At 45.2% G+C, this 45,863-nt stretch carries 43 protein-coding genes, 1 pseudogene and 1 riboswitch; of the genes and pseudogenes, 11 read left to right on the top strand and 33 right to left on the bottom strand.

What is annotated here, in order from left to right; all coding sequences use genetic code 11:
- Positions 1-97: 97 nt before the first annotated feature.
- The 5 genes from AC58QM_RS32860 to AC58QM_RS32840 all read right to left on the bottom strand — a co-directional run bounded on the left by AC58QM_RS32860 (position 98) and on the right by AC58QM_RS32840 (position 4,597).
- A complete protein-coding gene (locus tag AC58QM_RS32860; protein WP_497288960.1) occupies positions 98-286 on the bottom strand; it encodes a hypothetical protein in 189 nt (62 codons plus the stop codon).
- 83 nt (positions 287-369) lie between these two features.
- On the bottom strand, positions 370-1,428 hold the full coding sequence (locus tag AC58QM_RS32855) for a glycoside hydrolase family 43 protein (RefSeq protein WP_497288959.1): 1,059 nt from the start codon (positions 1,426-1,428) through the stop codon (positions 370-372).
- Between the two features lie 34 nt (positions 1,429-1,462).
- Entirely contained in the window at positions 1,463-2,293 is an 831-nt protein-coding gene (locus AC58QM_RS32850) for a carbohydrate ABC transporter permease (protein ID WP_497288958.1), read from the bottom strand.
- A gap of 6 nt (positions 2,294-2,299) precedes the next feature.
- On the bottom strand, positions 2,300-3,196 hold the full coding sequence (locus AC58QM_RS32845; RefSeq protein ID WP_497288957.1) for a carbohydrate ABC transporter permease: 897 nt from the start codon (positions 3,194-3,196) through the stop codon (positions 2,300-2,302).
- A 72-nt stretch (positions 3,197-3,268) separates the two neighbouring features.
- Positions 3,269-4,597, bottom strand: coding sequence for an ABC transporter substrate-binding protein (locus AC58QM_RS32840; RefSeq protein WP_497288956.1), 1,329 nt, complete (start codon positions 4,595-4,597; stop codon positions 3,269-3,271).
- A 410-nt stretch (positions 4,598-5,007) separates the two neighbouring features.
- Between AC58QM_RS32840 and AC58QM_RS32835 the strand changes: the two genes are divergently transcribed.
- Together AC58QM_RS32835 and AC58QM_RS32830 are read left to right on the top strand one after the other, a co-directional pair.
- Entirely contained in the window at positions 5,008-6,756 is a 1,749-nt protein-coding gene (locus tag AC58QM_RS32835; RefSeq protein ID WP_497288955.1) for an ABC transporter ATP-binding protein, read from the top strand.
- Positions 6,740-8,593, top strand: a complete 1,854-nt coding sequence (locus AC58QM_RS32830) for an ABC transporter ATP-binding protein (protein ID WP_497288954.1) — start codon at positions 6,740-6,742, stop codon at positions 8,591-8,593. Before AC58QM_RS32835 ends, AC58QM_RS32830 begins: the two co-directional genes overlap by 17 nt.
- Positions 8,594-8,647: 54 nt before the next feature.
- On the opposite strand, the gene AC58QM_RS32825 is transcribed toward AC58QM_RS32830, so the two are convergent.
- The 12 genes from AC58QM_RS32825 to AC58QM_RS32770 form a co-directional block, all read right to left on the bottom strand.
- Positions 8,648-9,151, bottom strand: a complete 504-nt coding sequence (locus AC58QM_RS32825; protein ID WP_497288953.1) for a GNAT family N-acetyltransferase — start codon at positions 9,149-9,151, stop codon at positions 8,648-8,650.
- 16 nt (positions 9,152-9,167) lie between these two features.
- Complete coding sequence (locus AC58QM_RS32820; RefSeq protein WP_497288952.1) at positions 9,168-9,869, bottom strand: class I SAM-dependent methyltransferase; 702 nt, start codon at positions 9,867-9,869, stop codon at positions 9,168-9,170.
- A gap of 44 nt (positions 9,870-9,913) precedes the next feature.
- Positions 9,914-10,822 carry an NAD(P)/FAD-dependent oxidoreductase gene (locus tag AC58QM_RS32815; RefSeq protein WP_497288951.1) on the bottom strand — a complete coding sequence of 303 codons (909 nt, stop codon included), beginning with the start codon at positions 10,820-10,822 and terminating at the stop codon, positions 9,914-9,916.
- An 80-nt stretch (positions 10,823-10,902) separates the two neighbouring features.
- Entirely contained in the window at positions 10,903-11,301 is a 399-nt protein-coding gene (locus tag AC58QM_RS32810; RefSeq protein WP_497288950.1) for an RrF2 family transcriptional regulator, read from the bottom strand.
- Positions 11,302-11,367: 66 nt separating this feature from the next.
- On the bottom strand, positions 11,368-11,817 hold the full coding sequence (locus AC58QM_RS32805; RefSeq protein WP_497288949.1) for a hypothetical protein: 450 nt from the start codon (positions 11,815-11,817) through the stop codon (positions 11,368-11,370).
- A 58-nt stretch (positions 11,818-11,875) separates the two neighbouring features.
- Positions 11,876-13,768, bottom strand: coding sequence for a hypothetical protein (locus AC58QM_RS32800; protein WP_497288948.1), 1,893 nt, complete (start codon positions 13,766-13,768; stop codon positions 11,876-11,878).
- Between the two features lie 153 nt (positions 13,769-13,921).
- The gene (locus tag AC58QM_RS32795; protein ID WP_497288947.1) at positions 13,922-15,094 is read right to left on the bottom strand and encodes an alanyl-tRNA editing protein; all 1,173 of its coding nucleotides are present in this window, start codon (positions 15,092-15,094) and stop codon (positions 13,922-13,924) included.
- Positions 15,095-15,154: 60 nt separating this feature from the next.
- A complete protein-coding gene (locus AC58QM_RS32790; RefSeq protein ID WP_497288963.1) occupies positions 15,155-15,487 on the bottom strand; it encodes a low molecular weight protein tyrosine phosphatase family protein in 333 nt (110 codons plus the stop codon).
- A 23-nt stretch (positions 15,488-15,510) separates the two neighbouring features.
- Positions 15,511-16,092 (bottom strand): YdeI/OmpD-associated family protein, encoded by a 582-nt coding sequence (locus AC58QM_RS32785; protein ID WP_497288946.1) that lies wholly within the window; start codon positions 16,090-16,092, stop codon positions 15,511-15,513.
- A gap of 31 nt (positions 16,093-16,123) precedes the next feature.
- Positions 16,124-17,131, bottom strand: coding sequence for a phosphotransferase enzyme family protein (locus tag AC58QM_RS32780; protein ID WP_497288945.1), 1,008 nt, complete (start codon positions 17,129-17,131; stop codon positions 16,124-16,126).
- Positions 17,131-17,583: an NUDIX hydrolase gene (locus AC58QM_RS32775; RefSeq protein ID WP_497288944.1), complete on the bottom strand. Its 453-nt coding sequence runs from the start codon at positions 17,581-17,583 to the stop codon at positions 17,131-17,133. The genes AC58QM_RS32780 and AC58QM_RS32775 overlap by 1 nt, the downstream gene beginning before the upstream one ends.
- A 103-nt stretch (positions 17,584-17,686) precedes the next feature.
- Positions 17,687-19,798 carry a glycoside hydrolase family 52 protein gene (locus AC58QM_RS32770; protein ID WP_497288943.1) on the bottom strand — a complete coding sequence of 704 codons (2,112 nt, stop codon included), beginning with the start codon at positions 19,796-19,798 and terminating at the stop codon, positions 17,687-17,689.
- A gap of 173 nt (positions 19,799-19,971) precedes the next feature.
- Between AC58QM_RS32770 and AC58QM_RS32765 the strand changes: the two genes are divergently transcribed.
- On the top strand, positions 19,972-20,868 hold the full coding sequence (locus AC58QM_RS32765; RefSeq protein WP_497288942.1) for a helix-turn-helix domain-containing protein: 897 nt from the start codon (positions 19,972-19,974) through the stop codon (positions 20,866-20,868).
- Positions 20,869-20,970: 102 nt separating this feature from the next.
- A complete protein-coding gene (locus AC58QM_RS32760) occupies positions 20,971-21,804 on the top strand; it encodes a sugar phosphate isomerase/epimerase family protein (RefSeq protein ID WP_497288941.1) in 834 nt (277 codons plus the stop codon).
- Between the two features lie 348 nt (positions 21,805-22,152).
- Here the strand turns inward: AC58QM_RS32760 and AC58QM_RS32755 are convergent, their stop codons facing one another.
- The 5 genes from AC58QM_RS32755 to AC58QM_RS32735 form a co-directional block, all read right to left on the bottom strand.
- Positions 22,153-22,527 carry a group-specific protein gene (locus AC58QM_RS32755; RefSeq protein ID WP_497288940.1) on the bottom strand — a complete coding sequence of 125 codons (375 nt, stop codon included), beginning with the start codon at positions 22,525-22,527 and terminating at the stop codon, positions 22,153-22,155.
- A gap of 52 nt (positions 22,528-22,579) precedes the next feature.
- A complete protein-coding gene (locus AC58QM_RS32750; protein WP_497288939.1) occupies positions 22,580-22,735 on the bottom strand; it encodes a GNAT family N-acetyltransferase in 156 nt (51 codons plus the stop codon).
- Between the two features lie 72 nt (positions 22,736-22,807).
- Positions 22,808-23,263 (bottom strand): SRPBCC family protein, encoded by a 456-nt coding sequence (locus AC58QM_RS32745; RefSeq protein WP_497288938.1) that lies wholly within the window; start codon positions 23,261-23,263, stop codon positions 22,808-22,810.
- A gap of 138 nt (positions 23,264-23,401) precedes the next feature.
- Entirely contained in the window at positions 23,402-24,052 is a 651-nt protein-coding gene (locus AC58QM_RS32740) for a CAP domain-containing protein (RefSeq protein WP_497288937.1), read from the bottom strand.
- A gap of 6 nt (positions 24,053-24,058) precedes the next feature.
- Positions 24,059-24,191, bottom strand: a riboswitch (cyclic di-AMP (ydaO/yuaA leader).
- 113 nt (positions 24,192-24,304) lie between these two features.
- Positions 24,305-25,216: an SDR family oxidoreductase gene (locus AC58QM_RS32735; protein ID WP_497288936.1), complete on the bottom strand. Its 912-nt coding sequence runs from the start codon at positions 25,214-25,216 to the stop codon at positions 24,305-24,307.
- 180 nt (positions 25,217-25,396) lie between these two features.
- Here AC58QM_RS32735 and AC58QM_RS32730 point away from each other — a divergent pair, with 180 nt between their 5' ends.
- Positions 25,397-25,927 carry a DUF84 family protein gene (locus AC58QM_RS32730; protein ID WP_497288935.1) on the top strand — a complete coding sequence of 177 codons (531 nt, stop codon included), beginning with the start codon at positions 25,397-25,399 and terminating at the stop codon, positions 25,925-25,927.
- A gap of 84 nt (positions 25,928-26,011) precedes the next feature.
- Here the strand turns inward: AC58QM_RS32730 and AC58QM_RS32725 are convergent, their stop codons facing one another.
- Together AC58QM_RS32725 and AC58QM_RS32720 are read right to left on the bottom strand one after the other, a co-directional pair.
- Positions 26,012-27,004 (bottom strand): glycerophosphodiester phosphodiesterase family protein, encoded by a 993-nt coding sequence (locus tag AC58QM_RS32725; RefSeq protein ID WP_497288934.1) that lies wholly within the window; start codon positions 27,002-27,004, stop codon positions 26,012-26,014.
- A gap of 44 nt (positions 27,005-27,048) precedes the next feature.
- The gene (locus AC58QM_RS32720) at positions 27,049-27,477 is read right to left on the bottom strand and encodes a hypothetical protein (RefSeq protein WP_497288933.1); all 429 of its coding nucleotides are present in this window, start codon (positions 27,475-27,477) and stop codon (positions 27,049-27,051) included.
- A gap of 377 nt (positions 27,478-27,854) precedes the next feature.
- On the opposite strand from AC58QM_RS32720, the gene AC58QM_RS32715 reads away from it, so the two are divergent.
- Positions 27,855-28,274, top strand: a complete 420-nt coding sequence (locus AC58QM_RS32715; protein WP_310224139.1) for a cupin domain-containing protein — start codon at positions 27,855-27,857, stop codon at positions 28,272-28,274.
- A 73-nt stretch (positions 28,275-28,347) separates the two neighbouring features.
- Here the strand turns inward: AC58QM_RS32715 and AC58QM_RS32710 are convergent, their stop codons facing one another.
- Both AC58QM_RS32710 and AC58QM_RS32705 read right to left on the bottom strand, forming a co-directional pair.
- The gene (locus AC58QM_RS32710) at positions 28,348-28,956 is read right to left on the bottom strand and encodes a DUF2238 domain-containing protein (RefSeq protein ID WP_497288932.1); all 609 of its coding nucleotides are present in this window, start codon (positions 28,954-28,956) and stop codon (positions 28,348-28,350) included.
- A gap of 159 nt (positions 28,957-29,115) precedes the next feature.
- Positions 29,116-29,478 (bottom strand): c-type cytochrome, encoded by a 363-nt coding sequence (locus AC58QM_RS32705; RefSeq protein ID WP_310224137.1) that lies wholly within the window; start codon positions 29,476-29,478, stop codon positions 29,116-29,118.
- Positions 29,479-29,656: 178 nt separating this feature from the next.
- Here AC58QM_RS32705 and AC58QM_RS32700 point away from each other — a divergent pair, with 178 nt between their 5' ends.
- The 4 genes from AC58QM_RS32700 to tatA are packed head-to-tail and all read left to right on the top strand — an operon-like array spanning position 29,657 to position 33,198.
- Positions 29,657-30,430 carry a gluconate 2-dehydrogenase subunit 3 family protein gene (locus tag AC58QM_RS32700; RefSeq protein WP_497288931.1) on the top strand — a complete coding sequence of 258 codons (774 nt, stop codon included), beginning with the start codon at positions 29,657-29,659 and terminating at the stop codon, positions 30,428-30,430.
- A gap of 33 nt (positions 30,431-30,463) precedes the next feature.
- Positions 30,464-32,185 carry a GMC family oxidoreductase gene (locus AC58QM_RS32695; RefSeq protein ID WP_497288930.1) on the top strand — a complete coding sequence of 574 codons (1,722 nt, stop codon included), beginning with the start codon at positions 30,464-30,466 and terminating at the stop codon, positions 32,183-32,185.
- Between the two features lie 42 nt (positions 32,186-32,227).
- Positions 32,228-32,968 (top strand): twin-arginine translocase subunit TatC, encoded by a 741-nt coding sequence (gene tatC / locus AC58QM_RS32690; protein ID WP_497288929.1) that lies wholly within the window; start codon positions 32,228-32,230, stop codon positions 32,966-32,968.
- A 29-nt stretch (positions 32,969-32,997) separates the two neighbouring features.
- Positions 32,998-33,198 carry a twin-arginine translocase TatA/TatE family subunit gene (gene tatA / locus AC58QM_RS32685; protein WP_497288928.1) on the top strand — a complete coding sequence of 67 codons (201 nt, stop codon included), beginning with the start codon at positions 32,998-33,000 and terminating at the stop codon, positions 33,196-33,198.
- A gap of 51 nt (positions 33,199-33,249) precedes the next feature.
- Here the strand turns inward: tatA and AC58QM_RS32680 are convergent, their stop codons facing one another.
- From AC58QM_RS32680 to AC58QM_RS32665, 4 genes and pseudogenes are all read right to left on the bottom strand, one after another.
- Positions 33,250-33,693 (bottom strand): carboxymuconolactone decarboxylase family protein, encoded by a 444-nt coding sequence (locus AC58QM_RS32680; RefSeq protein WP_497288927.1) that lies wholly within the window; start codon positions 33,691-33,693, stop codon positions 33,250-33,252.
- Positions 33,694-33,748: 55 nt separating this feature from the next.
- Positions 33,749-34,639, bottom strand: a complete 891-nt coding sequence (locus tag AC58QM_RS32675) for an RNA polymerase sigma-70 factor (protein ID WP_497288926.1) — start codon at positions 34,637-34,639, stop codon at positions 33,749-33,751.
- Between the two features lie 47 nt (positions 34,640-34,686).
- A complete protein-coding gene (locus tag AC58QM_RS32670; protein ID WP_497288962.1) occupies positions 34,687-35,397 on the bottom strand; it encodes a class I SAM-dependent methyltransferase in 711 nt (236 codons plus the stop codon).
- A gap of 60 nt (positions 35,398-35,457) precedes the next feature.
- Positions 35,458-35,916: pseudogene (locus AC58QM_RS32665) on the bottom strand (GNAT family N-acetyltransferase); the annotation flags it as partial.
- Between the two features lie 177 nt (positions 35,917-36,093).
- Here AC58QM_RS32665 and AC58QM_RS32660 point away from each other — a divergent pair.
- Positions 36,094-36,801 carry a histidine phosphatase family protein gene (locus tag AC58QM_RS32660; RefSeq protein WP_497288925.1) on the top strand — a complete coding sequence of 236 codons (708 nt, stop codon included), beginning with the start codon at positions 36,094-36,096 and terminating at the stop codon, positions 36,799-36,801.
- Positions 36,802-36,869: 68 nt separating this feature from the next.
- Here the strand turns inward: AC58QM_RS32660 and AC58QM_RS32655 are convergent, their stop codons facing one another.
- The 3 genes from AC58QM_RS32655 to AC58QM_RS32645 form a co-directional block, all read right to left on the bottom strand.
- On the bottom strand, positions 36,870-39,038 hold the full coding sequence (locus AC58QM_RS32655) for a Sip1-related alpha-galactosidase (protein ID WP_497288924.1): 2,169 nt from the start codon (positions 39,036-39,038) through the stop codon (positions 36,870-36,872).
- Between the two features lie 182 nt (positions 39,039-39,220).
- Positions 39,221-42,112, bottom strand: coding sequence for a golvesin C-terminal-like domain-containing protein (locus AC58QM_RS32650; RefSeq protein WP_497288923.1), 2,892 nt, complete (start codon positions 42,110-42,112; stop codon positions 39,221-39,223).
- 11 nt (positions 42,113-42,123) lie between these two features.
- Positions 42,124-45,777: a X2-like carbohydrate binding domain-containing protein gene (locus tag AC58QM_RS32645; protein ID WP_497288922.1), complete on the bottom strand. Its 3,654-nt coding sequence runs from the start codon at positions 45,775-45,777 to the stop codon at positions 42,124-42,126.
- Between the last annotated feature and the right edge of the window lie 86 nt (positions 45,778-45,863).

Genomic DNA, 45,863 nt, shown 5'->3' with positions numbered 1-45,863 from the left:
GTTTCATTATATCGTTGTCTTGAATCGCTCATGGACAAACACCTCTTAGTTCATAGTTAAGATTATTATTACTTCTACACTAAGAGACGTCCACTTTTTATTCTAGGTGCAAAAATCGACTTACAGCGGCCAACAGCTGCCTTTCTTCTTCCGTAAGTCGATAAAATCGACTTACAGCGAGCAACTGCTGCCTTTCCTCTTCCGTAACTGGATAAAATCGGCTTACAGCAAGCAACTGCTGCCTTTCTTCTTCTGTAAGTCGATAAAATCGACTTACAGCGGCCAACTGCTGCTCTTCCTCTTACGTAACTCGATAATATCGACTTACAGCCGGCAATTGCTGCCTCGCGCGCTGTAAGCCATCCCATTTTACTCCCCGCCTGGCACCGTAACAGGTACGCCCTCTGCAATCGGTGTACCGAAATTCGGCGTACCATCCTTATTCCACTGAAACGGCTGCATTCGCACGTTGCGATTCCAGCCGGATCCTTGCGTCTTGGCCGCATGGTACAAGATCCAGTCTTCTTTACCATCCACCGATTTCACAAACGAGTTATGTCCAGGTCCGAAAACTTGAGCTGTTTTCGAAAACACAGCCTTCTCTCCCTTTTTCCAAGAAGCCGGACTCAGTACATCACTGCTCATTTCCGCGCTCAGCATGCCTAGACAATAGTCATCTGTCCAGCTGCCACTAGCTGAGTAAATCACAAAAATCCGATCCTCATGCAGCAAGACCTGCGGTCCTTCATTAATCGTCGGATTGCCGACCAGCTCCCAATCATACGTAGGACGTGAAATTTCCACAGGTTTTCCGCTAATTGTGTAAGGATTGCTCATCGGTGCAATGTAGAGGTGCTGGCTCACGTTAACGGCACCCTCCCATCCCGACCAGATGAAATAGAGCGATCCATCCTTCTTCTGCAGCGTAGTCCCGTCAATTGCCCAGCGGCCAGCCGTGTCCATCATTCCTTTATCAACGTAAGCACCAAGCGGATCATCCGTTACGGATTCTAGCACAAACATACGATGGTTCTCATTCTTGCCGTCATCCGCGGCATAATAGATGTACCATTTTCCAGCAATGAAATGTAATTCAGGCGCCCAAATATTGGACGTATTCGGTCCGGAAACTGGCGGGAACCAGACGTCCTTATACTCGGCCTCAGCCAACCCAGTTAGCGTCTTCGATTTCCACACGCGGATGGAATTTCCCGTTGTATGTGTGTAGTAGTAAGTGCCGTCCTTACTAGTCACCCAGGGATCTGCACCATTATCGATTATCGGATTGGTAAATGTTTTGGCTTCTTTTGTCGGTGAAACAACGTTATTTGTTTCCTTCACTTGATTCTCCACAGCTCCCTTCGTACACCCGGCTAACAGCACCAAACTTAAACCTATCACACTACATTTTCGTAAGAATAAACTCACCTTTACCTATTCACCTCGCATCTCATCTCTACCTCTATTGCTTGACCCCAGTTGCCGTAATCGATTGAATAAATTGTCTCTGACCGATGAGGAAAATAATTAGTGTCGGAATCGTCGATAGCGTCGCTAATGCCATTAATTTACCATACGATTGTGTGAAACTGCCTGTAGCCATAACTGCCACACCAGCCGTTAACGTTCGCATCTCAAGATCAGTCACAGTAAAGAAAGGCCATACATAGTCATTGAAAACACCCATAAATGTGAAAATAGCCAGAGTAGTCACAATGGAAATGGATGATGGCATCAAAACCGACGTAAATACTTGCCATTTATTAGCCCCGTCAATCCGTGCCGCCTCAATAATCTCATTGGGAAATGATTGAAAAAATTGAATTAACATAAACACGCCGAGCGCCCCACCCGAGTATGGCAAGATGAGCACATAATACGTATTAATCAGATTGAAATTACTGAAATTTAAATATTGAGGTAAGAAAGAAATAATGCCCGGTACCATCATCGATCCAACGAATAGGGCAAATAGTGTTCTTTTAAAAGGAATATCCAACTTCGCTAACGCGTAAGCAGCCATCGCATCCAGTAGAATGATTAGGAGTGTCGCAGCAAAGCCTACGAAAAAGGAGTTAAACATCCAACGGAAAATCGGAACCTCCACAGCACCGCCAACAAAAATGGTATGGAAATTGTCCCATGTAAACTCTTGTGGAAATAAATGAAAGACAGGTGACATGACTTCAATATCGGTCTTAAAAGAATTGGAAAACATCCATAAGATCGGCAAAATGAAAATGATCCCTAGTATCGAAGCGAGCAGCACATAAAAGATTTTTAGTGATTTCAACGTCCTCTACTCCTTCCGGCTCGTGACTTTGAATTGAATAACAGACACGATCATGATCGTTAACCCCATGAGAATCGCCATCGCAGATGCGGACCCGATTTCTCTAGCTGTATATGCGGTTTGCAAAATCCCCATCAAGAGCACTTTGGTCTCATCCCCTGCGTTACTCATCAGATTAGGTTGAGCGAAGACGTTGTAAGAGGCAATTGTTGAGGTAATCAAAACAAAAATAAGTACAGGTCTAATAAAAGGAAGCGTAATCCCCTTCAGTCGATCCCAACCGTTTGCACCATCAATTTTGGCTGCCTCATAGAGATCCTCAGGCACACCATTCAGGGCATTTACAAAAATGATCATGTTGAAGCCGATCGTCCACCATAAGGTTGCAATAACTAGAGCAAACCACACGAACGGCGTATCCAAAAGCCACGGAACCGGATCGAACTCACGAATGCCTACTTTTGCAAGAAGTAGATTAAAGAATCCGCCTGTTACATCGAACATTCGCTTCCAAATGACCGCCATAACAGTAGCAGAAACGGCATATGGAATGAAATAGATCGAACGAAAAAGGGATCGTAATCTCGCTGGCAGTGCATTTAACAATAGGGCAAATCCAAGCCCTACGATGACTAAAAATGGTACTGAAAACACGACGAATTTCAAGGTCGCTTTCATTCCGATGAAAAACAAATCATTCTCTTGCGTTCCGCTCGTAAATATTTTGCGGTAATTATCGAGTCCCACGAACGGATGCACAGGATCTAGCAAATTGTATTGCTTCAAGCTAATGATGAACCCATAAATGATGGGGATCAGTGTGAAGGCTAAGAAAGCAATAAGATAAGGTAATATGAATAAGCTTGATGTCAGCTTTGATTTCCAATGTGATGGGGTAGGCACTTGATTCCCTCCTCTTCTTTAAAAGGGAAGACGGGTACTGGGTACCCGCCTTTCCATGATAATAAGCTATGGTTACTTCTTCATGGCTGCTGTTGATTTGGCTGCTGCATCATCGAGCGCAGCTTTTGGTTCTTTTTTACCTTGAAGGGCATTCGCAAGTTCGCTCCAAATACTGTCTGAAATCGGACCCCAATTTAATACTTTTGGTGCAAATTTCACATACTCAAATTCTTTCGCTACTTCTGTTTGCTGCTGTGTCATTGCTTGGAAAGCTGCGCTGTCGCGAACAACTTTGGAAGCAACGGCTTGACCAGACTCTGCCCAGTCAATGGAATTCGCATTCACATATTTCAAGAAATCACCTACACCGGCAAGTACATTCGCGTCTGTCGTTCCTTTTGGAATAACAAAGTTATGGGATCCGCCGAAAACCGCTTGTTTAACTGTACCAAGCTGTGGAACTGGAGCTACACCATAGTTAATTTTCGCTTTATCGAAGGCATCCTTGGACCAAGGACCATTAAAGTGCATCGCACTTTTTCCTTGTTGGAACAGGTTAAAATCGCCATCTGCTGCAACGGTTGGAGGTGAAACTTTCATCGTTGTTAGGCTTCTCATAAAAGTAACTGCTTCTACACCTGCTGGTGAGTTATACGCGATGTTGCCTTTATCATCTAAGAAATCGCCGCCATTTTGGAATAAAATAGTTGGGAACAAGAAGTTTTGGATCCAGAAGGTTGGCATTGCTGCTCCCCAAACTCCTTTGGAAGCATCGGTTAACTTAACTGCAGCATCAACAAACTCTTGACGGTTCGTTGGTACTTTCGTAATACCGGCAGCTTTAAACAAATCTTTGTTGTAGTACATGACTAGCGGATGGATATCAAGTGGAATGCTGTACCAGTTATTGTCTTTCGTCGAGTATTCTACGGTTGCTGGAGGAAAGTTGCTTTTCTCAACGCCAACCGCTTTGGCAATAGCATCCAGAGGTTGCAGCTGATCCTTCGCAATGTACGTAGGCGTTTGATCAAGATGCATAATCGCGACATCTGGAACACCTTTTTTCGTAGCAATGGCTGTATCAAGCAGCTTGTAGTAGTCGCCATTCGGTTGAATGGTCATTTTTACTGTATATTTGTCTTGCGATTTATTGTAGTTATCCACGATTTTCTTCATAAATGGACCATCATTCCCAGAGAACGGGTTCCAGAAGTTAACGGTTATTTTCTCACCACTTTTAGCAGGCTCAGGCGCTTTCGTTGCCGCTGCTGCTTGTGAAGCTGCTGGAGTAGCTGCAGCTGGTGAAGTCTCGGCCGTTTTCGTGGAGGAACATCCCGCTAAAACCAAAGCCATCGACAAACTTGCTGCACCCATCAGTTGTACGCTTTTCATTTTTCCCATCGTTATAATCTCCCTTCAATTTTAAACACAATTTGTACTTGCTTAACTCGTTGAATTTGTGTCAAAATTGTAGTGAGCTGTGAATTTCAGTAGAAATTCATTCTCACTACCGAGAGCGATTCTAAGGAGTTCCCACGCCAATGGACCTTAGATCGCTCTTTCCTTTGCTTGCCATCCCCGTAGCTTCATGAATTGCCTGGTATACTTGCTGATTAGAATTCTGATACCTCCTTGATTCGTTGTATTAACCACAATTTAACTATAAGGTTTATCAGAAAGCGTTACCATGACGATATTCATGAACCATTGGACATATTTTCAGGAAAATGGTTACGAGTTAAGATGACAATTTGCTAAAATGGGAGTATCGTTCAAGAGAGTAGTTGACTGCCGAAAGAGGAGTGTGCACGATGGATTTCATGAAGAAATATGTTAGAAAGCACTGGAAACTGTTTCTAGTGGCTGTTTTTTTCGTCATGCTGGAAGCGCTTGCGGATTTGCTGCAACCGACGATTATGTCTCACATTTTGGATGTCGGCGTTGCGGAGAAACGACTTGATTATGTTCTTCAAATGGGCGGCGTTATGCTAATGATCACAGCTTTCGGTGCAGTCGCAGCATCGATGCGTAATATTGTCGCCAGCCATGTTTCACAAAAATTCGGCACAGAGCTTAGAGCCGATTTATTCGAAAAAATGCAATCCCTCTCTTTTACCAATATCGAGCGATTTGAACGTGCTTCCTTAATTACGCGACTAACGAATGATGTGACTCAAGTTCAAAACTTTGTAAATGGACTCATGCGTATCTTTGTAAAAGCTCCACTCCTCTGTATTGGCAGTCTAATTATGGCCGTAAGGCTGAATATGCACTTAGCTGTCGTCCTACTAATCGTAGTTCCTATCGTTGGTGTACTCGTAGCACTGAACTTGAAAGTCGGATTTGCCCGTTACGTTAACGTTCAGAAAGCGCTGGACGGTGTAAATCGCGTCATTAGAGAGTATTTGTCTGGCGTACGTGTGGTTAAAGCATTTAATCGTTTCGACCATGAAGCGGAGAAGTTTCAAAAGACCAATATCGAGTATCAAGACAAATCCATCCAAGTGACGAGGCTGTTGGCCATCTTTAACCCCTCCATCCTGCTGACGGTCAATTTTGGAATTGTTGCTGTGCTTTGGCTCGGAGCCTGGCGGGTGAATCAACACCAGATGCAGGTTGGGCATATCGTAGCGTTCGTTAACTATATGACACAAATTTTGTTTGCTTTGTTGACCATTTCAATGGTCTTTAATATGTTCGTTCGGGCGAAAGCATCCGCCACTCGAATCGGTGAAGTGTTCAGTCAGTTGAATGAAATGACTTGGGATGACAAAGCGGAACTTCCTGCTCATCGCCAAGGCGGTCGAATTGACTTCGCGAACGTGTCGTTTTCCTATGAGGGGGCTGCTGGAGAACCTGTTTTGAAACATATTAACTTAACCTGCCTCCCTGGCGAAACCATTGGCATTATAGGCTCTACCGGATCTGGGAAAAGCAGCCTTGTAAGTCTTGTTCCCCGTTTCTATGATACAAGCTCTGGCGAGATCAGTGTGGATGGTGTGAACATCCGTCAATTAGACCCCACCAAACTGCGAGATCGCATTGCCATTGTGCCACAGAATACGATTCTATTCAGCGGTACTATTGAAGAGAATTTACAATGGGGTAATGAGCATGCGACACGCGATGAAATTGAACAAGCTGCGACTATGGCGCAAGCGCATAGCTTCATTGTTGGTTTCCCTGAAGGCTATGGCACCCGACTAGGACAAAAAGGTGTGAACTTATCTGGCGGACAAAAACAACGACTATCGATTGCCCGAGCACTCGTGCGGAAGCCAGATATCCTAATCCTAGATGATTGTACGAGCGCGCTCGACACAGCAACCGAGTCCGAAATCAAAAAATCTCTCAAAGTCTTTGCTTCTGGCGTAACTTGTTTAATCATTGCCCAGCGCATAACCTCTGTCATGGATGCGGATAAAATCGTCGTAATGGACGATGGTGAAATTGTAGGCATCGGTACACACGAGATGTTACTAGAAAGCTGTAAAGTCTATGTGGAAATATGTCAATCCCAATTCGGAAAGGAGCTGCCTCATCATGTCAAAGCCGAATGAAAGCTCTCGTCAACAAGCACCTGATGTTCCGATGATTACGGGGCCGATGGCTCGAGGAGGTGGACGAGCTCCGACGGTAAAACCCAAAAACTTTAAAGGCACCTTGCTTCGGCTCTGGTCGTATTTAGGGACAGAACGCAAATGGCTGACCATTGTCTTTCTGTTTATCTTAGCAGACTCAGCTTTAACCTTAGCAGGCCCTTATCTCATTGGTGTTGCCATTGATGCCATGGCCGGGGGACAAGTGAATTATCGCGTTTTCGATGTGGTGATGATTGTTCTCATTAGCACTTACATTGCTGATGGCGGGCTTACCTTCCTCCAAAGCTGGGTCATGGCAGGACTTGCGCAACGTGTTGTAAAACGCCTACGACAAACGATGTTTGCCAAGCTCCAGAAACTGCCGCTTTCTTTCTTCGACGGACGTACGCATGGAGATATTATGAGTCGACTGTCGAATGATATTGACAACGTAAGCAACTCGATCTCACAATCGACAACACAGTTGATGTCAGGTTCCATTGCCATTGTCGGTTCTTTAATCATGATGCTGGTTCTAAGTCCCACGCTAACGCTTGCCAGTCTCATTACCGTTCCGCTCGTATTCATGTTGGCCAAAACCATAACCAAACGCACCCGTGTACTATTCAAAGAACAACAAGCACAACTTGGCAAGCTGAATGGTCATATTGAGGAAACCATTTCAGGTCTTCTTGTTGTAAAAGCCTTCAATCGTGAGAGAAAAGCGGTTCATGAATTCAATGAAGTGAATGGTCGCTTATATGAGGTTGGCTTGAAGGCGCAAATCTGGTCTGGATTTTTGATGCCACTGCTAAGCGTCATCAATAATATTGGCTTTTCCGCCGTAGCGATCGTCGGAGGTGTGTTGGCTGTGAAAGGTCACATAACCGTTGGTGTCATTGCAAGCTTTCTAAGCTATTCACGGCAGTTTGTAAGACCATTAAATGAGATTGCAAACACCTATAACGTCCTGCAATCCGGTGTGGCTGGGGCAGAACGTGCATTTGAGGTATTAGATGAAGCCGAGGAAGTGGAGGACGAGCCAGGAGCGGTTGATCTGGATAAACCCATTGGCCAAGTGACCTTCCAGGATGTGACTTTCGGATATCGACCCGATATGCCGATTCTTAATCAGGTCAGCTTCGAAACTCCAGCAGGAAGCAGTCTTGCTCTCGTCGGTCCGACTGGCGCTGGGAAGACGACCATCGTCAATTTGGTTACCCGCTTCTATGACGCGACAAGCGGCACAATCCTAATTGACGGCAGAGACATCAAATCGTATACCCGCAATAGTCTTCGCCGCAGCTTTGGCATCGTGCTGCAGGATACGTACCTGTTCTCCGGCACGATTAAAGAGAACATCAAGTACGGCAAGCCTGAAGCGACAGATAGCGAAGTACTTGCAGCAGCGAAGCTCGCGAATGCGGATGCGTTCATCAGCCGGCTGCCCAAGCGGTATGATACGCTGCTTTCCGAGAACGGCGGAAATTTAAGCCAAGGACAACGCCAATTGCTCGCGATCGCGCGCGTTATTCTGGCGGATCCCTCTATTCTCATTCTCGATGAGGCAACTAGCTCTATCGATACGCGGACTGAACTACATATTCAAGAAGCCCTCCTCTCGATCATGAAGGGCCGAACAAGTTTTATCATTGCGCATCGTTTGAATACGATACGAAATGCCGATACAATCATGGTTATTTCTCGCGGTGAGATTGCGGAGCATGGCGATCACAGTGCCTTAATGAGTCAGCAAGGCACGTATTATCGGATGTTTTCCAATCAATTTGTCACACAGAGTAATCATCCCGAATAGAACACACTTAACCCCGGCTTGTTTATGAAGCCGGGGTTGCTTTGTTCCATGCATTTACAATTTCAGAACCATGAAATCCTCATCGAAATACTTCCCGTTGTACTTTAAAGCGTTAGACTCCACACCATACACTTCAAATCCTAGCGACTTGTAAAGCTTCTTCGCTACTTCATTATCCGACATAACAGCTAAGTTGATCTGCTCGAGTCCCTCGTACGCTTTCGCTCTGCGAATAAGTTCAAGCATCAACAATTTTCCCAAACCTTGTCCGCGACCCTCTTCAGCCACATACATCCCATAAACATTACCTTTATGGGCAGATTTCACACCGTTCTCTCTTACAAATGTTACGATGCCAGCAAGATCACTATTATCATGAATGGCCCCTAAAACAAACTTCTCGTTCGTTGGTTTAACGCGCTCGGCTACCAATTCCATCGAAAATTGAACCTCTCGCTCGTATGTGGAGCCAAAAGCTTCTGCATTGACTTGTAAAGCACGTAATCTTAAAGCCTGATATAAAGCAGCATCCTGTTCATCCAAAATACGAATATGCAATGCGTTCTCCTCCCTATCACAAAGCTGCGGTTGACATCCATCCACCAAAAAGTCCAGTCGTATAAAATCTAGTTATATTCGTAAATCCAGCTTCTGTCAATAGTTTTTCTATGTGATCATCAGATAGGAATGAAAGGGTCATAAGCGCTTTATTCACCATTTCATTCACTGAAGAGGCCTCGTCTCCGGCATCCAACCAGAAGCTTTTCCAAATCTGTAATCTGTCCAGCAGCTCCTTACTGTCTCGGTCCCCGAAAGCGCTCACCAGTACAAATGGTGCGTCTGGCTTCAAATGCGCTTTGATCGTTCTAAGCAGCATCAATTTCTCCTGAACATCCGTGATAAAATGAAGAACTAAGATACAGCTTGCCGCATCGAACTTCACGTCTGTCTTCGGCAATTCATCAATCGTTCCATGGATGAGGTTAACGCGGTTTTCCATGCCAAGTTGATTCGCTTTATGTTGGGCGATTTTCAGCATCTCTTCCGAGATGTCAATGCCTGTGAAAGTCCATGCTGGGTTATCAGGTCCCCATGCGGTAAGTTCATTTCCACCACCAGCGCCAATGACCAGCAATGATGCTTCTGCCCCCTCCAATTGTACGCGGAAATAGGACTGAATCATGGCAAATAACGCATCATACGATGGTATCGAGATTCGAGCTTTCATATCGTACATATGTGACCTACTAGCGTTGTGTGTTAATTCGTTATTCATTTATCTCCATCTCCATTCTTCAATTACAATACAAATGCTTTAATTTAATTGGTTTTGTGCCAATCCTCCATAAGGAGTTCATTGTTGATGCACATCCCAGCTAGCGCGCCTAAGGATGCCGCCATGATGACTTGATACATCTCTGTCGCAGCATCTCCAGCGCTATAGACACCGGGAACACTCGTTTTGCCAAAAGAATCCACAACAACCGATTCCGATTCCGTCATGTCACAACCCAACAATTGCGGCAGTTCAGAACCGATTACAAGCTTCGGACCAAAGAATATCCCAGTACACGGAATGAGAGTCCCATCTTCTAACTCAACATGCTGGACGATTCCTTCCTTCGAAGCAATGTTTCTAATTAGTGAGTCAAATATTGGGACGTTATGTTGCATGAGTTCCTCTTTCTCGTCAGGCGTCATTTCATCAGGTCCATTCGTACAAATCGTAAATTGACTCGTCCAGCCAGCAATCATTTTCGCTAAATGAAGCGCTCTAGCTCCATTCACGATCAGCACGAGTGCTTGATCTCTGAGTTCCCACCCATCACAATACGGACATACAAATGCGCTCTTGCCGTATACCTCTGCCAAACCGTCAATAGGCACTGGAACGTCTTTTTTCCCAATTGCAAAAAGCACTTTCTTTCCTTCATAACTCATTCCCTGTGCCGTTTTAATTTGAAATTCCCCATCGCTGCCTGAAATCGATATTGCCGTATCTTCTACAAATGAGACAGTAGGATACGCAAGAATCTGATCTTTGGCGATCTGCCGAAATTCACTTGGCGAAATGCCATCTCGTGTAAGAAAACCGTGTGTTTCACGCGTTACCTGGTTGCGCGGACGCCCTTCATCAATAACAACCACCTTTTTTCTTGCTCTGCCCAATACAAGAGCTGCATTCAGACCTGCCGGTCCCCCGCCGATAATGACACAATCGTACTTCATACTATTTCCTCACTTTCTCACCTTATTAGAGACTTAATAGACTCTTAATATCTTTAATTAACTAAAAAAAAGGACGGATACTATTCCGTCTTATGCGCAGGCACCAAATCGGCTATTTTCTTATTTGCCAAATAGTGTTCCAACTGTCGCTCAGCATCCATGACGACCTGCTGAATCTGACATTCACTTCCATGATCAAAGCTGCATTCGAACAAAGAAGCAGTCCCTTCGATTGCACGAATGATATCGAGAAATGAAATCTCCTCTTGCTTTCGCTTGACCCGATAGCCGCCGTTGGCGCCCGGTGAAGAGTGAATTAATCCGGCCTTGACAAGCTTCGTCATTAATTTAGATAGATACGTCTGGGAAACACTCAGCTTCTCAGCAAGCAACTGCACACCAACAGGTTTGTCAGCCGCTGAGGATACTAGATAGAGCATGGCATGAAGGGCGTAGTCGGTCGCCTGTGAATATTTCATCTCGCACCTCCATTAAGGACTTTATGAGTCTATAATAGCGTTGATTCACATGTTTAGCAAGTTTTTTTATTTAACTTCAATTACAAAAACATAACTGGAACTTCCTCGCCGCCAATTGGCGTAAATGCTATACGTATAGACGCCTTTCTCTTTGGGAACCGTCAATACATTATCCTTGACTTGGACACCCTCGGATGCATTAGAACTAGTCCATTTCATTGCACCTAAGGTATCCCGCTTAGGTTTGTTTCTAAATGTAATTTTTATGGGGGATTGGGCTGGGACAACTTCGGGTATGAGGTTCTGATATTTAACCATATCTGGTGGCGCGGGCATATCCGAGCACTTCCCCCTCCCGAATCCACTCCAACAATAAGAGCCTTGTGCGAAATTAATTTTATTATTCCCTGCCATAATAGTCGGTCTAGGAGGTTCCATTCTAAATAGATCATTAATAAAATATGCACCTATGAATAAGGCAACAATTACAATCATCAAGATCAATCGCGTCTTCATACCAGCCCCCTAATCATTGTTTGGCTATCCCCGAAAGCTGGCGGATGACGTGTTCAAATCACGAAGGCACATCCACAGAGAATGTTTGCTTCCAGACGATCCGCTCACCTACACGAAGAATAGCGTTCAGTTGGTGATAACCAGGAAGTAAGGTCCGAGAAGCATGAAGCTGATACCATACCATGGCTACTTGCGCTTCCGTCCCTATTCTCTCTTGCCGCGCATTTGAACTGTCGGCAGGATCATCGCCTGCCTCTTCGATTGTTAACAGCGCAGGCAATCGCGTTTTATTTATCGGTAGACTCCACGCCTCGTAAAGCCAAGCCTGCAACTCAATCTTCTTATCTGCGCTGACCGCTGGGAATTTTGCGAGCTCGACCAGATAGTCTTTTTCGATTAGTGAATAATAATCTGGATTTCGCGAGCTTTCTTGCGATAAGCCAAACAAATTGCGCATGTCTTCCAAGTTCAAATACCACTCACGATTCAAAACTTGAGGGGACTCTTTAAGCTGTACTTTTTTCTCAAAAACATGGTGCCAGTCAATTTGGACTTCTGGTTGGCCTGCTTGAAGTACAAACGTATAATCCCCTTTGGAAATGGAAAGTGAATGCGTGTTATCATCTGGTTTTGACTCATAATGAAGCGCTTTAGCAAGCTGAACGACAGATAGATAATCGGTGCCTTTCTCTGAGCGATTGCCAATCTTGTTCTGACCGAACAATGTCAGATCTTGACCTTGCGGAATAATCGTCACAAAGCCGAGATTTCGCTCATTATATGAGATCTGAAGTGTAGCTTCCGGATCTTGAATTCTGTCGTCCGGTGAAATCGTGATCCAGACATCCCCGTCGGCCGTATGAATTTTAATCCACTTATTTCCTGAAGGTTCATCCCAATACGCGATCGCAGTAACCGTTTGTGCTGTCAGATTGGGCTTTTCCTCTGCAAAATTCACCCCAGGATAACGAAACGGTGCTTTTACGCCAGACAGCTTAATCTTCCATTGGATAGGAACAGCATGTTCCGGCTCAGCGCGACGTTTATTGACCCAGCCGATGTTGCCATCTAATGTTCTGACATGGTACCAAGTCCCATTGAACGGATCTTGTATCGTTTCAAATGCAGTAACAGTAACACCTTTCAATACGTCCAGTTCTTGATTATCCGTCGACCATACATCAGACAAAAGTGGGGTTTCTACTTTCAATTCGAGTTTCTCATTCGTATCCGTGATGATCGACCCTGTGCCTCGCACCCATCGATCACCTTCTGATGTACGTACAAGAAAACTTCGATCATAAACGGTCGTTAATTCGGAGATGATTTCATAATCACCATTACTTAATTTACCAATGGCAAGGTGATTAACACTACCGGTATGATCATTATCTTGAAGCGCGGTACCGACCTCGTGGTAGTAAGGCTCATCGTTATAGTGTGTACGTTGAGATTTCGGTTGCACCGTACTAATTCGATTGATTGGCATATGGGCCCACAGATCGCCAAGCCAGGTCGTGTGAATCTGCACCCATGCTTTGCCGCTCCGGCTGTCGCCAACGAACCATTTATCCTCCATATCAACGACTTCCACGAGTTGAGGTGATAAAGAAGCAACGGATGCTGCTTTGTCATTCTGACTTCGGTAGAGCGGTGTCACTTCCGTTAGCATAATCGAATCTGGCTGCGATATGGCAATGTCCCACATATAAGGACGAACCCACCGTGGACCGTACATCGTCTCAATCTGCCACTGGGTGGCACTACTTACGGACCAAGAAGCTTCTCCCTTAAGAACATGCACGGATTGCGGTGCAAAGACACCTTCCGCTTTTTCCTGAGGATCATCCGGGTTCGCGTAGTAGGGCGTGTCTTTCAGAAGTTCAATCGTATCGGGTATCCGTAGACCTTCTGGAACTTGCGATCCCACGTAAACAGTCCAATTCGCCATATCTTGTAAGGTGATCTCAGCCGCCTTTGAAGTTTGCGGTAGGATTCCCTCACATAATGAGGCGAAAAATATAAGTGAAGCTAATAAGGCGATAGGGCGTTTTCTGCTATGCTTAATGACCGACACCTCCTTCGCGTTATGCATGCCACAAGTTTAATTGCCTCTAAATTGCTCTTCTGCGAAATGATAAAAGGCTAAAGCTTCCTCGCTACTTGCGAATCCGGCTTGCGCCATTTTATCGCTGCCACCACCCTTGCCTTGGAATTTCCCCAAATTGGTTTTGAAAAATGCTCCGCAAGCCATGGAATAGTTTCCACTATGTGCAAATACAACCTTGTTCTCCATCGTTGTCACAAATAAGATCGGCAAATCGGTTCGTGAAGCTAGTTTCGTTGCTAAGCTCTGCATGTCTTTTAAGGATTTATCGACGAACTGGTGTGCAATGACGTCCTTACAGTCAGCCAAAAGTTCGTCAGCCAGATAATCATCAAGCTTCTCTTTTAGCACATTGAGTTCCGTTTGAACCTGTTTGTGATCATGCTCCCACTTCTCAATACGGTCCATGATCTCATCTTTACCTGTGTTGAATTTGGCGGATAACGTGCCTAGTATTCTCACATTCTCGTTAAACTCAGTTAATGCTCGGAAACCGCAGAGGAAGTAAATACGTGTATTTCCTTTCTGTTTCTCCGTTTTCAACAGCTTAATCATCCCGATTTCACCCGTCGAGGAAACATGCGTACCACCGCAAGCATTATACTCCACACCATCCATCTCCACGATACGAATGTTCTTCGTCACCTTCGGTTGTTTGACTAGTGGCAGCTCAGCCAACTTCTCAGGGCTAACGAAATAGCTAGTAATCGCTCGATTCTCGTAAATCATGCGGTTTACTTCCTTCTCGATCGCTGCCAACTTACTCGTCTCCAAATCAAGCGTCTCTACATCAATTGTGCAGTAGTCGGTCCCTAGATGAAAACTAACCGTATTCGCTTCATATAGATCACGACATACAGCCGAAAGCAGGTGCTGCCCGCTATGCTGCTGCATATGGTCAAATCTAAGCTGCCAGTCTATTTGGCAAGTCGCACTAGTTCCTTCTGGCATTCTGTCTACCTTATGGAGAACTTCATCCTCCTCCAGAAGTACATCCAAGACAGGAATTCCGTTGATTTCACCGGCATCACAGGGCTGTCCACCCCCATGCGGATAAAACGCTGTCTCCTCCAAGAGGACATAGTTGCCATCCTCTCGTTCAATCTTTTCGCGGATAGTAGTCTGCCATTCCTTCGTATAGGCTGAATCATAATATAGCTTTTTCGTCATGTTGTTCGTTTTCCTCTCCATCATGCTGCAATCGTTTGATGATCGACTCCGGACTTTCACTTAAATCTCAATATACTCCGATACTCTTGCTTCTAGAATTTCAATTAATTCTTCATCCATGAATTGATAATCATCCGGTATATCCAAATTAATAATCCGTTTATTAGCGATTTCCGTTTGAAATTTATCTTTTAATCTTCTCAAATGCTTTTTTTCCATCACAAATATTAAATCTGCCCAACCAATATGGCCTTCCGTCACTCGAATTCTTGCGCCATCTTCTGTGCCCGCAGATTTAACTATGTAATCATTACGCTTATCAAAAATGTTCTCAGCCGTTAAGCTTCTCCATTTGTTTTTACTACAAATAAACAAGATTTTCGTTTTAACCACTCCTGAGTGAATTAGGTTCAATGCTAAGGATAAATCTTCTCCCCATTTTCCAGCATCAAAATAAATTCTTGTATTCGCTTCACACGTGTTTCTTGCTTCTTCGCCGTATGAATTCGGAACGTAATGGCATATTGGTTCTGCCGATCCAGCGTATCATAGAAGGCTTTCGCTTCACGATTTCGCTCTAGTTCCAAAGCAAAATCCGCTGGCAAGGAGGCATTACTCTGCGGTTCGTAGGCTTTCTCCCACTGCCCATTCTTCTTGGCTGCCTCAATCGCCTTCAAGCCGGAAGGCTTCATTCTGCCATTTGCAATCAGAAGCTCAGCCTTGTCTTTATTCACTTTGGACCAAATGCTTCTAACACCACGAGGCGTAAAGCGCTGAAGCCATGAATGCTCGTCTGCTTTTTCTTTTTGACTGTCAATCCAACCATAGCACAAAGCACTCTCAAGTGCCTGATCATAAGAAACTGATTTCATGCGAGCACCTTTCTTCGCGATCTGCAATCGAAGACCAGGTGAAGAGTTATGATGAAGCGCAAGCCAATTTTCAAAAGCAAGTTGATCCTCAAAATGCATCTGCGGCAATTCGTTTTTCGTGTTCAATCTATCGCCTCCTAGTCATCCTGTTGCTAATTTATGTAAATGAATAATCATTAAATAAGTTTGGGAGCTCGTCCCAATGCTGAGTCAGCCAAATCATTTCTTCCAGAAACCGCTTAGGAACAGCAGTATCACGAAGTACGGAAGTACGTAGCCACCAGATAGACTCGATGAGATATAACATTTTAAAACTGCGTAAAATAAGTCCAGACGGTATTTCCATATACTCACGATATCCGGCAACATAGGCTTGAACGGCATCTACTCGTATGCCTCCTGCATCAAATGCACCTGATAGGATCGCACGTGCTACGTCAATTTCCGGGTAAGCCACAGCCATTCTGTCAAAATCAACAATGCCTGCAATTTTATTTTCGTGCAATATGACATTATCCGCCCACAAATCCCAATGTGTCCAACCTACCTGACTGTCCTCAAATATATTAAAATCCAACATCTCTACATGATGTATAGCTTGCTCAAGAAGTTCAATTAATGGATGGCATTGCTCATCTTTTGCTTGTGTCAAATTACGATGTAAATCAGTCAAACATGCTGCTTGATCAGGATGCCAAGCACTTGAATCCAGTTCTTCCTCACGGAGAAGCTGATGCATTCGTCCTGTCTTCTTCCCAAAATCATACATCTCAGCTATACTCATTTTCCCTGCTTCTCTAACATTTCCCTGAACCCAATCCATCATTGCAAATAAAAAGCCACTCGGTGTTTCTTGGATAAAAGTCCCCTTATCTTCGTAAACCCTCGGACACGTACATCCCCGCTCATATAAGCGCTGTTGCATACGGAGTGTCTTTTCAATCTTAGCCCGTCTTTCCGGTAGATGCAGCTTGTAACGATCAGGGTGATAATATTTTACAAACACTGAAGTGTTATCGGGTTGGATCACAAAATGCCATTTTACATTTAGCCAACCCTTGGTGAGGATATTTGTCTCATCAACGCTCATCCCAAATTTCATTTCTACTCTTGTGATTATTTCATCCAATACCTGATCGATTCGAACCTCTTGATTCCCATTCATTATACCTTCATTTCGCTTCTATCTCCTAAGAAACCTAAGCTTTCTAACGCCATTTTCAAAATAACACGATTATTCTCATAGCCATTCTGATTATGTAAAGTCCACGCGTCCTCCGCGTTATGCCACTGAACATCACGGATCTCTTCGGTTTGAGCTTTGAGTTCTCCACTGACCGCTTCAACTAAAAAATAATGAGTCTCTTTCTCAACATGCCCATGCTCCGAATGCTCGAACTGATAATAATTAATGGTCAGCGGCTGAATGATCCTGCCTATGATGTTCGTTTCTTCTCTAATTTCCCTAAGCGCAGCCTGCTCAATAGTCTCTCCAGCTTCCATTCTTCCCTTAGCAAAAGCCAGCTTGCGATACCGATCCACAATGAGCAAAATGTGAACTTCTTGCCCTATTTTACGGTAAACGACACCGCCTGCTGAGATTTCTTTCTTCGTCATTCGTTCCATCTACCCCCAGTCCAACACACTCATCACTTCCATTTTACAAATAGTGCCAACAAAAAAGCAACCAAAGCGGTTAGCTTTGGTTGCTCACAGGCGATTATTTCGTTTCTTGCAGCCATAAAATGCTTGTCACACCTCGAGGATAATACTTGCTGCCCGTGATTTCACCGGAAATAATTTGATCACTCCAGCTCCAAATAGACAAGGTTGGATGTGTTAACCAGGCTACATGGGCTGCATCCGCTGCAGCACCTGTCTCATCCCAAACCAAATCAAGGATTTCGCGTGCTACGAATTGGCACAAATAAATTTTGCTTAACCAAGAGTTGTTGCTCGTAGAGGAAAGCTTCCAGCCGCCATCTTCGAACAAGCAAGTGCCTTCAACAAGCACAACATCTAGATGCTTCTTCAATGCTTCGATATAGAAGCCGTAACGACCATTCACATCAAGTGCAGACTTATTTCCTGTGAAGTAAGGGAATACCAAGCCTTCAATCGCAGGAATGATTTTGGAATTATTCCCTTCGCCAACGACGGCAGGGATGTAACCATCTTCCGTAACGTATGACGTAACCGTCTTCGCGCACTTCAACGCCTGCTCGCTGGCAATAAGCGCCAGATCTTCTCTGCCATTTTGAGCAAAAATAGACTCCATGGCCACATAAGCTGCCCAACATTTCCCCGCCATGTAAATATTGTTCCGTGACTGTCCTAATGAGACGTCTAGGCTGTCGTAAGTCGTGATTTCTGCTCCACCCATGGTGCGTGAGCTGTCTAACGACATAACGCCATTTCGCAGCTCCGGATTTGGATTGTCGCGATTGAGCATGCTTGTTAAACACTTGTCAAATATGGCAAGATTCGCTTGCAGCCACGCTTGATCATTCGTATGCGCCACATAGGTTGCTCCACACAACGACCAATTCACCAACTGCTCATGCGTCATATGGGAGAAACAGTCGTCCAAACCATAAAGCTCATAGGCAGAGTAACTTGGGCGAGATAGCGTGTTGGCTACTCCCATATCATGTGTAAACGAGATACCACCCGGATATTCGGTAGGATCGTCTGGAAAACGAACCATATCTTCATAGCTATACCGTTTCACGAACATATCCAGCTCATTACGAACGGTCCATGGATTCACAGCCAGCTCATAAAATAACTGATCAACTGTCAAATCGAACGTGTTCATCATGCGATATTCGCCTTCATTGACAATCCAGAATGGCTCATCATCCATATCCAAAAGCTGCGTATTTCCATAGTAACTACGGATGGCATGCGCCATCATAAATTTCTGATCCGCTGATAAGCGAGAATCTTCGATGTTTGCGTCTGCGGTTTTAGCAAGTGCAGCTAACTTGTCGAAGTTGCCCAAGGCGTAATCAGCCACAGCTTCTATATTTTTGAATAAACGTGCATATGTGTAGGAGGCATCTTTTCCCGCAGTAACAATTCCTGAACGATGGAAGCAAATCGCGAACTGATAAGTACGCTTCTCACCCGCAGGTGTGTCTGCGAACAAAGCGCCGACAGTACCCAGACCAAAGGTCAAGTTTTCCACAATTTTCATTTCCAAAATATCTTCAATTCGGAAATACATCCCCGAACGCACTTCTGGATCTCGTGAAACAATCGCCGTAATCCGACCTTGTCCAACACCCGCGGCGCCTTCCATCGTATCATCCAACCTACGCATCGCACTGTATGGATCCGTTCCTTGATACCCAAAGAATACTCTTCTAGGGGAAGTACCTTTTGTATTATCCACGGTAATTGTAGCGAGAACAGCCGGAACGAGCGCTAAACGAAGCTCATCTTCACTAGCAGTAGCTGGATCTGGCACCGATTGTGTCGGTGAAATAAGACTAAATTCCAAATCACCAGCTCTCCACGTATCTGTGCTAACTTTGAAATCTCGACGAATCTCCTCATCTGCGAAAGGAAACAACAGCTTTTTTCTCTTCGGTCTTGGATCTGGATTCTCAATATCGTAACGAAGACTCTCGTCTTCACCAACATTCTCAAAGAATGGCAGTGCATCATAGGTACCACCTTGGGTGGTTTCGAGACCAATATATATATTTTGCTTAGGAGGACGCGCTTGCTCTAAATCGAAGCCTCCGCTTTTCCCAGGAAATCCAAGTGTAAAGCTTGCAAATGCACCAACAGGTGAATGATGTGCGTTGAAAAATTGATTCTTCATATCAGGATGATGCTCCTCTCCGTCATTTGCCCTTATTATACAATGACCGAAACCCTGAACCCATGGGCAATACAATCTTTCATTTGGACAAAAGAAACATTTGATTTCTACCTTCGTTAGGTGAGATAGTAGGTGTACAAGTAGATCATAACCTTCTTAAAGGAGCCTTATAGATGGAAGTTTATCAACAAAAACCTTTACCCAGTGGGCTCGACAACGTCGTTCATGGCGGCATGCTGCCTGATGTGCAATCATCCTTTCGTATCTTTGCCGCGCATCTTCGCAAGGTTAACGCGCAATGGTCCTTTCCTGAGCATCAACATCCGATGTTTGAGCTGAATCTTGTTGTAGACGGTTCCCAGCGTATGCGGGTTGGCGACAAGCATTTTGTACAAAAACAAGGTGATTTAGTCTGGATTCTGCCCAACGAAGTGCATGCCAGCTTAGGTGCAGTTGAGGGCAATATGATGGAGTATGTGTGTGTGCATCTAGAGGTAATGGATCCGTGGTTTAGACAGCAATTGAGTCAAATTACTCAAATCATTCACCCATCTGGCAGCAAAATGGAAAGCCTACTACGCCCGATTTTGATGGATCTCGCACAAATAGCTCGAGAAAACACCTCCAGCGGACTGAATGTAAAGCTGCAGACGATGCATGCTTCCTTTCGTATTTTCACCGCGTTAAGCGAGATATTACTCGATGAAAATGAGGTTTCTACGCAGCAAACGGGCGACTCTGGCTTAGCGGCTCAACTAGCTGCACGAATTGAACAACAAGCATCTACCCTGAAAGGTCAGGAACCTTTCCGAATTACACGCATTGCCAAGCAGCTTGGTTATAGTCCTGCTCACTGTAATCGCGTTTTTCACAAAGCTTATGGCGTCTCGCCACGTCATTATTTAAGTACAGTAAAGCTCCGTCAAGCTAAGCTAATGCTAATGGACCCTACGCTGTCTATCGAGCATATAGCTGATCAACTGGGGTATAAGGATTTGTCGCAATTTAGCAAACAATTCAAACGATGGACGAATTTATCCCCAACCGCCTACAGACATCTGTCTTGGTGAAAATAGGTTGCGTATTGCTGAAGATACCATAAGTTTTATACCCGTCTCCCGATCTATACTCAAAGATAATGTTATAGAGCTATCAGATAAGGAGAATTGGATATGCAATTACACGGTTATAAATCTTTGTGGGAATGGAACGGAAACTGGGAAGGGAAACTAGCTCAAATCGCTGAGGCTGGCTACTACGGTGTGGAATACACGCCTCCTTCCGATCCGAAGGATGACGCTGCGTTTCGAAAAGACTTAGACGACATGAACTTGTCGTTCATTGCGCAAGTGGTGACTCGGGGACCGGATCATAGCCGCTCCTTCCGTGAGCAAGTCCTTCGCGCGGCGGAACTGCGGCCTGTTCTGATCAATTCGCACAGCGCGGCCGATCGAATGCCTGCTGACGAGCAACTGCGCTTCTTCGAAGCGGCGCTGCGTGTGGAGCAAGAGATCGGGATTCCGATCGCGCACGAAACGCACCGGGGGCGAGCTTTTTTCACGCCGTGGCAAACGGCGGCCGTGTTGAAGCAGCTGCCCACGCTTGCGATCGGCGCCGATTTCAGCCATTGGTGCGCAGCCTGCGAGAGTATGCCGAGCCCCGACGACGAGGATGTTCGGCTGAGCTTATCGCGAGCCATCCATATCCATGGACGCGTCGGGTACCAGGAAGGACCGCAAGTGTCGGACCCGCGTGCACCTGAATTCGCGGCGCATGTGGAGACCTTCATCGACTTATGGTTGAAAATCTGCCAGCACCGTTTCGATGCCGGTGCGGATACAATGACCTTTACGCCGGAATTCGGACCGCCGCCGTATTTGCAGGTGCAGCCTTACACGAGGCAGCCGGTGGCTGACTTGTGGGACGTGAATTTGTGGATGTTTCAGACTTTTAAGTCGAGGTACGACGTACTATTCTCGGATTCGCAGCAGCTTGCGAGCACGTAAGTGGATTTTTTCGACTTACGGCTCTCCGTTTCGTTGTTTTCGAGCCTGTAAGTCGATTTTTTCGACTTACGGCTCTCCGATTCACTGCTTGCGATCCTGTAAGTCGATTTTTTCGACTTACGGCTCTCCGATTCACTGCTTGCGATCCTGTAAGTCGATTTTTTCGACTTACAGCTCTCCGTTTCACTGCTTGCGATCCTGTAAGTCGATTTTTTCGACTTACAGCTCTCCGTTTCGATGCTTGCGAGCCTGTAAGTCGATTTTTTCGACTTACGGCTCTCCCACTCACTGCTTTCCCTCGAGTATGTCCATCTTTGACTTACTCGAGCGAAAGAATTGGTGTTCCCCTTATAAGTGAGATACCAAATCATCTATAGTTCCCATAATTTTATTCACCTCTGGCAACTGATAAAAAGTACTCGTTTTTTCGATATCATTTAGCTCAAAGGTTGAAGAATACAAAAAGATAGTCTTCCTGGCTCCTAAAGCAAGTCCCATTTCAACATGACTCCCCTTCCCCGCCGGCAGCATGATAATGAATACGTCTGCTTCAAAAACAGCCCTCATCTCACTTTGACCGATTTCCGCGAGTTCTTGGAGAGTAGCAGTGGCAGCATGAACGGTCCAGTCATATGTTTGCCTATAGCCACGTAACTTCAATTGGTGCGCGACTTCTCTGACATTGCCGATGTTCTTGAAACTAGATGCAATATAAAATTTCAATGAGCTTCCCTCCTTTCTCACGCCGAAAACATCCTTTTCTCAGCAGTCTGCCTCACTCTAACTCCCGAATGAATCCTGTCTTTTTCCCCTGGCTAAATCCACACTTTTCATAAAAACGAAGTACTTCTTCTCTCTTCGAACCTGTCATGAGCATGACTTTATAACAGTTATAACCCGTAGCAATTTCAATTGCCTTATCCATAGCCATTCTTGCAAATCCCTAATTTCGATGTTGTTCACGTGCAATCCCATTTGCCATCTCACTTCTCGCCCCTTTTCATTACCTTTTTTCAATCAATATCTTTAGTTGTTCATTCCGATACATCAAGAAACGCCTCATATAATTTCTCAAAACTACCCGTTCAACGACCCAGCCTATCCAGCCTAGCGGAGCCTCGAAACATAATGTATCTTTCATTAAGGTTCTATTTCCTAAATCAATAAACTCATGTTCATGCCGCATGCTTTTAAAAGTACCTTGCAGCATTTCATCAACAAAGTGATAAGGACGAACGTAATGCGAGATGAGCGACGTATGTTTTTGCCGTATGAAGAAATGCCGCGCTTCAAAAGTGACCGTTTCCCCTCCGCTTATCAGACCCGTAGTAGTTCCGGCGATCGCTCTCTCCTTTGTGTGAGGCCAAACAGTTTGAGTATGGATATCAATATTGCTTGCCATATCAAAACAAACGTCAATCGGTGCTTCTATCTCGATTTCTGTATATATTTTTATCATGATGTTCTCCTCATGTTTCCTTCGAATTTCCTTGCTCGGTTCCAGTCGCTTCCCAATTCGACACGCATCACTTATCTCCTTTTCCAAGCAAAACTTCACACGAAAAAACAGCCCCCCAAAGGAAGGCTGCCTCACTCATTAGTTACTTATGAATTCCTGTACCCACTCACCATTATAATAGGCAACGCCAATTTGCGTGAAGTTGGGGCTTAATATATTTTGACGGTGACCCGCGCTGTTCATCCATGCTGTCATAACGGCTTGAGGTGTTTGCTGACCTTTTGCAATGTTTTCACCTGCATAGGAATAGCTAATTCCATAGGCACTCATCATGTCAAACGGTGAACCATAGGTCGGCGAAGTATGATCAAAGTAGCCTTTGTTGTACATGTCCTTCGCTTTATCCAGCGCCATCGCGGTAAGTGCGGTGTTACTGGCTAATGGCTTCAGACCAGCTTTCGTACGTTCTTGATTCACTAAGTTAACCACTTGACTAGCAAAAGATGATTGCGTTGGCGCAGTCGGAACTGCTGGTTTGGCAACAACGTTCGAGCTTGTACTTCCAGGAATCGTGAGTTTCATTCCTGACCAAATGATGTTCGGGTTAGCAACCTGAGGGTTGGCTTTAATTAATTCAGTCAGGCTAACACCATACTTCTTCGAGATTAACCACATGGTATCATTACCGGACACCGTATGCGTGCCTGTTGCTGCCCAAGCTGCGTTCGCACCCATTAGGACGCTCAAACCTAGTGCACCTGTCACTACAAACTTTTTGTACCTTTTCATACATAAACCTCTCCTTTTTGCGGCCTGCGAGGTTAGCTGTCGGATTCGGATCAAAGAGTAATCACCCGGCCGCGGATCGCGGCTTCACCCCAAAGATTGGATCCCCCGTGCTTCAAAAAAGCTTCGGCCTTCTAAGTTTTGGATCCAAAATGGATCTTAACGATTGTATCACGTGAAAATAGAGTTCACATGACTCAAAATTTTCCAATTGGGAGATTTATGTATAAAATTCGTGCAAAACGGTACAAACTTTTAGCGATACCCCTCAGCATTAGCAGGCTTACCTGCTTCCTGCACCTCAACAAGGTAGCGCCAGCAATCTGGCTGTGAGCCGTCCACATCTTTAAATCCATACACTTGTGAAATACTGCCGCTTGACATCGAGTGACCATTCCATCGAGCAACTTCTGGATCTCCAGCTAGTGCGGCAATCGCACGTCCTACAAAGCGCGGCGATTCCGAGATGATGAAATGTGGTTCCTTTTCTGTCGCGTCACGCCAATTTTCTTCCCTAACCTCGAAGTGCTCCAACATAATTTCCGAACGCATCCAACCTGGGGTCACCGCAATAGCCGTGCATCCATGGGGTGAGAGCTCATGAGACAATGCCTTCGCCATGCGAATGACAGAGGATTTGGCTAGATCATAGAAAAGCGATAAACGATAGTTGGTATCGTTATACTCTGCTGTACCGTCCGTTATTTCAATTACAAGTCCATTCTTGTTGCGAACTAGCAAGGCAAGTGCAAAATGGCTCGTAATGATGTGCGTATCAATCGCTAGCCGAAGCATACGAAATCCTTTATCCAATGAATGCTCCCACACAGGTACATTCCACTCCGTCAAGTATTCAGACCCCCACACATCGTTGACCAGTATGTCTAATCGCCCCTGTTCGCTCTCGATGCGGGCAATAAGCGCCTGAACTTGATCCCGATCTAGATGATCCACTTGAACTGCTATCCCTACACCACCTGCATCATTAACTAATTCAGCTGTTTCTTCAATGGTTTCAGGTCGATTGTATTCAGACCGTTGTGCGCGTGTCGTGCGGCCCGTCACATAGACAGTCGCTCCTGCAGCTCCTAATTCAATTGCTATTCCTCTTCCTGCTCCGCGTGTGGCTCCTGCCACTAAGGCAACTTTCCCCTGTAAATTTTTCATGATTCAAATACTCCTCTCATTTATTTTAGTCACGATTAGTTCCAATTTGTCCTCATACTGTTATACCATACTTTCTCCATCGCCAACCCACTCCCAACTCAACCTGTTAATCAAAACATGATATACTAATCCACAAATGATAAACTTCATTCGCAATTGGATGACTAGGAGTGGTTTGCAATGTTAGCTAAACAATTAATTATTGCTTTGGGCACACAAAACCAAGCGAAAAGAGCTGCCGTTGTGCTAGCTTCTGGGGTAGAACCTATCTGCCATGCGGTCCCTTCCGGGGTAGCCGACCAGCCTCTTTCCGAAAACGAAACCATTATCGGTGCCATTAATCGTGCGAAAAATGTGCTTGCAGCTGAACCACAAGCAAACATAGGTCTTGGTCTAGAAGGTGGACTTACCTATGATGAGACGCATACGAAACAGTGGTATCTCTTCTCTGTTTGTGCCGCTTGGGATGGTAAGCAACTTTTCGTCGGCAAAGGTTTATACTTCCCCATTCCCAATCCCATTGGGGAGAAATTACAAGAAGGCGGGAGTGAGCTGCGCCACATTATCGATGAATTGAGCAGCACCGTCGGAAGTAATCACAAAGATGGTGCTTATGGTTTATTTACCGAAGGGCGTATTACGCGGAGTGACGTTTTCCGCGATGCCGTCATTGCAGCGCTGACGCCGTTTCAATCCCCATTTTACAAGTAAAAATAGGCTGAAAAAGCCTTCTTTTAATCAACAAGGGCACCTCAGAAGTAGAATTATCTACTCGAGGTACCCTTGTAAACACTTTTACAGCTTTTTCTCCTTATACAACGGCGCAATTCGATCGATCCGATTCGTCCAAATCCCCCCTGTATACGAAGCTGGAAGCCGCTCCAAATCAGCTGGCGTATCAAATCCTGTTGAAAACTCCGTCCCATTGCCTCCAACAACGAGAATGCGCGTATCCACTTTATCCATACGATTTAGAAATTTGTCTGGCCATCCCCATAATAGCGGAGCCAGCTTCTCAGGAATATGGATCTGTATATGTTCGCAAGCCGCAGGCGTAATGCCTGTCCAGCCATAGGCAAGATAAGGGAGTAAACAGCTTTTCATCGTATCAACAGAGATAACACGCATGTCTGGCAGTTTTTCCTTCACGATAGCTATTGGCAAATTCCCACCATAAATCGTCAATTGTGCTCTCCGGTCTGGTGTAAGCTTTGACAAGATGTTAACTAAAACATCGCCTTCATGAGGATCATCCGTTTTTATATGAATGAGGAACATGTTGTCTGGGAATTGCGAGAATACTTCGCCAAGAGAAGGCATTAATCCAACACCTTTGCCGCGAAAAGGAAATGATTTCCCATGATCGGCCGTATAGCCGTAGCCAATATCCACCTTTTTCAGCTCAGCCATTGTGTAGTCTTTGGACTGCCCTTTTACATTCGTTCGACAGTCAAGTGTCCAATCATGGAATACGGCGAATTGCTCATCTTTGGTCATATGGATATCAAATTCTACCTCATCGGCTCCAGCTTCAAAAGCAGCTTGCATCGATGGCAGGGTATTCTCCAGATAGGGATGCTCTGGTTCAAAAATGCGTTCAGCAGTGCAGGTATCGTTCTTCAGATTCTCTGTATGGAAGGTTTGTGATAGACCACGATGCGCCATGAGAAACGGCTCCCCAGTCCGTTCTTTAGCAAGGAGTGATGTGTTGTTCACGTAAATGAACACAAGGAGAACGAGGATCGTCCATACTATTTTACTTTTAAAAAGTTTTCGCAATCGGTTCATTGGTCCTCCATTATGTTCGATGCAGAGATGAGCGTGTTCACTCTTTATAGCTTTTCTAGATTCGGTAAAGGTTGATCCACGTTTTCTCTCGGAGCAGTCAGACTATGGATCGTAAGCAGCGCATGTGTACGTTTTGCAGTTAATAGTTCGACAGTTTGTTCTACATAGAATTGTTCGTATTCTGTAGGCTTTACACGCACTTTCATTAATTTTCCATTCGGTTTCCGAATATGTATACGATATTCTTCTATGAACTCAACTTTGGCAATCATTTTCTCCGCGTCATTTTGCACCAAGTCGATACTAATAATAACCACAAGGATAAGAAACACACCCAGACATAAACTGAAAAGGGAAACAAAAATAACAGGACTTTTAGCAGCAATATTAATAATGATTTGTACAAGAGATAAGAAGGTCATCATACTGACGGTAACAAGTTGTAATTTCATTGATCTTTCGTAGAGCTTCATTACGCAATCCTCCCATGCCTTTATTAATCAGGACGTCTGTTAAACGGAACTCTCTACATTGTATTCGTGAAAGATACAGCATTCCCCTTGTTAAATGAACGCAAAAAAAGAACATCCACAGGATGCTCTTCCTTCTTACGAATGAGAACGAAATTTAACGAGCTTTTCGTTTCCGCTTATGAAATACGAACCACGCTACTCCGATCGTTCCGACAGCGAGCAATGCGCTAAACAGAACGATATAGCTCAAATGAAATATATTCAAATCAGTTCCTCCTCTGTAACATATACCCCAAACTTTCCTTACTTAGTAAGATGGGTCATCCGCAGTTAAAATATGTAGATCCGCATAGGATAATTCTAGGAGGTGCTGTTACATGGACAATAAGCGTACATGTCGACTTATCCGTTCATCTCGGACCTATCACGGAAAACAAGGATTCGATTATCATGAAGCGATTTCCAAGGAAAGTGCTGATTCGCAAGGAATTTGTATGATGCTGCTAACCATTCTGCCCGGTCAACGAGCGAAAGCTCATCTGCATCAGAATCATGAAACCACCATTTATATGATGGAAGGGAAGTCCTGTATGTGGTACGGCGAGAACTTGGAACAACACATGGAACTAGAACAAGGTGACTTCCTCTATATTCCAGCTGGCATGCCCCATCTCCCCTATAATCCAAGTACGACGGATATTTGTACTTGTGTACTTGCCCGCACGGATCCCAATGAGCAAGAAAGCGTTCTTCTGCTGCCTGAGCTTGATGCACTGTGGGATTCTAAAAAGACTTAACAAAAAGAAAAGCAGAGAATCCACGATGGACTCTTTGCTTTTCTTTTCGTTTCTTCGCTTTCCCCTTTGTCTTTCACCTTACATCAACCAATGGAAGCGTCTTTCTTTTGGCCTTCATGGCCAAATAACAAGCCGTCAGGATGGCACCCGCTGTTCCGCAAATGATGTCAGTCATGGTATCGAGCAAGCTGCCATTTTGTGAGTTGAGACCAAACAAGTGATCTGTCGTAAACTCATAGATTTCCCAAACTCCCGCCATCGCCACAGAGAAGAAAAAGCAAAGCCATACGGCGACCTTTGATGAAGGTGGTTCAGTTCCCTCTTGGTGATCGGCTGCTTTGCTATAGATGAGTAACCCGATGAAGCAGAGAATGACGCCCGAGAAGAGATGCTCCATTTTATCCAAATAAGGAATGACGCCATAAAACCCAAATTCGTTGGCTATGAACATCGTGACGAATATAAAGAGCAGTACACAGAAGCGCAACGAAGTAAACATGGTTGTTTTCGTCCATTTGACAAGGAGTCGAATAAGCTGAAGAACAGCCACAATAAGGACCGCTTGGAACATTTTGGCCCCATTACCTCGTACCAGAAAATAAACAAAACAGCATCCCGCCAGTACATACATCCCTAATTCAATGAGATCATTCCACCGATCCTTACCCTTCATCTGCTTCATCTCCCTATTCCATCCTGATAAAAAGGAAGCACCTTAACTGGTCAATTTTCAAAGCACTTCATTATCCTATGCCTATTATTGAACGAAATGAATGTCGTCCAAGCTGCAAAACAAAAATCCCGCCTGCCGCTTTACAGCGAGGGGCGGGTTTATGCCGGACTATTTTTTGTCTGCAAGCCATGTGGACAATGAACTGATTTCATCATCGGAAAGCTTTCCTTTAAAAGCAGGCATTGCACCCTTGCCGTTGGTAATGAGCGCGGTAAGTTGATCTTTGGAGTGTTTGCTGCCTACCTTTTGAAGATTCGGTCCGACTAAGCCTTCCAAATTAGCGCCATGACAGCTGACACAATTGGCCTTGAAAACCGTCTGTGCATCAGCTTTAGTTGTTGTTCCAGTACTTGCGGATGCTGTTGGCGAAGTGGTTGTCCCTGCAGTAGGACTAGGTGTCGTTTCACTCTTACCACAAGCAGATAATGCTCCAGCCAGCAAGAGGGTGAGTACTACGATCTTTCTGTTCATGCGTATGCTTCTCCTCACATTTCTTAGGTTCACATGCCGTATTTTGAAATCGGATACCTACCACTACATTGCCCCCATTTCCATATTTTCATGCAAATGATGAATAGGAAATGCCTTTCAAGCTCAACATATCCATAACTAACCAGATGTACATAAAATTCCATGGAGGAATGACAAATTGGCTGACAAAAACTCGCAACATACACCTGATCATTCTCGTCGCCGTTTTCTCAAGTATACCGGTACTGCCATTGGTGGCGTAGTCGTCGGTGGCGTCATTGGAAGCGCAGTGTCAGGAGGTTTTAAGAAAGATACACCCGAAACCTCTCCATCGCCATCCGCAAGTCCTAACCCGCAAGTCACCGCTGATTATAATCAGGCACCCATGTTCTTCAATCAATCTCAACTGCAAATCGCCGAAGCCGCCGCGGAACGGATCTTTCCCAAGGACGCCAATGGCCCAGGAGCAGCAGAGTTAGGTGTTGCGTTCTATATCGATCATCAGTTAGCCAGTCCTTGGGGCGTAAATGCGCGTACCTATCGGATGGGACCATTCGTCAAGGGTGAAGCCACGCAAGGTGATTACCTCAGTATTCAGCGTCATGAGCTTGTCACGATGGGTCTGAATAGTCTTGAAGAAGCCGCTAAAACCAAACATACGAAAGGCTTCGTTGATATTAAACCCGAAGAACAGGACGCGTTACTAACCGCCATGGAAAAAGGTGAGATCAGCGTCGTAAACGGCATCACGGGTAAAACCTTTTTCAACTTATTTCGCATCCTCGTTATGGAAGGTGTCTACTCTGATCCGCTGTATGGCGGGAATAAAAATATGGCTGGTTGGAAAATGCGTAAATATCCAGGCAACCAAATGAGTTATACGAACATGATCGATAAAGATCAATTCGTCGTTATGGAGCCCCGCAGTTTGCACGATCATTTTGTTCACTAGAGGGACAATTCTCACGAAGGAAGGAATACATGGATGGCTACTAAAATGCCGAAAGTCCCCGTTGTCATTGTCGGTATGGGATGGGTCGGGGGAATTATTGCTGCTGAATTAACGAAGCAAGGTGTGAAGGTTGTTGGCTTGGAGCGTGGAAAGCCGCGCAATACCGCTGATTACTACATGGTCCATGATGAGCTGAGGTACGCCTCACGCTATGATCTCATGCAAGATTTGTCCAAAGAAACGGTGACATTCCGCAACACCGAGAAAATGGCTGCTGTGCCCATGCGGGAGTATGGTTCTTTCCTACTCGGGGAAGGTCTTGGCGGGGCGAGTGTTCACTGGAATGGACAAACTTATCGTTTTCTCCCCTATGACTTCGAGATTTATAGCAAAACCGTAGAACGCTACGGCAAGCAAAAGATCCCGGAAGGCATGACGATTCAAGATTGGGGCATCACGTATGACACGTTAGAACCCTACTTTGACAAGTTCGAGAAATTAGCTGGTATTTCTGGTGACGCTGAACAGAATCCAATGGTGGGCAAACGTTCCGCTCCTTTTCCTACCAAACCAATGGTGAAAACACCTGTCCTGAAATTGTTCGAGGACGCGACCAAAAAGCTCGGGTATCACCCGTATATGATGCCTTCGGCCAACTTGTCAGAGCAGTATACGAACCCGGATGGTATCACGCGTGCAGCCTGCCAATACTGTGGCTATTGCGAGCGATTTGGTTGTGAATACGGGGCAAAAGCCGATGTGATTGTGACTGCTCTCCCCATTGCGCAGAAATCTGGCAATTTCGAATTACGTTCTTACTCCAACGTGACACAAGTGTTAAATGACGGCAAAAAAGCCAGCGGCGTTGTTTATGTGAACACGGTTACCGGCGAACAATTCGAGCAGCCTGCAGATGTTGTCATCATGGCAAGCTATGTATTCAATAACATTAAGCTGCTGCTCACATCCAAATTAGGCAAACCTTACGATCCAGCGACAGGTAAAGGTGTAATCGGTAAAAATTACTGTTACCAAACAAACGGCGGAAGTGCCACAGGCTTCTTCGATGAAAAACAGTTCAATTTATATGCAGGTGCCGGCTCCCTGGGCATGGAGATTCCTGATTTCAATGGCGATAATTTCGACCATACGAATTTGAATTTCATCCACGGCGCAGGTATTCGGATCTCCCAAACTGGCCAGCGACCCATTGCAACAAACTCAGTTCCCAAAGGCACAGCGGCTTGGGGGCAAGATTTTAAACAAAAGTCGCTGAAATACGCGAACAGTGTCTTGTCCGTCTCTCCACAGGGCAGCAGCTTACCTTGGAAGCATCATTATGTGGATTTGGATCCAACCTACAAAGATGCTTACGGACTCCCGCTTCCACGCATCACTTTCGATTTTGAAGAGCAGGATCGACAAATGATCAAATTCGTAGCTGGTAAAGCATCAGAAATCATGAAAGAGATGAACCCAACGACCATTGGTTCCTCGGATCAGCTTGCGCCTTACAATATCGTTCCCTATCAATCGACCCACAACACAGGTGGAGTCATTATGGGGGCAGACCCTTCAACTTCAGCGGTTAACTCGTATTTACAAATGTGGGATGCAGAGAATGTATTTGTGGTAGGTGCATCCGCTTTTGCTCACAACAGTGGTTACAATCCAACAGGAACGGTTGGAGCCTTGGCATACCGCGCCGTTGAAGGCATTGCTAAATATTTGAAACAAGGCGGAAGTGTCGTTTGAGATCATGAGGGTCTTTACGATTCATGAAGGAGGTAGAATGGCATGGAGCAAGAAGATTGGATCTTACATTTGACGGAAGTTCGCAAGCGATTGCTCATCGTCTTAGCCTGGTTCATCGTCACACTAAGTGTCGGTTTATACCTCTCTTCCGATATTCTTTTGTACTTGAAAACACAGCCATTAATCGGTGAAATCAAGTGGAATGTGTTTGCTTTTACAGACGGGCTGATGATTTATATGAAATGTGCGTTTCTGTTCGCTGGTTTATTCACAATCCCCGTGATTCTCTACCAAGCATGGGCTTTCGTGAAGCCAGGCCTGACGGAGAGTGAATCTAGGAGCGCACTTCCCTATATCCCCGTCGCCTTTGCCTTGTTTATCATTGGGGTGTCGTTCAGCTATTGGGTCGTTTTCCCGATGATGATGCGTTTCATGATTCGGATGAATCAATCGATTGGTGCCGTCGAAACCTATGGTATAGATCGCTATTTCGCTTTCCTCTTTCAAATTGTGATACCGATGGCTATCGCCTTCGAGCTGCCCGTTGTTCTCCTTTTCTTAACAAAGATCGGACTGCTAACGCCACAAATTTTGAAAAAGTCCAGGAAATATGCCTATATCGCGCTAACCGTCACTGGCTCCTGCATTTCGCCACCTGATATGATTTCACACTTGTCCGTTACAATTCCATTGATACTATTGTTTGAAATCAGTGTTTTGGTGTCCAGCTGGCAATGGCGAGCCATGCAGCGTGTTGCGAAACTAAATCTAATCGAAGAATGATATGAAAATAGGAAAAGAGGATGAACACCATGTTCAACAATATTGGCGTTTCAGGATTAATCTTGATTCTGGCTATCGCTTTAATCGTTTTCGGCCCTTCCAAACTGCCACAGCTAGGACGCGCTTTTGGCGATACCTTACGTGAATTCCGTAACTCGACACGTAATATCATGGAAGATGGCGAACGTGACCACTTGATTGAGAATGAGGGCAAGAAGCCGCCTCTATAATGACCAAAAAAGGAGCCTTTCACTTGGTGAAAGAGCTCCTTTTTACTTATTTTACATACATCCAGGGAACATACCCGTTGAGATCGCAATACGATTCCAAGCATTGATCGTGTTGATCGCCATAATTAACGTGACATATTCACCCTCATCAAAATGCTTACGTACGCGATCGTACAAGTCATCTGACACACCTGAAGCAGCAATGGAGGTTACGGCTTCCGTTAATTCCAAGACCACTCTTTCTTTCTCCGTATAAAATGGCGCTTCACGCCATGCACTCAATAAGTAGATACGCTGCTCTGTCTCCCCCATTTTGCGAAGATCACGCGTATGCATATCTAAACAAAATGCACAGCCATTCATTTGTGATGCTCTAATTTTAATAAACTCATACAGCGTTAGATCTAATCCGCTTTCTTTCACAAAACCTTCTAACTTCATCATCGTTTGGTAAGCAGCAGGGTTTACTTTACCGTGTTGTAATCTAACTTCCATTTAAATTCTCCTCCACAACGCTGTATTTGGGTTTGCGTCTATAGGACAAATGAGTTTATGGTTTTGTGACATTTCGCCGCATATTTATTTGAAGTAATTTATCTGGATTCTTAATTAGGAACATTTGGCGTGATTGATCCTTATTCTTTGCGAGTTCAAACAAGATGACCATCGTCAAAATTTGCTCCTGAATAAGCGCAACTCCGGATTGACCATTGAAGGTTGTAGATATCCATTGTCCCTCCAATGAACCCTTCGTCCAAATCCCTTCGAAGAACGCGGCAATTCGCTGTTTCCCATAGATCGGATGAATGGCAGCCCGCACTTTCCCGCCACCATCTGAGATCATCACAGCATCTTCCATTAACAGGGAGACAAAATCTTGAAAATCCCCCGTATCCACCGCGTGAAGGAACTTCTTCACCAACGGATCGGTCTCACCTAAAGCAATCTCATTCTGCTCAGTTGCTTCATTGATTTTACTCTTAGCGCGACTATAAATTTTGCGACAGTTCGCTTCCGATTTCTGAAGCATGTCGGCCACTTCTTCATACTCATAGCCGAGTACTTCTCTCAGTACGAATACAGCTCGTTCTACCGCGGTTAATTGTTGCAACAAGACTAGAAACGCATATGAAATCGTTTCATCTTGAACAAGACTGCCCATCGGATCATCGCGGGATGTGTTCATATGAGGCTCAGGAAGCCATGGGCCCATGTAGGTTTCCCTTTGCTTACTAGCGGAGTTCAAGTAGTTCAAGCAACGATTCGTTACCATTTTGACCAAATACGATTTCACATTTGTTATATGTTGCATGTCTGTATGTTGCAATGTGATAAATATATCTTGCAGCATATCTTCCGCATCGGAAACCGTGCCTAACATCCGGTAAGCGACAGAGAATAATAGCCGTTTATAGGTAATGTACAACGTCTCCAGTTCCATCCGAGCTGCTCCTTTCCGTGTTTCGTGTAACACTAATCCCCATAAAGCTATTGTTTTCTCGCGACAAAAGTGAGGCAAGCTGTCTTCAACTGGATGGGTCTGCCATTACGCTCGATGTCAAATGCTAAATGATTTAATGTCGTTAATAAAACTTCCCAATCATCATACTGATTAGAGATGATGTTTTGTAAGTGTTCTGTTGTAAGATTAAGCTCGATAAGAGGTGTTAGTTCTTCTCCAGTTAACTTATCTATTTCTTGCAGCTGTGAATTCAGAATCAAACAATGAATACCCTTATCCTTCGTCCCCCTCGCCATTTGATCCAGAACACGTTTGAATGTTTGCTCCGAATCCACATGTTCCAGTGACGATACAGCAACGATATAATCGAAGGTATTCGCGGCAATGTCATAGTCACCAATGTCAGAGAGATGGGTATCGATTTTCTCACTAACACCGAATTGTTCACTGTAAGCTACCAACTTGGAAAGCGCGGATTGCAGAATGTCCACACAAACCACTTTCCCCCCTCTATGTTTCAACGCTTCCGCCATGGGGATGCTGTTTCGCCCAACACCACTACCCAGATCCAGTACAGTAACCTTCTCATAATCGTCGAAATGGGATAAAGTTTGCATGACCGTTCTCACAGGCTTTGATAACCAGGTTCCCTCTTCAAATAACTTATAATTTTCATAGCATGCCTCATGGTATTTTCTTTCTTCTTCCCTAATCTTCGTAATCCGTGAGTATTCAATCAACCAACAATCTCGCAGTTCACCCTCATGCAGCTCATGTGCAAGTAGTTCCTTTACTTTCTTAAATCCACAACGCTCATAACATGTGATTGCTCGCACATTCCATTGCTGTGGATCCATCACGACACGATCTGCCCCGAGTTCACCTATTAAGTATGCCACCATGGATGTCACAAGCAGCTTCCCAATTCCTTGATTCCAATAATCCGTTTCACCTATAAATTGATCCGTTCCATAAATGGTCTCCGCCCGATCATCGTACCCGTATTCAAGGCGTTCCTCTTCATCAATTTCGTAAAATTGAATATATCCGATCGGCTTCTTATGGTATTCAATAAGGCATCTAGTCGCTGAGTCTTCCTTATAGAAATGCTCCTCTACCCTCTCCATGTCATGGGGGCGATCTCGCCCTTCATAATAAGTGAGAACCAAGGGATTATTCAACCAAGCTACGAGCAGCTCTTTGTCACTGGACACCAGTTTTCGTACGGTCAATGCGTCGGTTTGGTAGATTAGCATAGGATACCTTCTTTCCACTTCTAGCTTTATGCTACTTCGACATTCGCACCTTCGATTCTTTTTTTCTGATAAAAAGAAAGCTTGTTTTTGCGTGATCGTGAGTTTTTGGAATCTATTGCGATACGAATGCTAGGCGCCTATACTAAATGTGAACATACGATGAATGCGGAGGCCGTTATGAAAATTTATATCATTCGACATGCTGAACCGGACTACCCCAATAATACCATCACACCGCCTGGACACCTTGAAGCCCAAGCGTTAGCAGAACGTCTACGTGGAACAAAGATCGATCGGATCTACCACTCCCCGCTAGGCAGGGCTATACATACGATGCAGTACACCGCGGATGCGATGGGCATTCAACCGACCTTATTGCCATGGACTGCAGAACTTGAGGGCTGGAACTTCGTGCATCCAAATGGAAAAACCGAAGTTGCCTGGAATGTGGATAACTCATGGATTCGTCAGCATCACCCCTATCCCTCCAGTGAGAATTGGCATCAACTGCCACCATTCAATATGCCTGATTTTCATGACAAATATGAAGAGATTCGCCGCAATTCTGATCGATTCTTTGAAGAAAATGGCTATCAACGTGAAGGTGGCCGCTATCGGATTAAGGCATCTAACAGAGACACCATTGCTGTGTTCTGCCATCTCGGCTTCGGCTTAGCTTGGTTGTCTCATCTTCTTGAGCTTCCTTTGCCGATGGTCTGGGCAGGCTTCTGGATTGCACCAAGTTCGGTAACGACGATTGTCATGGAGGAACGTGCACATGGCTGGGCTGCTCCCCGATGCTATGGCGTAGGCGATGTTGGACATCTCTATCAAGCTAATCTCCCCCTCAGCCGTGCAGGGTTGCTGGCAGACAACATTGATTAATAAAAAAGGAAGAGGCTATTCTGCAAGTAGATGTAACGCTACTTGTAGAATAGCCTCTTCCCCCACCATTATCGATGCCAAACAATTTCAATGTCTAGCTCCTCCAGGATATGACCGCACGCAATCTCGAATACGTTATTCCCTAATGCGCTTACCTGTTGCTCCTGCCCATTGGCCAAGACGTGCGATGGAACAACCTCCGAATGAAAAGCAAATCTTCCGCCTTCTCGCAGTCGAATCAGCTCACTTCCTTGCTTCCGCCACTGCTTCAGGATCGCATGTGAGGAGGCATATTTATTAAGTAAGCCTATTGCCGTAACCTCGCTCTTCATCTCAACAAGTAGGAATAACTTACAAGCTTCTGGCTGAAGCGCAAACGCGAAACACTCTCCTGGTTCCAATACTTTTACTTCTTGAGAGAAATGTTCAAAGAGAATGACGCGTTTATCTGCAAGCGTGGGTATATCCATCGTGGAAATCGTTCCTTCTTGCTCAATACCTTCTTCCCCAATATGAAAGGCTGCAACGATTCCAGCTTCTCCTGCATAATTCCACAGTTTAAGCGGGATAGGCTCTCGTATCGGATCTTTGGTCAAACAGTCTAGAGTAGGAACAGCAGTTCGTCCACACCGAATCAGCTTGCCATCGCTATAGATTAACGGCAAAAGCTTTGTCGGATCGGTTTGACCGAGTGGATCACTGATATAGACAGGCCCGCCGTTTATGGCTCGAAGCACGGCATTCTGATGATCGTCATGATTGATGGTCCAGAACATATCCCAATCCCCCCAATAGAAGGAACCATGATAATAGGAATTGTAGGCATTTTGTATCGCATGCTCCCGAAATCCATTCGGGCTCTTCGGCATGAAGTCATCACTATTGCGCGACACCGCAGATGTTGGACGATGCCAAATGTTTTCTGCTGCCATGCCCATGCAGTTAATCATCGTACGATTGAAATGCAGCGCAACCGAAGCTTCGATGGCTTGATGTGCTGCCGAAGCGGAAGCGCCGACAGAACGTTCAAATTGCAGGAAGTTGTTGATTGCCGCTTGACTGTCCACCTTAACGAAATCAATGCCTTGTCGGCGAAGATACCCGTGCCAAGCATGCCAGAAACCGAAGCCCAAGGCTGGGTCAGGATAAGGAATAAGACTTCCATCTGCTGTCTTGTATAGATAATTCCCAAGTGATTTGGCAAGGGTACTGTCCGCATCGATGCCGCCCCAATACCCAACGATAGTATGCCAGACGCCGACCCATTTCACACCATGCTTTTCTTTAAGCTGAGCTACCGTAGCCGCGAGACCCTCTGGAAATTTATCTGGATTCGCGTCAAAGGCCTGCAGCTTGCCACCCGCTTCGGTAGACCAGCCATCATCAATCATCATCCAACGCACAGGCAGACCAACACGGTTAAACTCCTCAGCTTTTGCCAATACCCCTTGCTCATCAACCTTTTGGTAAAAAGCATCCCAACTGCACCAGCCCAAATAATCTAGCACTTCAGGATACGTTTTGTGCTCACGCGGGAGGACTGGATAGTCCAATTCCATCAGTGCAGCTTCCGTTGTTCGATCTGCCAACGTGTACGGCTCCTTGCCAACTCCCAGTACGAACGCCAGCGTCTCTTGATGCTGTAAGCCTCCTTGATAAGAAGACAAAATCACGGATAAACCTTGATCATGAGCACCTCCGCCTCCTTGAAGATCGGTTCGGCAGACAGGTCCACAAACAGGCAGTAATCGATAGTAAGCTGCATCAGACTGCCAAAGCAACGAAATCGTTTGAGCCGGAAGTTTTGTCAGATCAGATTCAAAGTGAGGTCGTGTCCACCAGGCATTATGCTGATAATTCGCCATCAAACTGGTCAATCCCACGATCTCATCCACAGTAATGCGGATACTTGCTTTGGCTGAGAAGGACTTTTTTCGCACGAATGGATTCTTCGTAGCGATACGTCCATTAACAAATCCAAGAACTACATCATCGTAACACCGTAAAGTAAATGACACATTGACGTTACCGCCGTCATCGAATTTCAAGGTATGTTCCTCGTACACCCCAAGCTTGTTAACACCATGCGTTGTCTCACTGGCTTGATACGCCAGTCTCTTGGACGCTTCGTTGTCCAAAGATACGGTTACGCCGAAGCCGCTGAGCACGGGCCGACCCGAATTCTCTTCCAAGCTTAGCGCGGATACAAGTAAAGTCGAATCCTTATAAGTAAACATCGTTGTCCACTTCCTGATCGTTTATTAGCATTGAATGGCCATGATAGAGAGGATATCAATCTCTACCTTGGCCATTCGCGTATGCGCACTATCCATTTAATTCCATACAAACCTTGTTAACACCTTTTCATGAATAACAAACTTCTCATGCGCTAAGTAAATTTACATTTATTACCATATATTTATTCTAAAGTGACCACATTAGTTAATGCCGTCATATCAGTGAGATTATCCCAAATGAATGCTTTAAGTGTGTATCCTTCCACCGATTCTGACATGGTCATCGATACCGTTAACGTCGTATTGTCATACTTGTTCAACACAACCTCTTGCGTCTTGGTTTCCACAATGCCAGATGGTGCTTGCAAGGAGACAATCAGAGTTGCATTCAAATGCTTATCGGTTGAATTTATGATTCTCGATGATACCGTAATCGTGCCGGTCGTCAGAGCGGTTATTTCCTGACCACTGGCATCCGTGAACAGTGGTGTCTCCACAGACTGCTTCGGTCCGACGATCACCTCAACCGAGTTGCTTTCGATGATGTTGCCGTTATAGCTGAATTTGGCATGGAAACGAGTCACGCCTTCGGAAATCCCTTTCACGAATCCACCGTTAACAACAGCAACTGTCGGATCATCAACGATATAGGACAACTCCGTGGAATCCGTTGGCAACTCGACCATTTGACCCTCACGATCTGTGCCTGTCACAGAGAATTTCGTGGATTCCTCTAAGCGCAGCTGCAGCTTCGAAGTGAACAGCTGAATGCGGGCGATATCCTCCAAGCCGAAGCCCTCCAGATACACGAGCTTAATCGCATCCGCTACGACCTCGCCAGTTGCTGCATCGCTCAGTTGAATGTAGCCTGAAGTACCTGCACTGAAACTATGGATACCGAGCTGATTCCAAGTTCCTCCCCTTACCGGTCTTTGATCGGCTGTATAGGTTTTCGATCCTGTTGCCGAGGTGACCGTGTACTTCGCATTCCCCGCCCTCGATGAACCACCGTCCGGCAGATAGTAATACACGGCGTAAAAACCAGGGATTGTAACCTGCGGAGTCCATTTGACTGAGTTTGTTCCTGATCCTGCTGCAATCCTCACAAAGTTGTTATTATAAGAATTGGTTCCTGTTGAAGCTGTCCAAGTGCCGACTTTAACGGCCTGTGTATCGTCGACAATAATGGACTTCCGTGTTTTCACGGAAATACTTGCGCTCGGCTCGGAGGAATTCCAATTCCTGTCTTTGGCCACCACATAGAGATTGTAATCTGTATCTGGTGTGAGTCCAGTGACCGTAGCTTCATTGCTGGCGATCACAGAGGTGAGCAGTTGATTGTTCGCTGCGTTATAAATATCCGCATCCAGGTCCACGCCATTTTCAGAAGCTGCCCATGTCAAAGTTACGGTCGAGTCTTGGTAATCTTTGACGGCTACCGTGGTAGGTTTGGCTGGAGCAATCGTGTCGTTGATTGCGGTAGACGAATCTTCGAACGCTCCGATATCCGGTGATCCTCTATAAATCGGATTGTTCCAGAAGTCCCTTCCTCCGTTGTTCGCGACCACAGCACCAGCTCCAATCAACGGTGAATCCGGCTTCAGCTTATAACCATCCACCGTGTTGTAACCATCTACGCCTTTTCCTGGATCCACAAAACCTGGATCGCCTACGACGTTATTCTTTCCTTGCGTCGGTGCGGCTTTACCATAGAAAGCGTTGGATAGGAATTTAGGCCCTGTCGGATACGTTTCTGTGATAGGCGTTGGCCCTGTTACATAGAAAACGTTGTTCATAAACGTGGCATTCGGATTATTTTTCATTTGGAATCCGATACCGAGATCATTATAGAAGACGTTGTTATAATAGATTCCCGGATCGTTAATATTCAACGTATAGCTATGCCATCCGTCACGCTTATCGTTCTGACTGATGTTGTAGCGGAGGATGTTAATACCGCCTTTCAACTGACCCATATCCATAAAGAAACCCCCTGCATTGTCATGGGTATAGTTGTATTGGAAAATATGGTCGCCTCGCGTTGCCAGATCCGTATCAAATGCTGCGGAATCTGAATCAGCTTTGATTTCCGCACGCGTACGACCTACTTCGTTAAATTGCACCAGCGCCCGATCGGTTCTCCAAACCCAGATGCCCGCAATCCATTTGATACCGGGAGCATAAGCACCTGCATCCAAGCTGATATTATGCTCAATCAATGGATTAGATGAAACCCCTACAATGATGCCGTCTGCACCTGTATTGGACACCGTGTTGCCTCTAATCGTGACGTTTTTGTTAAAATACGCGACATCATTGGAGAAGGCTGTAATATTAACCCCTATGACCGCCAGATCATGAATATAATTGTTTTCAAGCGTCAAACCGTCGATATATGCTTTGGGCTTACCGGTTTCGAATTCCCAAGCTTCGATTTGAATGCCGGCGTTCGCATTTTTGTTAACCCCTTTATCCTTACCATCGGTAGTCGTGGTCGTGGCTTCACCTGTCAAATTCATCCCTGTGACATCATGGATATCCATATTACGAATCGTAATATCATTCATGGGTCCATTGTGAAATGACTTAATCCAGATCCCGCTTCTTCTGTAAAAACCTGTTTTGTAATCATCTGGTGCCGCTGGATTAAAATTCGTTAACTCCAAGTCCTGCAGGGTGATATATTGAATGTTTTCCAGATCGATCGCTGCATAAGCGGCATTGGCATTAATGACAGGTGCGGGACCCTCCCCATATTTACCTACAACGATGGGATTGCCCTCTGCCCCTGAGCTTTTCAGCTTCAGTGAGCCCGACCAGGAACCGCCAGACTTGAACAAGATATGATCACCAGGTTGAAAATTGGTCTTATTATTTACTTTGGTTATGCTCTTCCAAGCTGTCGCTTCACTGGTTCCGTTATTACTGTCACTTCCGCCTACGGCATCAATATAGTAGGTAACTCCGTCAGCATAGGCACGGTTAACAGGACCGACAGTCCCCCATACGCTTAATAGCATAATTGCAGCCATAGCGATGGAAATCATCTGTACAAATTGACGTTTTACATTCATAGTTACCCTCCTCATTGGCCGCCGATGTAAGACAATAGGCCATATTCCAAAATGTAGTCAATAGCCGCCCGCTTCGCCGCCGCATTGCCATCGAGATCCAGACGAAGTGTGACCGGCTCATCGAATTGAGTAACGCTAAAGTTCTGACCAGAAGGATTTGTCACACTCAAAACGAAATTGTGATTTTCACTGCTTACTTTAGCAATTCCTTGAAACTCAGGGACAGCAAGTGGCGTGATGTTGAATGTCGCCACTGCACTCTTCCATTCTGATCCAGTTGTCAAAGCAGCTACTTGTTTGACCACTCCTGATGGGATGCTCACGTTTAGCTCATCCGACTTGATATCGAACTTTTTCTTTCCTTTGGCAGTAAAATCTTCCGCTGGAAGGCTAACTTGGAGCCCATTGGAAATAACAACGATACTCACATTTTCTTCTGAATATATCGTATTAATCACTTGAAGGGTCAACGCAGAAGCAGCGCCTGCGCTAAACTCGAAAGATATACTCACGCTACCTACAGGCAATGTAGCGAGGTACGTCTTAGACAGAACCACTCGATTTCCGTTCACAACATAGTCTGTACCCGCAGCAAGCAGGTAAGTTCCATTCTTGATCGCCGTCAGCGTGTTCCCATTCAAGTTCATATCAACGTTCACGTCAGCTTGCTTCGAAACGTTCTTGTCAAACGAAGCCGCAAGTGGGGATATCGTTGAAACTCCATCACCAACTGTAAAAGCTGCTGTTTGCGGAACTTGGATACCTTGGCCGCCAACCTTTACTGTGTACGTTCCTTTACGATTCGCCAAACCGCTCAAATCGAACACGAACGCAAAGTTACCATCTTCGTCGCTCATCGTTTGATCCAACGTGATCGTAGCTCCAGTTGCATCTTGCATCGCCATCGTCACATACTTATCCTGAACATGAATGGTTTGCCCACTCACCGTTACGAATTGCGCGCTAGAATCAACAACTGCAGACAATTGCATTTCCGAAGGTGGAGGTGACGCTGGCTCAAACGCTATCTTGCCAAAGTTTCCTCTTACCTTTTTGTTTTGCTCGCCATTAATCGTCCAACCCCATTGCCCACGGCTGGCAAAGCCTCCATCACTTAGGAATGCGTTCAGTATGAATGGTTTGCCCGTCCACGGCTGAGATAATCCTAATGCGTGTAGAGGTATGGCCGCTTCCATCGTATAACCTTTGCCATCCGCGTCCTTCATGAGCTCCATGAAGACAGACGGTTTGGAATTCACGCCATTGATGGCCATGTAAGATTGATAACCAAAATCAATCCCACTTCCGAGTACCAGCTGAATATCTGTAGGAAGCATTGTACCCTTTTTGTCAGGATACAGGGAATAATCGAGATCTTCAGCGCCCATAAACAATTCCAGCACGTCGCCATTCCAAATGCCAGTTCCTGTTTTGGTGTTGATCATTGGTGTTGGATCTTTGATTTTAGCTCCGAGATATAGCTTCTTCTCATCGTATTTAAAATAAATGTCCGCACTGTGCTTATCCCCATTATTATCGGTTACACCTGCAATGCGCAGCAGCTCGCTGCCAGCCCATTCACCAGTCGGATTACCGTTCGTATCGGTGTCAACCACACCATCTAGTACTATTTCACCTGATGCCTTTTTGATCACAATGTCCGTATCAATTGGAGTTACAGGCACTTCTGCCCCATAGCCAAATGCCATCTTCGTCAAGTAAGGGAACCCGTTGGCTATATTTCCAACCAGCTTAACTCTTACGAATTTCACGCCTGGCGGTAAATAATTAGCCTGCAGAACATCCGGAATGCTGTTATTGGCTAATGATCCGAAAGCCGGATGCTTGTAAACACCTGCGATATTGTAAACTGTGAAATCGGTGCCATTAATCGAAGTCCAGATCTCCATGGCCTGACTGCTCGGCACATTGCCGAAATAATAGCCTTCAACGTAAGCATTTTTGAAATCCTTACCTGCTGGAGCTGCATACGTCATCATCGAAGCAACCGTCGGATCCCTGCGTTTAATATAAGAAGATGTGCCGAAAGTTCGAATATCCGCTATATTTGTCGGAGTGACCACTTGTAGATTACTCGTATCGCTCCCCGCAGTGTACATGGCAAAACTGGATGCATCATCAATCAGATAACCACCCAATGGCGCTGTCGTTGATAGGGAACTATCGATCGTGATTTGATCAATTCTGAAATCATTTGCTGTTGCTGTATCTCCATAAAATCCGGATTGTGGCAAAATGACGCGGAGATATTGGGTTCCCGGAGTAATCGGTTCAGCCGTCGAGTATGTTGCTTTCACATACTGAACCCCGGATGTCATGAGTTCCGGACGAAGCTTGCGAAGCAGGGTCACTTTTTTGCCGTTTTCAAAAGTACCTGTCTGACTGTTGTACACCGCTTCGTAGACAGACAGTTCATTTTGAACCGTAAAGTTCAGCGTCCATTTATTATAAGTGACTTCCATATCCAACGACTTAAAGTCGTTCGTACCGGCATAGTACGACAAATCGCCAGCTACGCCAACCGCACCGCCACTGTTCATGGTCGTTCCTTTGTAACTAAACACTTTTGAGAAATTAGTCAAATCATCTATAAACCGATTATTACTGTCAAAGGTAATCCTATTACCGATCACGGTGCCAGCCTGTGGGGAAGTAGGTGGTTGTGATACATATACGCCAGTGCTTACGATATGTGTCCCAGTTGTCGTCCCCTGCTGCGCAACAGGTGTCACACCAAAAAATAAGAATTTGCCTATATCTTCCGACATAATTGTATAGTCGGCATTCACGGCATTCGTAATAGCCGTTCTATCCGAACCATTTGCTTGAGTGCCCCGGTACCACTTGTAGAGCGACGCTCCTTCAGGATCCAATTCTGCATCGCTAAAGATGTAGTTGCCAGATATCGTATTCCCAAGTGTCGGCGTGCCATACACATTTAATGTCACTGCAGTTGGAGCTTGGTTTGTTGAACCCCCTCCAGTTTCTTTAACAATGACGATATCGTCCACTGCGGTTGTCCCCGACTGTAACCGATACGAAGAGAACGAAAACTGAGAAACTTCGGTCGCAGTCGGCGTGTAAAGTGCGATATTGGCAGCCGAAGAAACCGGTACTCCATCAATCGCTACACTATATTTCTTGGCAACCATATCAACATCCACATGAATGTTGTACCACTGATTCGCCACGATGCCCGCTTTTACGGTCGTCTTACCATTTGCACCCGATCTGCGTGAAATCGTGTTGTTGTAAAATAACAACTCGACCACTTTTTCATCGTTTGCATTTTTCAATGCAAAGAAGTAGCCTTCGAATCCAGAATTGATTGCACTCGTCTTAGCACGTAAATCTACACTAAATGAAGTGGTAATGGGGGAAGTAAAGTTATAGTAAGCTGTGTTTGCCGTACTGTTACTATTTTCTGTCGTGGACAATGAGCGGTTGCCATATGTATCTGCCACAACACTGACTAAATTGGGACTTGCTGAAGCAACCCATCCCGCAGGAACTTGGCCAACAGTTGTATTTTCAAAGTTTTCAGATAAAACGGTTACATTTGCGGCCTCGGCCTCTTGCGTTGATAAAGGAATCATGCTGAATAAGAGAGCTGCCAATGTAAACATGGTTACTAGTTTTCTCATTCTGCCACCTCGTCATTATCTCGAATTTCCTTACTGTTCGAGCAATACTTTAGCTGTAACGGACTTTAACAACTCGTCATTCACAA

The organism is Paenibacillus sp. J22P165 (genome assembly GCF_059692015.1).
The sequence above is the reverse complement of the archived record's forward strand: the minus strand, read 5'-3'. Positions and strand labels throughout refer to the sequence as shown.

What these genes read in the sequence shown, in the direction of transcription:
- AC58QM_RS32840 (WP_497288956.1), bottom strand. Translation starts at nt 4,597, where the DNA reads ATGGGAAAAATGAAAAGCGTACAACTGATGGGTGCAGCAAGTTTGTCG.
- AC58QM_RS32835 (WP_497288955.1), top strand. Translation starts at nt 5,008, where the DNA reads ATGGATTTCATGAAGAAATATGTTAGAAAGCACTGGAAACTGTTTCTA.
- AC58QM_RS32830 (WP_497288954.1), top strand. Translation starts at nt 6,740, where the DNA reads ATGTCAAAGCCGAATGAAAGCTCTCGTCAACAAGCACCTGATGTTCCG.
- AC58QM_RS32820 (WP_497288952.1), bottom strand. Translation starts at nt 9,869, where the DNA reads ATGAATAACGAATTAACACACAACGCTAGTAGGTCACATATGTACGAT.
- AC58QM_RS32815 (WP_497288951.1), bottom strand. Translation starts at nt 10,822, where the DNA reads ATGAAGTACGATTGTGTCATTATCGGCGGGGGACCGGCAGGTCTGAAT.
- AC58QM_RS32810 (WP_497288950.1), bottom strand. Translation starts at nt 11,301, where the DNA reads ATGAAATATTCACAGGCGACCGACTACGCCCTTCATGCCATGCTCTAT.
- AC58QM_RS32805 (WP_497288949.1), bottom strand. Translation starts at nt 11,817, where the DNA reads ATGAAGACGCGATTGATCTTGATGATTGTAATTGTTGCCTTATTCATA.
- AC58QM_RS32800 (WP_497288948.1), bottom strand. Translation starts at nt 13,768, where the DNA reads ATGGCGAATTGGACTGTTTACGTGGGATCGCAAGTTCCAGAAGGTCTA.
- AC58QM_RS32795 (WP_497288947.1), bottom strand. Translation starts at nt 15,094, where the DNA reads ATGACGAAAAAGCTATATTATGATTCAGCCTATACGAAGGAATGGCAG.
- AC58QM_RS32780 (WP_497288945.1), bottom strand. Translation starts at nt 17,131, where the DNA reads ATGAATGGGAATCAAGAGGTTCGAATCGATCAGGTATTGGATGAAATA.
- AC58QM_RS32775 (WP_497288944.1), bottom strand. Translation starts at nt 17,583, where the DNA reads ATGACGAAGAAAGAAATCTCAGCAGGCGGTGTCGTTTACCGTAAAATA.
- AC58QM_RS32770 (WP_497288943.1), bottom strand. Translation starts at nt 19,798, where the DNA reads ATGAAGAATCAATTTTTCAACGCACATCATTCACCTGTTGGTGCATTT.
- AC58QM_RS32765 (WP_497288942.1), top strand. Translation starts at nt 19,972, where the DNA reads ATGGAAGTTTATCAACAAAAACCTTTACCCAGTGGGCTCGACAACGTC.
- AC58QM_RS32760 (WP_497288941.1), top strand. Translation starts at nt 20,971, where the DNA reads ATGCAATTACACGGTTATAAATCTTTGTGGGAATGGAACGGAAACTGG.
- AC58QM_RS32750 (WP_497288939.1), bottom strand. Translation starts at nt 22,735, where the DNA reads ATGGCTATGGATAAGGCAATTGAAATTGCTACGGGTTATAACTGTTAT.
- AC58QM_RS32745 (WP_497288938.1), bottom strand. Translation starts at nt 23,263, where the DNA reads ATGATAAAAATATATACAGAAATCGAGATAGAAGCACCGATTGACGTT.
- AC58QM_RS32740 (WP_497288937.1), bottom strand. Translation starts at nt 24,052, where the DNA reads ATGAAAAGGTACAAAAAGTTTGTAGTGACAGGTGCACTAGGTTTGAGC.
- AC58QM_RS32735 (WP_497288936.1), bottom strand. Translation starts at nt 25,216, where the DNA reads ATGAAAAATTTACAGGGGAAAGTTGCCTTAGTGGCAGGAGCCACACGC.
- AC58QM_RS32730 (WP_497288935.1), top strand. Translation starts at nt 25,397, where the DNA reads ATGTTAGCTAAACAATTAATTATTGCTTTGGGCACACAAAACCAAGCG.
- AC58QM_RS32725 (WP_497288934.1), bottom strand. Translation starts at nt 27,004, where the DNA reads ATGAACCGATTGCGAAAACTTTTTAAAAGTAAAATAGTATGGACGATC.
- AC58QM_RS32720 (WP_497288933.1), bottom strand. Translation starts at nt 27,477, where the DNA reads ATGAAGCTCTACGAAAGATCAATGAAATTACAACTTGTTACCGTCAGT.
- AC58QM_RS32715 (WP_310224139.1), top strand. Translation starts at nt 27,855, where the DNA reads ATGGACAATAAGCGTACATGTCGACTTATCCGTTCATCTCGGACCTAT.
- AC58QM_RS32710 (WP_497288932.1), bottom strand. Translation starts at nt 28,956, where the DNA reads ATGAAGCAGATGAAGGGTAAGGATCGGTGGAATGATCTCATTGAATTA.
- AC58QM_RS32705 (WP_310224137.1), bottom strand. Translation starts at nt 29,478, where the DNA reads ATGAACAGAAAGATCGTAGTACTCACCCTCTTGCTGGCTGGAGCATTA.
- AC58QM_RS32695 (WP_497288930.1), top strand. Translation starts at nt 30,464, where the DNA reads ATGGCTACTAAAATGCCGAAAGTCCCCGTTGTCATTGTCGGTATGGGA.
- tatC (WP_497288929.1), top strand. Translation starts at nt 32,228, where the DNA reads ATGGAGCAAGAAGATTGGATCTTACATTTGACGGAAGTTCGCAAGCGA.
- tatA (WP_497288928.1), top strand. Translation starts at nt 32,998, where the DNA reads ATGTTCAACAATATTGGCGTTTCAGGATTAATCTTGATTCTGGCTATC.
- AC58QM_RS32680 (WP_497288927.1), bottom strand. Translation starts at nt 33,693, where the DNA reads ATGGAAGTTAGATTACAACACGGTAAAGTAAACCCTGCTGCTTACCAA.
- AC58QM_RS32675 (WP_497288926.1), bottom strand. Translation starts at nt 34,639, where the DNA reads ATGGAACTGGAGACGTTGTACATTACCTATAAACGGCTATTATTCTCT.
- AC58QM_RS32660 (WP_497288925.1), top strand. Translation starts at nt 36,094, where the DNA reads ATGAAAATTTATATCATTCGACATGCTGAACCGGACTACCCCAATAAT.
- AC58QM_RS32655 (WP_497288924.1), bottom strand. Translation starts at nt 39,038, where the DNA reads ATGTTTACTTATAAGGATTCGACTTTACTTGTATCCGCGCTAAGCTTG.
- AC58QM_RS32650 (WP_497288923.1), bottom strand. Translation starts at nt 42,112, where the DNA reads ATGAATGTAAAACGTCAATTTGTACAGATGATTTCCATCGCTATGGCT.
- AC58QM_RS32645 (WP_497288922.1), bottom strand. Translation starts at nt 45,777, where the DNA reads ATGAGAAAACTAGTAACCATGTTTACATTGGCAGCTCTCTTATTCAGC.